Genomic DNA, 56368 nt, shown 5'->3' with positions numbered 1-56368 from the left:
TGGACGAAGCCGCCTCGCGACTGCGTATGGAGATCGACTCCAAGCCGGAAGAGCTGGACCGCCTTGAGCGCCGGGTGATCCAGCTGAAGATCCAGCGCGAGATGCTGAAGAAGGAGAAGGACGAAGCCTCGCGGCAGCGCCTGGCCGACCTGGAAAACGACATCGACGGGCTGGAGCGCGAGTTCTCCGACCTCAATGAAATCTGGAAGTCGGAGAAGGCCGCGCTGCAGGGCGCGACCAAGATCAAGGAACAGGTCGAGCAGGCCAAGCTGGAGCTGGAGGCCGCGCAGCGCCGCCAGGATTTCGCCAAGATGAGCGAGATCCAGTACGGGCTGCTGCCGCAGCTGGAAAAGCAGCTGGCCGCGGCCCAGGAGGCCGAGCACAAGGACTTCAAGCTGGTGCAGGACCGCGTGACCGACGAGGAGATCGCCGAGGTCGTATCGCGCTGGACCGGCATCCCGGTCAACAAGATGCTCGAAGGCGAGCGCGACAAGCTGTTGCGCATGGAAGAGGTGCTGCACAACCGCGTGGTCGGCCAGGAAGAAGCGATCAAGGTCGTCTCCGATGCCGTGCGCCGCTCGCGTGCAGGCCTGTCCGATCCGAATCGCCCGGCCGGCTCGTTCCTGTTCCTCGGCCCGACCGGTGTCGGCAAGACCGAGCTGTGCAAGTCGCTGGCCGAATTCCTGTTCGACAGTGCCGACGCGATGATCCGCATCGACATGAGCGAATTCATGGAGAAGCACAGCGTGGCCCGCCTGATCGGCGCGCCTCCGGGCTACGTCGGCTACGAGGAAGGTGGCTACCTGACCGAGGCCGTGCGTCGCCGTCCGTACTCGCTGATACTGCTGGACGAAGTGGAGAAGGCGCATCCGGATGTGTTCAACATCCTGCTGCAGGTGCTGGACGATGGCCGCCTGACCGATGGACAGGGCCGTACCGTGGACTTCCGCAACACCGTCATCGTGATGACCTCGAACCTGGGCTCGCACCAGATCCAGGACATGAGCACCGACGACAGTCCGGAGGCCTACACGCAGATGAAGGCGGCGGTGATGGGCGTGGTGCAGGCGCACTTCCGGCCGGAGTTCATCAACCGCCTTGACGACATCGTGGTGTTCCACCCGCTGGACAAGCAGCAGATCAAGCAGATCGCGCGCATCCAGATGCGTGGGCTTGAAAAGCGGCTGGCCGAGCGCGGGTTGAAGCTGGCGGTCTCCGATGCGGCGTTCGACCTGCTCGGCAACGTCGGTTTCGATCCGGTCTATGGCGCGCGCCCGTTGAAGCGTGCAATCCAGTCGCAGCTGGAGAATCCGCTGGCGCAGCAGATCCTGTCCGGTGCTTTCGTCAACGGCGATACCATCGAAGTCGGAAACGACGGCGGCCGCCTGGTGTTCGCCAAAGCGTGATTCACACGGGGCGCTGCCTGGCCGTAGCGCCCCGTTTCCTGCGAAGTGGGCCGGGCAATGCCCGGCGCTCACTCAGAAGCGGTGCGTATAGCCGCTCATCAAGCCGAACTGGTTCGCCTTCTGCACGATCGGGCTGTCGGCGGCATCACCGAGCAGGCGCGTGCCTTCGGCCGAGATGTACCAGTTGCCGTTGCGGCCCACGCGGTGGCTCCACTTCAGGCCGACACCGGCACTGACCAGGCCGGCCTTTGGCTTGTGCTCGGCAAAGCCGGTACGCGCCGCCTGTTCCGGGCTGACGCCGTACCAGGTCTGCATGTAGCCGCGGTTGCCGTAGTCGGTGGACACGCTGCCGCTGACCACGCCGCCGGCCAGGTCGAACAGCGGCATGCTCAGGTTCAGATGGATCTGCTGGGTGGCCAGGCCGTTCTCGGCCTTGTCCTCGTCCTTGCGGGTGAACTGCCAGGAGCCGCTCAGCACGGCTTCGCCCAGCGTATAACCAGCCGAGACGCCGACCAGGGGACGGGCATCGATATCACCCATGCCGCGCAGGAAGTCGGAACCGCCGAGCAGCGAGTCCTTTTCCTTGCGGATGCCGCTGGCGCCGACATACGCGCGCACGCGGGTGTGCTCGCCGATGGAGGTGCCCCAGCCAATGCCACTGGTGCCCAGAAACCATCCACCCGGCGAGGTGACATCAAAGGACAACGACGGCGTCGCACGATACTCCTCGCTGCCGCTGTAGCGCGGCGCCACGCCACCGCCGGCAGCGACCTCGAAGGTCCAGTGGTCATCCTTGGCGTGGGCGATCGGTGCGGCGAACAGCGGCAACAGGGCCAGGCAGAGCAGGGCGGGGGAACGGCGAAGCTGGGACATGGAAACTCTCGACAATGGGAGGAAGGCAGCACGCGCATCCGGCGAGTGCTGCAGGGTCGCTAGCGTGGCGATACGCCGGCGACCGATCCGTCCGCAGTTGTGCGGGAGTTGTAATAAACTGTAATTGCGCCCAAGGGCGTTCAGCTGGCAGCCAGCGGCCAGTGCATCTCCAGGCGCGCGCCGCCCAACGTGGCGCGGCTGATGCGAAGCTCGCCGCCGTGGCGGACGGCAATGCGGCTGACGATGGCCAGGCCCAGGCCGAAGCCCCCGGTATCGCGGCTGCGGCTGTCATCCAGGCGGGTGAACGGGCGCATCACCTTCTCGCGATCGGCTTCGGCAATGCCGGGACCGTCGTCATCCACACGCAGGCAGGCGCGGCCGCTGACACCGACCAGCGAGACTTCCACCTGCGAACGCGCATGGCGCAGCGCATTGCCCACCAGATTGCTGAGTGCCAGCTGCAGCAGGCGTGGTTCGGCATCCACCCGCGGCAACGCACTGGGCTGCACGCGCAGTACCACCCCGGCACGTTCGGCATCACGGCGCGCATCGGCCAGGCAGGCCTGCAGCCAGTCATTGGCTTCGATGCGCTGCATCGGCTCGCCCTCGCTGGGATGCTCCAGCCGTTCGTAAGCCAGCAGTTCGCTGACCAGCCGGTTGAGCTCGGCCAGGTCACCGTGCAGGCCCTGCGCCAGCCGTTCGCGGCGTTCGCGGTCATCGCTGTCCTGCATCAGGTCCAGGCCGAAGGCCACGCGCGCGATCGGCGTGCGCAGCTCGTGCGAGATCGCATGGGTCAGGTCGCGCTGGCGCTGCACCAGTTCGGCCACGCGTGCCGCCATGCGGTTGGAGTGGTCGACGATGACCCGGATCTGCGAGCGTGGCGAGACCTGTGCACGTGCCTGCAGATCGCCCGAACCGATGCGGTCGGCATGCCGGCGCAGCGCTTCCAGGTCGCGCCAGAGCAGGCGCACCCACGCGTACAGGCTGGCGCCCACCAGCAGCAGGATGCTGAGGTAGGCGGCGATGGTCATGTACGTCGTCATCTGCACCGCGCCAGGCAGGCGCAGGTGCAGCCAGCGGCCATCGCTGCCCTCGATGGGCAGCAGGACCTGCTGGTATTGATCGCGCACGATGAAACCATCGGCCTTCACGGCCACCTGTTCCTGCGCGTCGAGTGCGGGAGGTTTGTCGAGCAGGGTCAGGGCGATGCCGTAGTGTGGCTGCCACTGCTGCAGGCGCTCACGCTGCTGGTCGGCATCCAGGCCGGCCAGGCCACTGCGCAGGGCGTACACCTGACCACGCACCTGCTGGACGAAGACGCGATCCTGCACGGGCGTGTAGATGCCGTCCAGGATGTGGTTGAGGAAGAACACCGACACCAGGAAGCAGGCACCCGTGATAAACCACAACCACAGGAACAGCCGCTTCATGCCGTCCAGGCCGACGGATTGAACTGGTAGCCACGGCCCCACACGGTCTTGATCCGCCGCGGTTCGCGCGCATCATCGCCGAGCTTGCGGCGCAGCTTGCCGATGCTGACATCGACACTGCGGTCCAGGCCGTCAAAGCCGATGCCGCGCACTGCCTGCAGGATCTGGTCGCGCGACAGGATCTGCCCCGGCTGGCTGGCCAGCAGCCACAGGATCTCGAATTCCGTGGTGCCCAGCTCGACCGGCTGACCGTGCAGGTGCACTTCGCGCTGCATGCGGTCGATCAGCAGTTCGCCATGCATCAGACGGCTGGGTGTGCCGGTGTTGCTGCTGCCATGGCGGCGGCGCAGCAGGGCGCGCAGGCGGGCGAGCAGCAGGCGCGGCTCGATCGGTTTGTGCACATAGTCATCGGCGCCCGATTCCAGGCCCAGCACCTGCTCGATGTCGTCTTCGCAGGCGGTCAGCATCAGGATCGGCACGTCGGAGAAACTGCGGATCTGCCGGCACACATCGATGCCGCCGAGGCCGGGCAGCATCAGGTCCAGTACCACCAGCTCGGGCGCATGCTGGCGGCAGGCCGCGCCGGCAAGGTCACCGCGCGCGACATGCTGCACGGCGAAACCATGTTCGTGGAGATAGTCGCTGACCAGCTCGGCCAGGCGACGGTCGTCCTCCACCAACAAGACCTGGGTCGGGGTGCCGTTGGCGGTGGGTGTCCAGGGGGATGGCTGCATGCGCGTGGGGCCTCCGTGCCCGGGCAGGAGCGCCCGGCGGCGAAGCCTATCAACGCCCCGTGACCGCTGCCTGAATCGCGACCAACCTGATAACCCCCGGTATGGACGTCATCGCCAGCAGCTTTCAGCGGCCGGCGACGGCTGGCCTATGGTGGCGGTTTCCCCGGATGGAGCCTGGCGCAATGAGCGACCCGCAGTGGCAACTGGAAACCCTGGCCGTGCACGGCGGCTACCGTCCCGACCCGACTACCCGCGCGGTGGCGGTGCCGATCTACCAGACGGTGGCGTATGCCTTCGATGACACCCAGCACGGCGCCGACCTGTTCGACCTGAAGGTACCGGGCAATATCTATACGCGCATCATGAACCCCACCACCGACGTGCTGGAGCAGCGCCTGGCCGCGCTGGAAGGCGGCATCGGTGCGCTGGCGCTGGCCTCGGGGCAGGCCGCGATCACCTATGCCATCCAGACCATTGCAGAGGCCGGCGACAACATCGTCGCCTCCAGCGCGCTGTATGGCGGCAGCCTCAACCTGCTGGCGCACACCCTGCCGCAGTACGGCATCCAGGCGCGCTTCGCCGACCCCGCCGATCCAGCGGCGTTCGCCGCGCTGATCGACGAGCGCACCAAGGCGGTGTTCGTCGAATCGATCGGCAACCCGCGTGGCAACGTCACCGACATTGCCGCCATCGCCGAGGTCGCGCATGCCGCCGGCGTGCCGCTGATCGTGGACAACACCGTGGCCACACCGTTCCTGCTGCGCCCGTTCGAGCACGGTGCCGACATTGTCGTGCACTCGCTGACCAAATACCTGGGCGGCCACGGCAACAGCCTCGGCGGCGCGATCATCGACTCCGGCCGCTTCGACTGGGCCGCGCAGCCGAAGCGTTTCGCCCGACTCAACCAGCCCGACCCCAGCTACCACGGCGTGGTCTACACCGAAGCGCTGGGGCCGGCGGCCTATATCGGCCGCGCGCGCGTGGTGCCGCTGCGCAATACCGGCGCCGCGTTGTCGCCGTTCAACGCGTTCCTGATCCTGCAGGGCATCGAGACCCTGGCCCTGCGCATGGAGCGCATCAATGCCAATGCACTGGCCGTCGCGCAGTACCTGAAGGCGCACGACAAGGTGGCCTGGGTACGCTACGCCGGGTTGGCCGACGACCCGGAGCACGCCGCCGCGCAGCGCTACCTGGGGGGACACGGCTCGGGCGTACTGACCTTCGGCCTGCCCGGCGGCCGTGAGGCGGGTGCACGTTTCCTCGATGCGCTGAAGCTGTTCACCCGCCTGGTCAACCTGGGCGATGCGAAGTCGCTGGCCACCCATCCGGCCTCCACCACCCATCGCCAGCTGGATGCCGCCGAACTGGCCAAGGCCGGCGTCAGCGAAGACACCGTGCGGCTGTCGATCGGCATCGAGCACATCGGCGACCTGCGCGCCGACCTGGAACAGGCCCTGGCCGGCGCCTGATAGCTACGCGCTTGGTCGTCATCGCTACTGGCGATCACCACCGGCACCGCGATGCGCTACGGTGGAACTGCCTCTCCAAGGCATGGCAAGGTGGCGATCCAGATCCCCGGTCGATGCGGGTCGACCGGGGATCTTTTTTGTTTCCGGGGTCAGATCCGTTTTCCTGTGGAAAACGGATCTGACCCATGCGCCGACGTGTCGACCCAGGGCGACACCTACCAGAGCAGAACGCCGTTCCGGCAGATCGCAGGAATCTGTCGAAGGCGGGGTGGGTCCGGTTGCAGGGGCGTGAGCGCCATGGATGGCGCGACCGAGCCTCCATGGACGGATTCACGGCGTCCCCTGCAACCGGTCCTACCCCGCCATCCCACGGATAGTCAGCTTTTGCCTTTGCCTTTGCTGTTGCCTTGGCAGGTGCAGGGCTGCAAGCCCTGCCGCACCCACACCCCTCACACCACCGGAATGCTGTGCTGCCCCAGATTCCGGTACGGCGGCGTGGACATGATCATCTCCGCCAGCGAATACGCCAGCTCACGTTCGGCCATCACCGTGCCATCGGCACCGTGTTCCAGCAGATGCTTCACTTCCGCATCGCTGTGTGCGCGCGCCAGCAGGGTCAGGTCCGGGTTGATCGCCCGCAGCTTGGCCAGCGCCTCACCGGCTTCCAGCGGTTGCGGAATCGCCAGCACCGCAATCTTCGCGCGCTCCGGATGGGCCTCGGCCAGCACCCGGTCGGCCGCCGCACTGCCGCGGATCGCCGCCAGGCCCTTGGCGTGCGCCTGCTCGACGTGCTCCTTGTTGTCATCGATCACCAGCACCGGCACGCCACGGTCGCGCAGCACCTGGGCCAGTTCGCTGCCCACGCGGCCATAACCAATCACGATGGCGTGGTCATGCAGGTCACGTGAGGGACCGGTGGCCTCTTCGGGCTCGGCGGCCTGGGGTGACTGCTCCTGCTTGGCCTGCCAACGGTCCAGCAGCCCGAATACCAGCGGGTTGAGCATGATCGACACCAGCGCACCGGCCAGTACCAGCGACTGGCCTTCCTTCGGCAGGATCTGCAGTGCCACGCCGAGGCCGGCGATGATGAAGGCGAACTCACCGATCTGCGCCAGGCTGGCCGAGATGGTCAACGCGGTGCTGGTCGGGTGCCCGAACGCGCGCACGATGAAGAACGCCGCGGCCGACTTGCCGAACATGATGATCAGCACGGTGGCCAGCACCTGCCACGGGTGCTGGACGAGGATATTGGGGTCGAACAGCATGCCGACCGACACAAAGAACAGGACCGCGAACGCATCGCGCAGCGGCAGCGAATCGTGCGCGGCCTTGTGGCTCAGCTCCGATTCGTTGAGCAGCATGCCGGCGAAGAACGCGCCCAGCGCGAACGAGACGCCGAACAACATGGCCGAGCCGAACGCGACGCCCAGCGCGATCGCCAGCACCGACAGGGTGAACAGCTCGCGCGAGCCGGTGCCGGCGATACGCTCCAGGATCCACGGAATGACCCGGCGGCCGACCACCAGCATCACCGCCACGAACAGGCCCAGCTGCACGAAGGTCCAGCCGATGTCGGCCAGCACGCTGCCCAGCGAGTGCGATTCCTTGGCTGCTTCGGGGCCGAACACGCCGGCCATCACCGGCATCATCACCAGTGCCAGCACGCAGGCCAGGTCTTCCACGATCAGCCAGCCGACCGCGATCTTGCCGCGCATCGTCTCCAGCAGGCGGCGTTCCTCCATCGCCCGCAGCAGCACCACCGTGCTGGCGGTGGCCAGCGAGAAACCGAAGATGACCCCGTGGATGGCCGGCCAGCCCATCAGCGAGGCCACACCCCAGCCGAGCAGGGTGGCCACCGCGATCTGGCCGATGGCGCCGGGGATGGCGATCGCCTTGACCGCCATCAGGTCCTTCAGCGAGAAGTGCAGGCCGACACCGAACATCAGCAGCATCACGCCCAGTTCGGCCAGCTGGTTGGCCAGCGCCTGGTCGGCGACGAAGCCGGGGGTGAACGGACCTACGCAGATGCCAGCAACCAGGTAACCGACCAAGGGAGACAAGCGGAGCTTGTTGGCCAGCGCGCCGAAGATGAAGGCGAGCCCCAGGCCAACGGCAACGATGTTGATCAGGTCGGTGTCATGGTGCATCGGCACTCGCAGAAAGCAGGGGGATACCCCGATTTTCACCGAAGCGGCCAGATACGGCAAACCCGCCGTCCACGTGCCGTGGCCGGCGGGTTTGCCCACGCATTTCTCTTCTACCCCCGCCTTCGGAGCGCCCCTTCAACAAGAAGGGGCGCTCCTCCAGACGCGGCCCGGGGTTGCCGGCCAGCGGCCGGCTCTACCCCTTACCAGGTGTACTTGATCCGCCCGTACACGTACGCGCCGTTGAAGCCGAACGGCGAGTAGTTGCTGTACGGCAGCATGCCGAAGGTCGAGTTCTGCAGGTCTTCGGTGCGGTCCGGGTACTTGTCCAGCAGGTTGTCGGCGCCCACGGTCAGGGTCCAGTTGCTGCTCGGCTTGTAGCTGGCCGAGGCATCCACCACCCAGGCGTCGCCGTAGGTCTGGTCACGCAGCGCGGTGGCCGAGTTGCGCACGGTGAATTTGCCGTAGCGGGTGGCGGCCAGGCCCAGTTCCCAGTGGTCCGAGCGCCAGGTGCCGCTCAGGATCGCCTTGTCGCGCGGGTAGCTGTCCTCGATGCGGCCAATTTCATCGCGACCGATCAGCGACTGGGTCAGGCCCAGCGTGCCGAACACCGCCGGGGTGCCGCCGACGCGGCGCACTTCGGTGTCGTTGTAGCTGTACGCAGCGGTCAGCTCCAGGCTGCTGGCGTTGAACGGCACCGTATAGCTGGACACGAAGTCGACGCCACGGGTGCGCGTATCCAGGCCGTTGGTGAAGTAGGAGAACGCGGTCACCTGCGGCAGGCCCAGGGTGCCCAGCAGCGCGCTGGTGGCCGCGTTGGTGGTGATGCTGGACGACAATGCGATGCGGTCATCAATGTCGATCTGGTAGGCGTCGACGGTGATATACAGGCGGTCGACCGGCTGCAGCACCAGGCCCAGGCTGTAGGAGGTGGAAGTTTCGGCCTTCAGCGGCGAGGCGCCCAGCGCCTGCGCGGCCGGGCTGGTGGTCGGGAAGGTGCCACGCTCGACGAATACGCCATTGAGGAACTGGCTGGTGACCGCCTGGTAGCCCTGCTGCGCCAGCGAAGGTGCACGGAAGCCACTGGAGGCGGTGGCCCGCAGCGCGACCTTGTCGGTGAATGCGTAGCGCGCCGACAGCTTGCCGGAGAAGCGGTCGCCGAAGTCCGAGTAGTCCTCGTAGCGGCCGGTGATGCCGGCCGAGAACTTCTCGGTCAGGTCCGCTTCCAGGCCAGCATAGACCGCGTAGTTGTGGCGGTCCGCATGCACTTCATTGGTCGGGGTGAAGCCCGCGAAGCCCTGCGCGCCGCTGCCGGTGTACGAGTTCAGCTCGCCCGGGTTCTGGTCCCACTTTTCCTTGCGGTACTCACCACCGAAGGACAGCGTGACCGGGTAGGCCAGGCCCCAGTCCAGCGACTTGGTCAGGTCGGCATTGAAGATGTCCTGCTGGTACTTCAGCGTGCCGTCGTAGAACGAGCGCGGGCTGGTTGCGCCGAGGCTGTAGTTGATGCTGTTGCGGGTGTGGAAGTCGAGGGTGTTCTCACCGTGGTTCAGGCTCAGGTCCCAGGTCCAGCCGTTGTCGGTGTTGCCCTTGACCCCGGCCACCAGCGAGCGGTCCTTCGAATACTGGTTGATCTCCGGCACGAAGCCGTCGGGGTAGGTCTGCGCCAGCAGCGCGCTCTGCCCGCTGTGGTTGCGCGAACGGTAGAACGCGAACGAGGTGATGTCGCGGTTGCTGAGCAGCGCGCTGGCGTAGCCGGTCACGTGGTCGCTGAAGTCGAAGCTGGCGTTGGCCGACGCGGCGGTGGCATCCACGCGCGGGTCGCCGACGATGAAGGTCTTCTGGCCGATGCTGGGGAAGTTGCCGGTGTTCGGGGTGGTGCCGCGGTACGGGCCGGCGCGGTTGCTCTCGTCCTGCTGGCTGATCTGGCCAGCCACGTGCACGCGACCACGGCCGTTGCCGAACTCGACGCCGGTATCGCCGGAGAGCTGGTACTTGTTGCCGTCACCGGCCGAGTACTGGCCGTAGTCCACGGCCAGGCTGCCGCCACGGCCGCTGCCCTTGAGCACGATGTTGATGACGCCTGCAATGGCGTCCGAGCCGTACTGTGCCGACGCACCGTCGCGCAGCACTTCCACGCGCTCGATGGCGGCAATCGGGATCGCATTGATGTCCACTGCCGACGAGCCACGGCCGATGCTGCCGTTGACGTTGATCATCGCCGAGGTGTGGCGGCGCTTGCCGTTGACCAGCACCAGCACCTGGTCCGGCGACAGGCCGCGCAGCTGCGCCGGGCGCACGCCACTGGTGCCGTCGGTCAAGGCCGGGCGCGGGAAGTTCAGCGAGGGCAGGGCGCGCGACAGTGCGGTGGCCAGTTCACTGGTGCCGGTGGACTGCAGCACTTCAGGGGTGATGATGTCGATCGGCGACTGCGATTCGGCGACGGTGCGGTCGGCCACGCGGGTGCCGGTGACGATCACCGTGTCCAGGGTGTTGGCGGCGGTGCCGGCCTGCTGGGCAGCGGCAACGAACGGAGAGCCACCGAGTGCGACAGCGACGGCGGCGGCGATCAGGCTGGTCTTGCGGGTCATCGGGATGGGGCTCCGGTTGGCGGGGGTGGCACCGGAATCGACATCACGGGGGTGAGGCGGACGGCGGTTGTTGCGGTGCGCAAGGCAGGAATTAACGGGATATTCAGTGCCTGTCAAATGGTTGCAACAGGAAAAAACGTTGCAGCAGCAACCATTTAGCGGCAGAGGGCAGCGGCGGGAGGTGGGGCCCGGGGGCTGCGCGGGGCCGACGAGGGAGAGAGTTGGCCTGCCGCCGCGCATCCCGGGGCGCGTCAAGTATTCGTTAACGCTAGAATTACGTCGCAGGAACAGTGCTCACCAGCACATTCCATCCGGTTATATGGACCCCTCCCCCGATGATCTCCCTTCGTAATTTCGCCTTGCGCCGCGGCGAGCGGCTGCTGTTGTCCAATGTCGACCTGACCCTGCACGCCGGTTACCGGGTGGGCGTGGTCGGCCGCAACGGTGCTGGCAAGTCCAGCCTGTTCGCGGCGGTGAAGGGCGAGCTGGAGGCCGACAAGGGTGACGTCGACCTGCCCGGCAAGGTCCGTATCGCCAGCGTGGCCCAAGAAACCCCGTCGCTGCCGGACCCGGCGCTGAGCTTTGTGCTGGGCGGGGATACCGATGTGGCTGCGGTGCTGGCTGAAGAGGCTGAAGCAACCGCGCGCGAAGATTGGGAGGCGGTGGCCAACGCGCACACGAAGATGGCCGAGATGGGGGCCTACGACGCCGAAGCGCGCGCCGGCAAGCTGCTGCACGGCCTCGGTTTCCCGGCCGAGACCCACCACCGCGCGGTGTCCTCGTTCTCCGGCGGCTGGCGCGTACGCCTGAACCTGGCCCGCGCGCTGATGATGCCCAGTGACCTGCTGCTGCTGGACGAACCGACCAACCACCTGGACCTGGACGCGGTGTACTGGCTGGAGCAGTGGCTGCTGAAGTACCCCGGCACCCTGCTGTTGATCTCGCATGACCGCGAGTTCCTCGACAACGTGGCCACCCACACCCTGCACCTGCACGGCGGCGGCGCCAAGCTCTACCCGGGCGGTTATACCGATTTCGAGCGCCAGCGCGCCGAACAGCTGCGCCAGCAACAGATCGCGCACGAGAAGGAACAGGCCGAGCGCGCCCACCTGCAGAGCTTCATCGACCGCTTCAAGGCACAGGCCAGCAAGGCCGCGCAGGCGCAGAGCCGCATGAAGCGCCTGGCCAAGCTGGCCGGCACCGAAGCAGTGCGCGCCGAGCGCGAGTTCCGCATCGAGTTCGCGCCGCCGGCCAAGCTGCCGTTCTCGCTGATCCGCCTGAACCATGTCGAGGCCGGCTACGGCAAGGACGCAGTGATCCTGCACAACGTCGGCTTCGGTCTGGAAGCGGGCCAGCGCATTGGCCTGCTCGGCCCGAACGGTGCCGGCAAGACCACCCTGGTGAAGACCCTGGTGGGCGAGCTGGCGCCGATCGTCGGCGAGCGCATGGCGCACCCGGACCTGAAGATCGGCTACTTCGCCCAGCACACGGTGGAGTCGCTGCACGAAGGCCAGTCGCCGATGGAGCACTTCCGCGAGATCGCCCCGGACGCACCGAACCAGTCGTTCCGCGACTTCCTCGGCAAGTGGAACTTCCCGGGTGACCGCGCGTTTGAGCCGGTCGATGGCTTCTCCGGTGGCGAGCGCGCACGCCTGGCGCTGGCGCTGATCGCCTGGCAGCAGCCGAACGTGCTGCTGCTGGACGAACCGACCAACCACCTTGACCTGGAAATGCGCGAAGCGCTGGCCGAAGCATTGGCCACCTTCGAAGGCGCGATCGTGATGGTCTCTCACGACCGCCATCTGATCGGCCTGGTCTGCGATACCTACTGGCGCGTGGCCGATGGCGTGGTCGAGCCGTTCGATGGCGACCTGGATGCCTACGCCGCGTGGCTGCGTACCCGCCCGCAGGCGCAGGGCACCAAGGCGCGCATGGAACAGGTGGAAGAGCCGGTGGTGGTCAAGACCGTCCCGGTGGCGCAGGTGATGCAGAAGAAGCCGGTGAACCCGCACAAGCTGGCCGCCGCTGAAGCCAAGGTGGCCGAGCTGGAAGGTGCCCTGGCCGAGCTGGACCGCCAGCTGGCCGACCCGGCCAACTACGCCGATGCCACGCGCATGGCCGTGCTTGGCCGCGATCGCGAAACCGCCGCCGCGCAGCTGGAAAAGGCCGAAGCCGCTTGGATGGAACTGCTCGAGTCCTGACCGGTAGTGCCGGCCGCTGGCCGGCAGCGCGATGCGCCCACAACGATCAAGGGATTGCCGGCCAGCGGCCGGCACTGCCTACGCGCCCTGTGCCTGCAGCCATTCGCGGAAGCGCCTGGCCGGCTCACGTTCGGCACGCGATCGCAGCCGCGTCAGCCAGTAGCGCCCCAGCTCCAGCGTGGTGCTGAACGGCTGCAGCAGGCGATCCTCGGCCAGTTCCTGCTCGAACATGCGCAGCGGCAGCAAGGCCACACCGGCGCCACCGGCGGCCGCCATCGCGACCGTCAACGAGGAATCGAATACCGGCCCGCGCGCTTCCACGCCGCTGACCCCGGCCGCCTGCAGCCAGCGCGGCCATTCGTCGCTGCGGTAGGAACGAAGCAGCGGCAGCGTGCCCAGGTCGCGTGGCTGTTTCAGGCGCCGCGCCAGCGCCGGTGCGCACAGCGGTGCAAACGGCGCGTCGAGGATCGCCGTGCACGCCTGGCCCTGCCAGTCGCCATCACCAAAGCGGATCGCCAGGTCCAGCCCTTCTCCGGCCAGGTCGATGCGGTTGTTGTGGGTCTGCAGGCGCAGCTCGATGTCCGGGTGCGCTGCCTCGAACGCGGCCAGCCGTGGCAGCAGCCAGCCGGTGGCGAAGGTGCCGACCACGCCCAGGGTCAGCACTTCACGCGCAGGTCCGCCGGTGTAACGCGCGATGCTGGCGGAGATGCGCTCGAACGATTCGTTGAGCACCGGATACAGGGCCGCGCCTTCATCGGTGAGCGCCACGCCGCGCGGGAGGCGATGGAACAGGCGGATGCCGAGCCGGTCCTCCAGCCCACGGATCTGGTGGCTCAGTGCGGCCTGGCTGACACACAGCTCCAGCGCGGCACGGGTGAAGTTCTGGTGGCGGGCGGCGGCCTCGAAGGCGCGCAGCGCGTTCAGTGGCAGGGTAGGGTGCAACATCGCGCAGTCGTGAGCTGGAGTGATGGATGATCCTAACGCTTCAACGAAACATTTCGGAAAATTAAGGGGTTGAACGCGTCAGGCATTAGTTGAACTAATGTCTCTCGCAGATTTTTTGCGCTGGTCGCCCCCGATCTAGGCTTCAATAATCGAGCGGTCCCCCAGGAGAACCCGCATGCTCGCCCGTCGCCGATTCCTGCAGTTCAGTGGTGCCGCCGTGGCTTCCTCGCTTGCCTTGCCGCTGCTGGCACGTGCAGCGGGCAAGGCCACCGCCAACGCACCCACCGATGCCGCCATCACCGCCGCCAGTGATTTCGCCGCGCTGGAAAAGGCCTGCGCCGGACGCCTCGGCGTGACCCTGCTGGACACTGCCAGCGGTCGCCGCATCGGTCATCGCCAGGACGAGCGCTTCCCGATGTGCAGCACCTTCAAGAGCATGCTGGCGGCCACCGTGCTCAGCCAGGCCGAACGCATGCCGGCATTGCTGGACAGGCGCGTGCCGGTGGGCGAGGCCGATCTGCTCTCGCATGCACCGGTCACCCGCCGCCACGCCGGCAAGGACATGACCGTGCGCGACCTGTGCCGTGCCACGATCATCACCAGCGACAACACCGCCGCCAACCTGCTGTTCGGCGTGGTCGGTGGCCCGCCCGCAGTGACCGCGTTCCTGCGCGCCAGCGGCGACACGGTGAGCCGCAGTGACCGGCTGGAGCCGGAGCTGAACAGCTTTGCCAAGGGCGATCCACGCGATACCACCACGCCGGCGGCGATGGCCGCGACCCTGCAGCGCGTGGTGTTGGGCGAGGTACTGCAACCGGCTTCGCGGCAGCAGCTGGCCGACTGGCTGATCGACAACGAAACCGGCGACGCCTGCCTGCGCGTGGGCCTGGGCAAGCGCTGGCGCGTGGGTGACAAGACCGGCAGCAATGGTGAAGACGCGCGCAACGACATCGCCGTGCTGTGGCCCGTAGCCGGGGGCGCCCCGTGGGTGTTGACGGCTTATCTGCAGGCAGGTGCGATCAGCTACGAGCAACGCGCTAGCGTGCTGGCACAGGTGGGGCGGATTGCCGACCGGTTGATCGGATGAGGTAACCGGGGTCATTCAAACGTGGCTTGCCGGATCGGTTCGGCGCGCGCATCCTGCGCGCGTTCGAACCACACGGAAGTCCCCCATGAGCCATGAACTGATCTACCTGCTGCTGATCTTCGCGCTGCTGGTGATCCCGCGCGCGCTGCAGCGTTTCAGCCTGCCCGCGCCGCTGACCTGCCTGCTGTTCGGCATCATCGGCATGCTCTGGCTGGGCGACCAGGCCCACGATGCGGTGATCGGCCTGCTGGCCACGCTGGGCATTTCCTCGCTGTTCCTGTTCGCCGGCCTGGAAGTGGACCTGCAGGCGCTGCGCCGTGGCATGTGGCCGCTGCTGGCGCACCTGGTGATCCGTACCGGCACGCTGTTCGGCGTGGGCTGGCTGGCCTGGCGCTATGCGGGGCTGCCGTGGCAGGCCGCCGGGCTGTTGGCGCTGGCGCTGCTGACGCCGTCCACGGGCTTCATCATGGACTCGCTGTCGCGGCTGGGCCTCAGCGAAGACGAGCGGTTCTGGGTGACCAGCAAGGCCATCGCCGGTGAACTGCTGGCGCTGGCGGCGTTGTTCATCGTGCTGCAGGCCGGTGACCCAGGGCACATGGCGTTGTCCAGCCTGGCACTGCTGGCGATGATGATCGGCCTGCCGCTGCTGTTCATCGCGCTGGGCCGCTGGGTGGCACCGCACGCGCCGGGCTCGGAATTCTCGCTGCTGGTGATGGTCGGCATGGTGGCGGCCTACATCACCTACCTGCTGGGCGTGTACTACCTGGTTGGCGCGTTCATCGCCGGCCTGGTCGCGCGCCTGCTGCACCAGCGCATGCCGCTGCTGGCCTCGCACGAGAACCTGCACGCGCTGCGCCTGTTCGCCTCGTTCTTCGTGCCGTTCTACTTCTTCAACGCCGGCACCAAGGTGCCCGCCGAAGCGCTGAGCTTCGAGGCGCTGGGGCTGGGCATCGTGATCACCCTAGTGGTGCTGCCGCTGCGCATCGGCGTGGTCTGGCTGCAGCGCCGGGTGATGTTCGGCGAGAGCTTCCGCAGCAGCCTGCGGGTCTCGCTGGCGCTGGCACCGACGCTGATCTTCACCTTGGTGCTGGCGGCGATCATGCGTGAGCGCTTCCAGATTCCGGCGGTGCTGTTCGGTGCGCTGCTGCTGTACGCGGCGCTGACCACGCTGTTGCCGTCGCTGGTGTTCCGTACACCGTTTGACGTTGATCCGGTGGAGCAGGAGCCGGCCGGCGAGGGCGAGGCCGCACCGGTGGCGGCGACCGAAGCACTGCCGGCAGCACCGTCTGCCGAGCGCTGAGCGGGACTGGCGCGCGGTTTGCGCCCATCGTCCATGGCCGTTAGGGTTGGGGCATGAGACCGATTGCCGTTGCCACTACCGCCGCCCTCCTGCTCAGCCTCGCTGCGTGCACGCAGCGCTCCGATACGGTCGCCCATGACCTGGCGACCGCACCGGCCGATGCGTTCATGGCCGCCATCGCCGCACATTGCGGCCAGGCCTACGTCGGCAAGGTGGTGGAGGACACGCCTGCACCGACCGCCAAGGATCCGTTCGCCGGGCAGCGCCTGGTCATGCATGTGCGCGGCTGCGCCGACCCGGCGCATGAGCTGCGCATTCCGTTCCATGTCGGTGATGACCACTCGCGGACCTGGGTGCTGACCCGCACGCCGAACGGGCTGCGCCTGAAACACGACCATCGCCACGAAGACGGCAGCCCCGACGCAATCACCCTGTACGGTGGCGACAGCACGCCGCCGGGCACCGCCGAGCGCCAGCAGTTCCCTGCCGATGCCGATTCGGTGGCGATGTTCCGCCGTGCCGACATGCTGGCTTCCACGCACAACACCTGGGCGATGGAGATCGATCCGGACCAGACGTTCGTCTACGAACTGACGCGCCCGGACGGCCGCCGCTTCCGCGTGCAGTTCGACCTGAGCAAGCCGGTCGACCTGCCACCGCCACCGTGGGGCGACGACATAGCACCCGCGCCGTGATCCCGGGGTCGGATCCCTCCTGCGGAGGGCTCTGACCCCGACCCTGCACTCATCGCGTGCCGAAGCGCGCCCGGCAGCCGTTGCTCACCCACACCTGACCACGCGAGTAACCCCAGCTGCGGCCTTCCTGGCAGGCGCTGCCCGACAGCTGCTGCTGCAGCACCGGCCGGCCCTGGCGCTCATCCCAGTCGCAGGTCTGCGAGCGGTTGTTGTTGCTGCTGCAGGTGACGGAATAGTTGCTGTTGCCACCGCCCCAGCCGCCACCGCCCCAGCCGCGGGCCTCGGCGAATTCGGCGCGGCAGCCATTGCTGACCCATACCGCGCCGTTGCGCACACCCCAGGTACGGCCCTCGTCGCAAGGGCTGCCGGACAACTGGCGGACCAGGCGGGCATTGCGCCAGCCGACCGGGCAGCTGCGCTCGCGGTTGTTCTGGCTTTCGCAGCGGATGGTCTCGCCGGGCCGACCGTTGTTGCCTCCCCAGCCACCGCCATTGCCGCCGCTCCAGCCACCACGGGCCTCGACGAACTCGGCGCGGCAACCATTGGTGACCCAGATGCTGCCATTGCGGCTGCCCCAGGAGCGCCCTTCCTCGCAGGGGCTGCCAGACAACTGGCGGACCAGCTGCGCGCCGCGCCAGCCGGTGTTGCAGACCCGTTCGCGGTTGCTCTGGCTTTCGCAGCGGATCACCCCGTTCTGCGCAGAGGCGGACGGGGCGGGCAGGGCAAGGGTGCCCAGCGCACCCAGGCTGAGGGTCACGGCCAGGCTGGCCAGGGACAGCGGTTTCATGGCGGCATCCCATACGGTGGCAGGTGCCCGACTATAGGGAGGGGGACGATCAAGCCGGTGTGACTGGCCGGATTTGCCCCAGCCGGGGCCTCGGCCGCAGAATACGAGGCTTTCCGGCCCCCACCCGGTGCCGGCGTTCTCCAGCGGAGCTTCCCCCCATGCGTACCCACTTCTGCGGCCTGGTCGACGAGACCCTGATTGGCCAGACTGTCACCCTCGCCGGCTGGACCGACGTGGCCCGTAACCAGGGCGGCGTCTGCTTCATCGATCTCCGCGATCATGAAGGCATCGTGCAGGTGACGGTGGAGGTCGACAATGCCGAAGTGTTCGCGGTGGCCGCGTCGCTGGGCTACGAGGATGTGCTGCAGGTGGAAGGCGTCGTGCGTGCCCGCCACGCGGTGAACGACAAGATGCGCACCGGCAAGGTGGAAGTGATCGCCACCGCCATCACCGTGCTGAACAAGGCTGCGCCGCTGCCGTTCCACGCCCATGAGAACCCGGGCGAGGAAACCCGCCTGAAGTACCGCTACCTGGACCTGCGCCGCCCGGAAATGCAGCGCATGCAGCGCACCCGCATCAAGCTGGTGCAGGCGCTGCGCCGCCACCTGGACGAAAAGGGCTTCCAGGACATCGAAACCCCTATCCTGACCAAGGCCACCCCGGAAGGCGCACGCGACTTCCTGGTGCCGGCGCGCATGCACCCAGGCGAGTTCTACGCACTGCCGCAGAGCCCGCAGCTGTTCAAGCAGATCCTGATGATGGCCGGCTTCGACCGCTACTACCAGATCGCGCGCTGCTTCCGCGACGAGGCCCTGCGTGCCGATCGCCAGCTGGAGTTCACCCAGCTGGACATGGAATTCGCCTTCGTCCGCGAGCGCGACGTGCAGGATTTCGTCGAGGACATGATCCGCGCCATCTTCAAGGAAGTGGTGGACGTGCAGCTGGATGCCAGCTTCCCGCGCATGACCTGGGCCGAGGCCATGCGCCGCTACGGCTCGGACAAGCCGGACCTGCGCATCGCGCTGGAGCTGGTGGACGTGGCCGAACTGGTCAAGGACAGCGAGTTCCCGGTGTTCACCGGCCCGGCCAATGATGCCGAAGGCCGCGTTGCTGCGCTGCGCATCCCGGGCGGTGCGTCGCTGTCGCGCAAGCAGATCGACGAATACGCCGCGCATGCCGCCAAGTACGGCGCCAAGGGCCTGGCCTACATCAAGATCGCCGACAACGGCGAAATCAGCTCACCGATCCAGAAGTTCTTCAGCGAGGAATCCTTCGCCGCGCTGGTGGCCCACGTCGGCGCCGGCAACGGCGACATCGTGTTCTTCGGCGCCGGTGGCTACAACAAGGTCTCCGACTTCATGGGCGCGCTGCGGCTGAAGGCCGGCAAGGACTTCGGCCTGGTCGCCGACGGCTGGGCGCCGCTGTGGGTCACCGACTTCCCGATGTTCGAGTGGGACGAGGAAGAACAGCGCTACGTCGCCCTGCATCACCCCTTCACCGCACCGGCCGTGGACGACATCGCCGACCTGCGCGCCAATGCCCGTACCGCCGTTTCGCGCGGCTACGACATGGTGCTCAACGGCAATGAGATCGGCGGCGGTTCGATCCGTATCCACCGTCCGGACATGCAGAGCGCGGTGTTCGAGCTGCTGGGCATCGGTGCCGAAGAAGCCCGTGCCAAGTTCGGCTTCCTGCTCGACGCGCTGAACTACGGCGCGCCGCCGCACGGTGGCATCGCCTTCGGCATCGACCGCATCGCCGCGCTGATGGCCGGCACCGAGTCGATCCGCGACGTCATCCCGTTCCCGAAGACCACGGGTGCACAGGATCTGATGACCGACGCGCCGTCGCCGATCGTCGACGCGCAGCTGGCCGAAGTACACATCCAGGTTCGCCCCAAGACCAACTGATCAGGAGATCCAGGCAATGACCGAGTTTGCGTTTTCGCTGGAGTGGGAAAAGCTGGGCAATGAAGGCTCCGAGGCCAACCTGGTCACCGAGCGTGCACGCGTGTTCGGCGGTTGGCTGGTCCGCGTCGGTACCAACCCGGCCGCGATGGCCCTGACCTTCGTCGCCGACGGTGAAGGCCGTTGGGATGGAGAAGACTTCGGCGTCGAGGATTACGAGGACGACGAAGAGGAAGAGTACGACGAGGACGAGGAAGGCGAAGAAGACGAGGACGAAGAGGAATACGAGGAAGAGGACGAGGAAGACGAAGAAGCGGAATCGTCGGAAAAGGCTTGACCGCCCCTTCGCGCTGACGTCAACTTCCTGCATGTATTCCATCCGCCGCGCCACCGTGGACGACGCGCCGACCCTGTCGGCGCTGGCCGCCCGCACGTTCACCGAAACCTTCGGCCATCTGTATCCGCCGCAGGACCTGCAGGCCTTCCTTGAGGAGGCCTACACGGTCGAGCGCCAGCGCGTGATCCTGGCCCACCCGGATTACGCGGTGTGGCTGCTGGAGCTGGACGGGGAGGCGGTCGGCCATGCCGCCGCCGGCCCCTGTGGCCTGCCGCACCCGGACGTGAAGCCCGGTGACGGCGAACTCAAGCGCCTGTACCTGATCAAGACGCAGCAAAGCTGCGGCTGGGGCAGCCGCCTGCTGGAAACCGCGCTGGCCTGGCTGGAACACGAGGGCCCGCGCACCCTGTGGTTGGGCGTGTGGTCGGAGAACTTCGGCGCACAGCGCTTCTACGCCCGCTACGGGTTCGAGAAGGCCGGCGAATACCTGTTCCCGGTGGGCGACACGAACGATCTCGAATTCATCCTGCGCCGCGCACCGCGCGCGGCCTGATGTTCACTGCCGCTTGCTGCGCGCGCGTGTTCAATCACCGTACGTTCCTGCCCCGCTGACCGCCAGGCTGTTTGCATGACTCCCCCCGTATTGCTGCTGCATGGCATCTGGAATGCCCGCGCCTGGGTCGGGCCGCTGGCCTGGCGCCTGCGCGCGCGCGGCTTCCAGGTGCACGCGTTTGGTTATTCCTCGGTGTTCGGTGGGCCGGACGTGGCCGTACCGCAGCTGCTGGAGCGGCTGGCCGACGCCGGCCCACTGAGTTTGGTCGGCCACAGCCTGGGCGGGCTGCTGGCGCTGGAAGCGCTGCGGCGCAATCCGCAGCTGCCGGTGCAGCGCGTGGTCTGCCTGGGTTCACCGCTGCGCGGCAGTGGCACCGCGCGCTCGTTGTCCGATCATGGTTGGGGGCTGGCGCTGGGGCGCAGCAGCGAGCTGCTGCTGGACGGCCTGCCGGACTGGCAGGGCAAGGCCGAGGTCGGGCTGATCGCCGGTTCGGTGCCGCATGGTCTGGGCAGCCTGCTGGGCGCGATGGACGACGCCTCCGATGGCACTGTGGCCCTGGCCGAAACCCGCCTGCCGGGCCTGACCGATCATTGCGTGGTGCGCACCAGCCACAGCGGCCTCGTGGTGTCGCCGGATGCCGCGCGGCAGACCGCGCATTTCCTGCGCCACGGCCAGTTCGACCACAGCCGCGACGCCGCCGCCGCGTAATCTGGTAGGGGCGACCGCCCTGGCTCGGTGGGTGCGGACCGTCCTGCCCTGGTGGATGCGAACCGTTGGTTCGCACGCGCTTCGCCGGGCCATGCGCGACGGCATCTCCGCCCTAGACACGGTTGCCGCCCCCGATCAGGTAGAATCCGCGCCTTGATCCTGAAGCAGCCAGACGGTAGCACCCATGGGTAGAGGCCCCTCCATCGAAGCCCGCAAGAACGCGTCCGACGCGAAGCGCGGCAAGATTTTCACCAAGATCATCCGCGAGATCGGCGTTGCCGCGCGCGGCGGTGGAGGCGACCCCAACAACAACCCGCGCCTGCGCGTGGCGGTGGACAAGGGCCTGGCCGTGAACATGTCCAAGGACGTGATCGAGCGCGCCATCAAGAAGGCCACCGGTGAACTGGAAGGCGTCGACTACGAGGAAATCCGCTACGAAGGCTACGCCCCGGGTGGCGTGGCCGTGATCGTCGACTGCCTGACCGACAACCGCGTGCGCACCGTGGCCGATGTCCGCCATGCGTTCAGCAAGTGCGGCGGCAACATGGGCACCGAAGGCTCGGTGGCCTTCATGTTCAAGCGCCTGGGCGTGCTCAGCTTCGCCCCGGGTGCCGACGAGGAAGCCATCACCGAGGCGGCCATCGAGGCCGGCGCTGATGACATCGTGGTCTATCCGGACGATGGCTCGATCGATGTGGTCACCAGCCCCGACGCGTTCAGCGCAGTCAAGGACGCGATGACCGCCGCTGGCCATGTCGCCGACCACGCCGAGATCACCTTCCGCGCCGACAACGACATCAAGGTCGAGGGCGAGGTCGCCCTGCAGGTCAAGAAGCTGCTGGACATGCTGGAAGACCTGGACGACGTGCAGGACGTGTATTCCAACGCCGAACTCGGCGCCGACGCCTACGCCTGAGCCGTCTTCGACGGCCTGGGCGCGGGCCGTTGAACGGTCACCGCGGACAGTCATGAGCCCATACGCCTGCCAGCGCATTCCGTTCCGCCCCGCCAGGAGTGCAGCATGACCCGCATCCTCGGCATCGACCCCGGTTCGCAGCGGACCGGGGTCGGCATCATTGATGTCGATGCCACCGGACGCGTCAGCTACGTGCACCACCAGCCGCTGGTGCTGCTGGGCGCTGACGACTTCCCGCAGCGCATGAAGCTGCTGGTGCTGGGCCTGGCCGACCTGTGCCGCGAGTATGAGCCGCAGGAAGTGGCCATCGAACGCGTGTTCATGGCCCGCAACCCCGATTCGGCATTGAAGCTGGGCCAGGCCCGTGGCGCGGCGATCTCGGCGGTGGTGCTGCGCGACCTGCCGGTGCACGAATATGCTGCCAGCGAGATCAAGCTGGCGGTTGTCGGGCGCGGTGGCGCCGAAAAGCAACAGGTTCAACACATGGTCGGGCTCATGCTCAACCTGAAAATCAAGCTGCAGGCCGACGCGGCCGACGCGTTGGCGGTGGCGATCACCCATGCCCACGTAAGGGCGACGGCCAACCGCCTGGGGCTCAGTGCCCGCCAGGCATGGGGCCGCAAATGAGGAGCTGCACGCAATGATCGGTCGACTGCGCGGCATCGTCGCCTACAAGGCGCCGCCGTGGCTGGTGGTGGACGTGAACGGAGTGGGCTACGAACTGGAGGCGCCGATGAGCACCTTCTACGACCTGCCCGAGCTCGGCCGCGAGGTCACCCTGTACACCCACTACTCGCAGAAGGAAGACAGCGTCTCGCTGTACGGCTTCCTGCGCGAGGGTGAGCGGCGCCTGTTCCGCGACGTGCAGAAGGTCAGTGGCATCGGCGCGAAGATCGCGCTGGCCGTGCTGTCCGGCGTCACCGTCGAGGAGTTCGCGCGCATGGTCCAGGCCGGTGACATCACCGCGCTGACCCGCATTCCGGGCATCGGCAAGAAGACCGCCGAGCGCATGGTGCTGGAGCTGCGTGACCGCGCGGCCCAGTTCGGTGCCGGCGGCGCGCTGCCCACCGGCAGTGGCCCGGCCCCGGCCGACCCGCTGTCCGATGCCACCGTGGCGCTGCAGCAGCTGGGCTACAAGCCGGCTGAAGCCGCCCGCATGGCCCGGGACGCCTTCAATGAAGGCGACGAAGTGGCCACCGTGATCCGCAAGGCGCTGCAGTCGGCGCTGCGTTGATCCGCCTTCCTTTCCTTCAACAAACCGCCTGAGCTTCGCCAGGAGTCCCATGTCCAGCAGTCAAACCCCGCACGCAGCCGCCCCCGGCGGCCATGGCCACGCCCCCTCCGCTGGAGGACTGGCGCTGGTCATCGGTGCGATCGGCGTGGTCTTCGGCGATATCGGTACCAGCCCGCTGTACACCCTGAAGGAGGCGTTCTCGCCGCACTACGGGCTCAACAGCGACCACGATACCGTGCTGGGCGTGCTGTCGCTGGCGTTCTGGGCGCTGAACCTGGTGGTGACGCTGAAGTACGTCACCATCATCATGCGCGCCGACAATGATGGCGAGGGCGGCATCATGGCGCTGATGGCGTTGACCCAGCGCACGCTGCGCAATGGCTCGCGCTCGGCTTATGTAGTGGGCATCCTCGGCATCTTCGGCGCCTCGCTGTTCTTCGGCGACGGCGTGATCACCCCGGCCATGTCCGTGCTCAGTGCGGTCGAAGGCCTGGAGGTGGCCGCGCCCGGACTGCATGTCTTCATCGTGCCGGTCACCCTGGTGGTGCTGCTGGCAGTGTTCGCCGCGCAACGCTTCGGTACCGAGAAGATCGGCAAGGCGTTCGGCCCGATCATGGCGATCTGGTTCGTATCGCTGGCGGCGATCGGCATCTACAACATTGTCGATGCGCCCGAGGTGCTGAAGGCCTTCAACCCATGGTGGGGCATCCGCTTCTTCATGGAGCACGGCTGGCACGGCATCTTCATTCTCGGTGCAGTGGTGCTGGCGGTGACCGGCGGCGAAGCGCTGTATGCGGACATGGGCCACTTCGGCCTGCGACCGATCCGCCACGCCTGGTACTTCTTCGTGCTGCCGTGCCTGGTGCTGAACTACCTGGGGCAGGGCGCACTGGTGCTCAACCACCCCGAGGCCCTGAAGAATCCGTTCTTCGAGGCGGTGCCCTCGTGGGCGCTGTACCCGATGATCATCCTGGCCACCATGGCGGCGGTGATCGCCTCGCAGTCGGTCATCACCGGCGCGTTCTCGGTCTCGCGCCAGGCCATGCAGCTGGGCTACATCCCGCGCATGCGCATCAAGCACACCTCGCACGACACCATCGGCCAGATCTACATCCCGGGCATCAACTGGGGCATCGCGGTGATGGTGTTCGGCCTGGTGCTGGCGTTCCGCAGCTCGTCCAACCTGGCCGTGGCCTACGGCATCTCGGTGTCGGCCACGATGCTGATCGACACCCTGCTGCTGGCGGTGGTGGCACGTTCGCTGTGGCCGAAGTCGCGTGGCTGGCTGCTGCCGCTGTGCGTGGTGTTCTTCATCATCGACCTTGGCTTCGTCATCGCCAACGGCGCCAAGCTGCTGCAGGGCGCCTGGTTCCCGGTGGTGCTGGGCATCTTCCTGTTCACCATGATGCGCACCTGGCGCCGTGGCCGCGAGCTGCTGCGTGATGAGATCCGCAAGGACGGCATCCGCCTGGATACCTTCCTGCCGGGCCTGATGCTGGCACCGCCGGTACGCGTGCCGGGCACCGCCGTGTTCCTCACCGCCGACCCGACCGTGGCCCCGCACGCGCTGATGCACAACCTCAAGCACAACAAGGTGCTGCACGAGCGCAACGTGTTCCTGCACGTGGAAACCCTGCCCATTCCCTATGCGATGGAAGGGCAGCGGCTGAAGATCGAGTCGGTGGGCGACGAGTTCTACCGGGTCTATGTGCGCTTCGGTTTCATGGAAACCCCGGACGTGCCGCTGGCGCTGATGCGCTCGTGTGACCACGGTGGCATCTACTTCGACCCGATGGACACCACCTTCTTCGCCAGCCGCGAAACCATTGTGGCCACCGCCAACCGCGGCATGCCGATCTGGCGCGACAAGCTGTTCGCGCTGATGCATCGCAACGCCGCCCCGGCCACGGGCTTCTTCCGGATTCCGGGCAACCGCCTGGTGGAACTCGGCGCGCAGGTGGAGATCTGACCGCGCGGGGTCGGATCCCTTTTCCGCAGGAAAAGGGCTCTGACCCCATGTCTTGAGCCATCCACACATCCATCCACGCATGGCGTGGATCTACCGTGTCGACCAAGGTCGACACCCACCAAGAGTAGGCAGAGCAGGCCACGCCATCCAGGCAGATCGCAGAAACCTGTCGAAGGCGGGGTGGGTCCGGTTGCGGGGGCGTGAGCCGCATGGATGCGGCGACCGAGCTTACATGGACGTACTTGCAGCGTCCCCCGCAAGCGGACCCACCCCGCCATTCCCCAGGAAGCCCGCTTCGGCTGTTGCTCTGGATGTTGCCGTTGCTGTTGCCTCTGCGGGTGCCGGGCGCAGCCCGGCCGAAACCCGCACTTTTGCCGCATAATCAGCACATGACCGACGACCGCATCATCGGCGCCGGCGCCACCCGCGAGGATGACGCCGCCGACGCCAGCATCCGCCCAAAGCGCCTTGCCGACTACCTCGGCCAGGTGCCGGTGCGCGAGCAGATGGAAATCTACATCCAGGCGGCCAAGGGGCGTGGCGACGCGCTCGACCACGTACTGATCTTCGGGCCGCCGGGCCTGGGCAAGACCACCCTCAGCCATGTCATCGCCAACGAACTGGGCGTGGCCCTGCGCGTGACCTCCGGCCCGGTGATCGAAAAGGCCGGCGACCTGGCTGCGCTGCTGACCAACCTGCAGCCGCACGACGTGCTGTTCATCGACGAGATCCATCGCCTGTCGCCGGTGGTCGAGGAAGTGCTGTACCCGGCGATGGAAGATTTCCAGATCGACATCATGATCGGCGAGGGCCCCGCCGCCCGCTCGATCAAGATCGACCTGCCGCCGTTCACCCTGATCGGCGCCACCACCCGCGCCGGCCTGCTGACCGCGCCGCTGCGCGACCGCTTCGGCATCGTCCAGCGCCTGGAGTTCTACAGCGTCGAGGAACTGACCCGTATCGTGCGCCGCTCCGCCAGCATCCTCGGCATCGACTGCACCGCCGATGGGGCAGGGGAGATCGCGCGCCGCGCGCGTGGTACCCCGCGTATCGCCAACCGCCTGCTCCGACGCGTGCGCGACTATGCGCAGGTCAAGGCCGGTGGCCACATCGACGAGCCCGTGGCCCAGGCCGCGATGAAGATGCTCAAGGTCGACCCGGAAGGCTTCGACGAGCTTGACCGGCGCCTGCTGAAAACGATGGTGGACTACTTCGACGGTGGCCCGGTCGGCATCGAATCGCTGGCCGCGGCGCTGTCCGAAGAGCGTGGCACGCTGGAAGACGTGGTCGAGCCGTACCTGATCCAGCAGGGCTTCCTGGTGCGTACCGCGCGTGGCCGCATGGCCACCCACAAAGCCTACCGGCACATGGGTCTGAAGCCGAAGAACCCGCCGCAGGACCTGTTCGCGGAGGTTCCCGATGTCGGTTGAGCCACTATTCAGTTGGCCGACACGCATTTACTGGGAAGATACCGACGCTGGCGGCGTGGTCTACCACGCCCGCTACGTGGCCTTCATGGAACGGGCCCGGACCGAATGGATGCGCGCGCTCGGCTACGGCCAGGAGCGCATGCGCGCCGAGCACGGGATGGTCTTCGCGGTGCGCTCGATGCAGATGGATTTCGTCAGGCCGGCACGGCTGGATGACACCCTGCAGGTGACTGCCCGCCTGGTCCAGCTGAAGAAGGCCAGCATGGTCTTCGACCAGCAGATCCTGCGCGACGGCGAGCTGCTGCTGTCGGCCCAGGTCCGCATCGCCGCACTGGACGCGGCCAGTTTCCGCCCGCGTGGCATGGACGAGGCTGTCCTTGCCGTGCTGCAACCCCACCTCCACCCCGAATCCGAACACTGAGGAACAACGGATGATCGCAACGCTCCTGGCCCTGCAGGCCACGGTCACCGAGGCACTGCCGGCCGACGTCAGCAACGCCGCGACACAGACCCTTGCCCAGGCCACCACCGGCGGCGGCATCAACTACCTCGAACTGATGGCCAAGGCCAGCCTGCCGGTGAAGATCATCGTGCTGCTGCTGCTGGTCGGCTCGTTCGTCAGCTGGGTGATCATTTTCCGCAAGGCCCGCGTGTTCAAGCAGGCCACCCGCGAAGCCGACGAGTTCGAGAACCGCTTCTGGTCCGGCGCGGACCTGGGCAAGCTGTACAGCGCGGCCACCGACCGCAGCCGCAGCGTGACCGGCCTGGAAGCCATCTTCGAAGCAGGGTTCCGCGAATACACCCGCCTGCGTGACAAGCGCCGCCTGGATGGCCGCGCACAGCTGGAAGGCGCGCAGCGCGCGATGCGCACCACCTATACCCGCGAAGTGGACCAGCTCGAGCGCAACCTGGAACTGCTGGCCAACATCGGTTCGACCGCGCCGTACGTGGGCCTGGTCGGCACCGTGTTCGGCATCATGGTGACCATGCACGACATGATCAGCAGTGGGGCGCAGGCCGGCATCGCCGCCGTCGCGCCGGGCATCTCCGAGGCACTGTTCGCTACCGCCATCGGCCTGTTCGTGGCGATCCCGGCGGTGTGGGCCTACAACCGCTTCACCACGCGCGTTGAGCGCATGTCGGTGCGGTTCGAGACCTTTGCCGAAGAGTTCAGCTCCATCCTGCAGCGCCAGAGCGCTGGCGACGAGTAAGCGCCTGACCCGGGAGTCCAAGCCATGTCCGCTGCCATCGGTCGCCGCAAGCGCCGCAAGCTGAAATCGGAAATCAACGTCGTTCCCTACATCGACGTCATGCTGGTGCTGCTGATCATCTTCATGGTCACCGCGCCGCTGCTCACCCTGAGCTTCGACGTCGACCTGCCGCAGTCCAACGCCAAGGCGCTGGAGAGCAAGCAGGACCCGGTGATCGTCTCGGTGCGGCAGGACGGCCAGCTCAGCCTGAAGCTGCCCGATGCCAAGGAACCGACCGCCGTGTCGGCCGAGGAACTGGAAGGCCGCCTGGCCGGCATCGCCGCCCAGGACAAGGGCGTGCGCGTGATCGTCGCCGCCGACCGTGCCGTGGCCTATGAAAAGGTCATCGCCGCGATGGATGTGATCAAGCGCGCCAAGGTAGACAAGGTAGGCCTGGCCACCGATGCACGCTGACGTCCTGCCACCCCCGCATCAGCGCGAACCCGGCTGGGGCCTGCCCCTGGCATTGGCGTTGCTGGTGCACCTGCTGGTCGCGCTGGTCTTCATCGTGGCCTGGTTCTGGTCGCCCGAGCGCAACACCGACGCCGCCGCCGGCGATCCGTCGGTCGAGGCCAGCCTGGCGCTGTCTGCGTCGGAGGCCTCCGCTGCGCGCCAGGCCCTGCGCCAGTCGGAAAAGCTGGAAGACCTGCCGCCGCCGGTGGCCGAGCCCATCCCGGTGCCGGAAGACACCATTCCGCCGCCGCAGCCGATCCCGGAACCGCGCCCACAGGACGCCCCCACGCCGCAGCAGCAACAGGCGCAGGAGCGTGTCGCGCAGCCGGATACCAAGGATCAGGAAGCGGTGAGTGCGCTGGCCATCTCCCAGGAGAAGGCCAAGCAGGAACAGGAAGCCAAGCGCCGCCAGGAACAGATCGACCTGACCGAACGCAAGCGCCAGGAGGAAGCCGAGCAGAAGCTCCGCCTGGCCAAGCAGCAGGAAGCGGACGAGAAGAAGAAGCAGGCCGAGCAGGAGCGCGTGGCCGCTGACAAGGCCGAGGCCGAGAAGCAGAAGAAGATCGCCGAGATCCGTGCCCGCCGCGAGCAGGCCGAGAAGGAAGCCAAGCTGGCCGAGCAGAAGCTGCGCCAGGTGGCCGCCGCGCGCAATGCCGCCGGCAGTGCCGCTGCCGGTTCCAGTGGTGCCTCGCAGCCGGCCGCCGGTGGCGGTGGCAACAGCGACGACCTTTCGGCCAAGTACGCAGCCGCCATCCAGGCCAAGGTGCTGTCGCAGTGGGTGCGCCCGGATACGGTGCCGTTGGGCCAGCGCTGCCAGATCACCATCACCCAGATTCCGGGTGGCACGGTGATGCAGGCCAAGGTCAGCCCGAACTGCCCGTACGACGAGGCCGGCAAGCGCTCGATCGAGGCCGCCGTGCTCAACGCGCAGCCGCTGCCGTACCGCGGCTTCGAGTCGGTGTTCGCACGCACGCTCAACTTCACCTTCACCGCCCAGGATCGCTGAGGCGGGCAGGGCCGGGTGGCTCTCCGCTGCCCGCGTCCACGGATGTCGCGCTTGCCTCTGGCAGGCCAGGTCTCGACCGGGCAGGCTTTGGGCTGCTGTCGGACACCGCCCCGCAGGGCGGCGTGACGGGGAGACGGGCGCGATGTTAGCCACGACGTTAACGGTGCGTGAGAGGACGGGCTGGAACTGACCCGGAATTCACGTACCCTTGGTTCATGATTGCGAAGCGGTTCACTGCCGCTTTGTTATCCCTCGTTCCGGTTTCCCCCTATTGAGCGCTCCATGAAAAAGATGCCTCGCTGGCTTGCCGTGTTTGCGGCCCTGTTGCTGCCCTTTGCTGCCGTCGCGCAGCAGAAGGGGCTGGATATCGACATCATCGGCGGCAATGCTTCCGCGCTGCCGATCACCATCGTGCCGATGCCTTACCAGGGGTCGTCGGCTGCACCGCAGACCGACGTCGCCGGCGTGGTCCGTGCCGACCTGGAGCGCTCGGGCCAGTTCCGTACGCTGCCCGAAGCGCAGATCGTCGAGAAGCCGGTGCGCGGCGGCGACATCCAGTTCGCCACCTGGCGCGCGCTGAAGCAGAACTACATCGTGGTCGGCCGCGTGCTCGACGCCGGTGCCGGCGCCTACCGCGTCGAGTACGAACTGTTCGACGTACCCAAGGGCGAGCGCCTGCTGGGCCTGGCGATGACCGCCCGTGGCAACGCCATGCGCGATGTTGCCCACCAGATGGCCGACGCCATCTACGAAAAGATCACCGGCGTGCGCGGCGCCTTCTGGACCCGCATCGCCTACGTGACCGCCAGCGGCAAGGGCGACGCCATGCGCTACGCGCTGATGGTGGCTGACTCCGATGGCTTCAATCCGCAGACCATCGTGCGTTCGGCCGAGCCGCTGCTGTCGCCGTCGTGGAGCCCGGATGGCAGCAAGCTGGCCTACGTCAGCTTCGAGCGTGGCAATTCGGCCATCTACATCCAGAACATCGGTACCGGCGCGCGTGAGCTCGTCACCAGCTTCCGCGGCATCAACAGCGCCCCGGCGTTCTCGCCGGACGGCCGCAAGCTGGCCCTGACCCTGTCGCGTTCGGGCAACCCGGAAATCTACGTGATGGACCTGGGCAGCAAGCAGCTGACCCAGCTGACCAACCACTTCGCCATCGATACCGAGCCGACCTGGGCGCCGGACGGCAGCGCGGTGTACTTCACCTCCGACCGCGGCGGCCGTCCGCAGGTCTACAAGGTCGGCGCGGGCGGCGGCAGCGCCGAGCGCGTGACCTTCCAGGGCAACTACAATGCCAAGCCCTCGGTGTCCTACGACGGCAAGAAGATCGCCGTCGCCCAGGGCTCGGGCAACAGCTACAAGATCGCGGTGATGGACAGCTCGCTGGGTTCGCCTCGCTGGAGCACGCTGTCCCCGGGCTCGCTGGATGAATCGCCGAGCTTTGCGCCCAACGCGAGCATGGTGTTGTACGCCGCCCGCGAAGGTGGCCGTGGTGTGTTGTATGCCGTCTCGGCCGATGCGCGGGTTCGCCAGCGCCTGGTCCTGGCCGATGGTGATGTGCGCGAGCCGGCATGGTCCCCATACCGTACCCAGCGCTAAAAGAGTGTTAATATTTTCGTTGTCTTGAACCCCTCATCGGCCTAGGAGCCACAAAGGTATCGCCATGAACAAGTCCACCCGCGTTCTGCTTGTTTCCCTGCTGTCTGTGGCCGTCCTGGCCGGTTGCTCGAAGAAGGTGAAGGAAGAGCCGGCAGCCCCGGTCGACACCGGCACCTCGACCACCACCCCGACCGGTCCGTCGACCTCGGGCCTGTACGGCCCGGGCGACCTGGATACCGACGCTTGCCTGCGCCAGCGCGTTGTCTACTTCGACCTGGACAAGGAAGACGTGAAGCCGGAATTCCAGGCCATCATGGCGTGCCACGCCAAGTACCTGCGTGACCGTCCGTCCTCGCGCATCACCTTGCAGGGTCACACCGACGAGCGCGGTTCGCGCGCGTACAACCAGGCCCTGGGTGAGCGTCGTGGCAACGGCGTCAACTCGGCCCTGCAGGCCAACGGTGGCTCGGCTTCGCAGCTGACCGTCGTTTCCTACGGTGAAGAGCGTCCGGTCTGCACCGAGTCGAACGAGTCCTGCTGGTCGCAGAACCGTCGCGTCGAAATCGTCTACACCGCGCAGTAATCCATGCGCATTGGCATCAAACTGATGCTGGTCGTTGCGGCAGCCCTCGTGGCTGCCGCACCGGCGCATGCACAGCGACAGAGCCTGGCTGACCGTGTCGGCGCGCTCGAGCAGCAGATGTACAACAACAGTGCCAACCAGGACCTGTTGAACCAGATCAACCAGCTGCGGCAGCAGGTCACCAGCCTGCAGGCCTCGATCGAGCAGTTGCAGCACGACAACGCCCAGCTCAAGCAGTCCGCCCAGGACCAGTATCTGGATCTGGACAGCCGCCTGAACCGGTTGGAAGGGGGCAATGCGGCCCCGGCCCTGCCGCCCGTTCCGGCGAGCGCGCCGAAGGCCGCACCGGCCCCGGCAAAACCCGCAGCGGCGGCCACTTCCGAGCGGCCGCCTTCCGTCCATGGTGATGCCGGCAGCCTTGCCGCCACCGGCGACGAGCGCACCTCCTACAACGTCGCCTTCGATTCGCTGAAGGCCGGCAAGTACGATGATTCGGCGCAGCTGTTCCTGAGCTTCCTGCAGCTGTACCCGAACGGCGTCTACGCGCCGAACGCGCTGTACTGGCTGGGCGAGAGCTACTACGCCACCCGCAATTTCCCGATGGCCGAGACCCAGTTCCGTGAACTGCTCGCGCGCTATCCGACCCACGACAAGGCCGCTGGCGGCCTGCTCAAGGTTGGCCTCTCGCAGTATGGCGAGGGCAAGGTCGACCAGGCCCAGCAGACGCTGGAGAGCGTCGTGGCGCAGTACCCGGGCTCGGACGCCGCGCGCACCGCCCAGGATCGGCTGCAGTCCATCCGCCTCGGCAAGCAGATCCGTTGATCCGCTGACCGGGCGTACAATGCGTACCCTGGCGCCGGGCTGATTTCCGGCAGCCTCCTGTAGAGCCGAGCCCATGCTCGGCTGCTTTCGTTTCCGGCGCCGATAAATCGGTCGCCCGTCCCATGAAGAATTGTTTGCCATGACCGCCGCTACTCCGTCCAACGCCGTCGCCACCCCCAGCGACATCGTGCAGTCGCCGCTGCCGCGCCTGAAGATCACCGAGATCTTCACCTCGCTGCAGGGCGAAGCCGATACCGCCGGCTGGCCGACCGTGTTCGTGCGCCTGACCGGCTGCCCGCTGCGCTGCCAGTACTGCGATACGGCCTATGCCTTCCATGGCGGCACCTGGTGGGACATCGACGACATCGTGGCCGAGGTGCTGGCCCAGGGCGTGCGCCACGTCTGCGTGACCGGCGGCGAGCCGCTGGCGCAGAAACGCTGCCTGGTGCTGCTGCAGAAGCTGTGCGACGCCGGCATGGACGTCTCGCTGGAAACCTCCGGCGCGCTGGACGTCAGCGCGGTCGATTCGCGCGTATCGCGTGTGGTCGACATCAAGACCCCCGGTTCGGCCGAAGTGGCGCGCAACCGCTGGGAAAACCTGCCGCTGCTGACCGCACGCGACCAGATCAAGTTCGTCATCTGCAGCCGCGAGGACTACGACTGGGCCAAGGCCCTGGTCGCCGAGCACGAGCTGGTGAAGCGCTGCACCGTGTTCTTCTCGCCCAGCAAGGGCGAGGTCACCGCGCGGCAGCTGGCCGACTGGATCGTCGAAGACCGCCTGCCGGTGCGCTTCCAGATGCAGTTGCATAAAATCCTGTGGAACGACGAGCCGGGCCGATGAGCCCGCGCGGCGTTCCCTGATGTAGCTCCGGCGCGGGACAGCGTGCTGGCTTTCCCCTCCCAACCGGATGTTTTACCCATGAAGAAGGCAGTCGTGCTTCTCTCCGGCGGCATGGATTCAGCCGCCGTCATCGCCATGGCCCAGGAACAGGGCTTTGCCGTGCATGCCCTGAGCGTGCGCTATGGCCAGCGCCATACCTCCGAACTGGATGCCGCCGCCCGCGTGGCCAAGGCCCAGGGCGTGGTCGCGCACAAGACCGTGGACGTGGACCTGCGCAGCATCGGTGGCTCGGCGCTCACCGATGACATCGACGTGCCCGAGGCCGGCGGTGCCGGCATTCCGGTCACCTACGTACCGGCGCGCAACACCATCATGCTGTCGCTGGCCCTCGGCTGGGCCGAAGTGCTCGGCGCCAACGACATCTTCTGCGGCGTCAACGCCGTGGATTATTCCGGCTATCCGGACTGCCGCCCCGAGTTCGTGGCCGCGTTCCAGGCGCTGGCCAACCTGGCCACCAAGTCGGGCGTGGAAGGTGCGGGCATCAGGGTGCATGCCCCACTGCAGTTCCTCAGCAAGGGCCAGATCGTCAGCGAAGGCGTGCGCCTGGGCGTGGACTTCGGCCTGACCGTGTCCTGTTACAACGCCGACGCCAACGGCGCCGCCTGCGGCCACTGTGACGCCTGCCGCCTGCGCGCGCAGGGCTTCGCCGAAGCCGGCGTGCCCGACCCGACGCTGTACGCCTGATCGCCCCTGGTAGTGCCGGCCGCTGGCCGGCTTCCCTGATGGGTGTGAATTCCCAGATGGTGGGGGCGAACTGCTCCTCGGTGGGTGCGAACCTTGGTTCGCACTCCCTGACCCGCCAGGCATGGCCCGGCGCTACCGTTGCCGCAGCCACCCCGACGCTTCAATAAACGCCCGCACCGCCTTCGGATCGGCATAGTTCAGCTCGATCATCCGCGCGACACCGGCTTTCTCGTCGGCTTGCTGGCGCATGTACTCCTGCGCGATGCGGTAGCCGGCGTAGTACCCCACATCACTTACCCCGAACGGATTACCGGCGCTGTTGTACAGCCAGTTGTCCAGATCCCCGCCGTCCATTTCAGCGACGAAACGCGCGCGGATTTCCGCTTCGTGCGCGGGCCCGTAGCTGTACAGCGGCAACGCTGGCCGACGCCCGCTCAGCCGTTCGGCCACATACTCCGCCACGCCTTCGCGCACCGCGTACTGCGCCAGGCTGCCGGTAGTTTCGCGCTGCTGGGTATGCACATACTCGTGCAGGTTGTTCTGCGCGTTGTTCGCCCCCGGACGGCTGTCGTAGAAGATCCGCAGGCGGCTGCGCATCGGCTCCGGCAGCTCGCTCACGTCCACGCGCTCATCGCCCAGCGCCATCTCCGCACCGATCAGTACCTTGTCACCCAGCGTGGTGCCACCGGTGCGAAGCACGCCCACGGCATAGGTGATGGTGGCCGGGCGCAGGGCGGGGTAGAGCGTGCGGAAGGCGGCCAGGTCCCGTTCCAGTGTGGCGCTGGCCTGCTGCGCGTTGGTGGTCAATGGGCGTACCGACGTCCAGAAGCGCGGCCACGCACGCATGGCCTCGGCGTATTCGCGGGCGGTGTAGTTGCGGACCTGCATCAGCGCATGCAGGCCAGGGCTGCCTGGATCGATGTAGCGCTCCTGCACCAGTGCGACCTGGCGTTCAACGTCCGGCTCGGCGCGCACCGCGTCATAGGTGGCCCAGAAGCGGCCGATGTCGTCGGTGGCGACCTGGGATGGGGCGGACAGTGCCGTACAGGGCAGCAACAGGGCGGCAATGAGGCAGAAGGGCAGGCGCATCCGTGGCTCCGGGCAGGAATCACAGCTGGGATGCGCGTGAGGCCCAGAAGGTTTAAGCGGGCTCACCAGATCGGGTAGTGCCGGCCGCTGGCCGGCAACCTCGACGCACCAGGGTTTCACCCGGCCCGGCAAAGTAGGGTAGAATGCCCACCCCGCCGAAAGGCTGGGGCAGTGCAATGGGCCGTTAGCTCAGTCGGTAGAGCAGAAGACTTTTAATCTTTTGGTCGAAGGTTCGAATCCTTCACGGCCCACCATTGCATCCAATGACCCAGGTCATTCAGAAAGGCACCGTAATGCGGTGCCTTTTTTGTTGCCCTCGTCCGTGGCCTCTACTTCGCCCGCATTCCCTTGGCTTTTGCGGCCGCCGCGTCGGCAGCTTGCTGTGCGGCCGTCGCTGCCGCATTCGCGGAACGCACGGCTTCCGCTTGAGCCGCGTCAAAGTCAGCCCGGCGCTGCGCGCTGATCCGGCGTTCCAGTTCTGAATATGCGACGTAGCTCTCCGGATACTTCGCGACGCAGGCCTGCTGCAGCAGCGGGATCGCGTGGTCGGACAATCCCGGTTGGAGGTGGGCGAGCAGGCAGTCCGCATACGCTGCGGATGCTGGCGGAGTGCTGCTGGACTGCGGTGAGGCGGCGGCAAGGGTGGTGGCGATCAATACACTCAACATGGGAACCTCCTTGTGGATATGAGCGTGGCGGCGACCAGTCCGTGAGCCAAGGTGCCCGTTGCATGACCATCACCGGCTCCATGGTGCTCCAGTTCCGGCAGATCGGCAAAGTGCCGCGAACGACAGTGCCTCCGGCGGTCTATGCTCGGCATCTTTCCCAGGATGGGCCGTCCCATGCGTCTGATCGTGCTGTCGCTGTTGTTGTCCGTCGTCTCCGCCGCGCCGCTGATGGCCGCCGAATCCGCGTCGCCCGCCGCCGCCACGCCGCTGGTCATCGGCGAGACCTTCACCGTCGAGTCGAAGGCGCTGGGCGAGACCCGTCGTATCAACGTCTACCGCCCGCAGCCGTGGGGGCTGGACCCGAAGGCACCGCTACCGGTGCTCTACATGCCCGACGGCGGCATCGGCGAGGACTTCCTGCATGTGGCCGGGCTGGTGCAGGTGCTCAGCGGCAACGGCAGCATGCGTCCGTTCCTGCTGATTGGCATCGAGAACACCGAGCGCCGCCGCGACATGACCGGCCCCAGCAAGGACCCGCAGGACCAGAAGATCGCGCCGCGCATCGGTGGCTCGGCGGCCTACCGCGCGTTCCTGCGCGATGAACTGATGCCGCAGGTACGCAAGCGCTACCCGATCACCGACGAGCGCGCGCTGATCGGCGAGTCGCTGGCCGGCCTGTTCGTGGTCGAGACGCTGCTGCAGGAGCCGACGCTGTTCAACAGCTATATCGCGCTGGACCCCAGCCTGTGGTGGAACCGTGGTGCAATGCTGGCCGGGGCGGCCAGACAGCTGCCGGCGGTGACGCGCACACGGCCGCGCGTGTTCCTGGCCAGCAGTGGGCAGCCGGAGCTGGCAGCCTCTGCCGCACAGCTGGCAACGCTGCTGGAGCAATCATCGCCATCTGCGCTGGTGAAGTACCTGCCGCTGCCGGAGGAAACCCACGCCACGATCTATCACCCGGCCGCATTGCAGGCGCTGCGCACGCTGTTCCCGGCGCCGCCGCCGGCCTCGCCCTGACCGCACTGGTACCCGGCTGCACACCATGCAACGATGCGGCAGCGGCGCCATCGGGTGCGCCGCCCGCAACGGGAGCGTGTGGATGCAGCGTGTGCGTGGATGGAGTGTGGCGGCCTGCCTGGCCGTGAGTGGCTGTGCGATGTCGGTCGCGCCGCCCGCAGTGCAGAGTGAAGCGAAGGACAGTGCGCCGACTGCCACGCCGGGTGTGGTGCTGCCGGACACCGAAGCGCTGCGCGTGCACGACCCTGTCGGCCGCGATTATCCGGTCTGGGTGGCGCTGCCGGCCGACTATGCGGCGCGTCCGGAAAAGCACTACCCGGTGCTGTACGTGACCGATGCGCTGTACAGCTTCCCGCTGGTGCGCAGCGTGCGCAACATGGTCGGGCAGAAGGGCGTCAACATCGAGGATTTCATCCTGGTCGGGCTGCCGCCGCAGGAAGGCCTGACCTCCAAGCAGAGCCGCTCGCGCGATTACACGCCCAGCGACCCGGCGCGTACCGATCCGCGTGATTACAGCGATGATGTCAGCTACGGCGGCGCGGCGCACTACCGCGATTTCCTCGCTGGGCAGGTACTGCCGATGATCGATGCGCGCTACCGCACCGATCCGGCGCGGCGTGCCTATGCGGGTCATTCCTATGGTGGCCTGTTCGGCGCCTATGTGCTGACCACGCGCCCGGACATGTTCCGCACCTACATCCTGTCCAGCCCATCGTTGTGGTTCGACGACCATCGGGTGCCGCGCATGCAGGCCGAAGCCAAGGCGCCGGCGCAGCCCACCACGGTGGTGCTGTCGGTGGGCAGCTTTGAAACGGTCAAGCCCGAACCGCGCTACTTCACCCGCAACGACATGCTGCGCCACAACGCCGAATTCGCCGAGCAGCTGCGCAGCAGCGGGCGATCGTTGAAGGTGGAGAACATGGTGATCGATGACGAGGATCACTTCACCGTCTACCCGGACATGATCACCCGCGCACTGCTGAAGGTGTTCCCGGGTACCGGACCGTACAGCAGCGGTTGATGAATGCCTCAGGCCGCCTGTGCATCCGGCCCGGTCAACACGCCCACATCGGCGTGCCGGAAGCACAGCCGGATGGCGTCGAGCAGCTCGCTCATGTTGTACGGCTTGGGCAGGAAATGGATGCCGTCGCGCAGCTGCGGCAGCACCTGGTGCTGGTCCATACCCGACGTCACCAGGATCGGCAGCTGGGGATAGAGGCCGCGGACCCGGTTGGCGGCTTCAATGCCACTGATCGCTCCCAGATTCACGTCGGTGAACAGCAGGTCGAAACGCTCACCGGCGGCCAGCAGGCCCAGCGCCGCTTCGGCAGAGCTCACGCCCACTACGTGGCAGGCCTGGCTTTCCAGCGCCAGCCGGCTCAGTTCGCGGGTTTCCTCGGCGTCCTCGATGAGCAGGACGCGGGGTTCAACGTGGCGCTTGGACAGCAACATGACGCGACAACTCCGGACAGCAACGGTGAAAAGGCGCGCAAGTATGCGCAAGCCGGTAGTGATCCCGACGTGCACGGCAAGCTAAGCGGGCGTTACAGGCTTCTCTGGCGCCGGAGCCGCACGTGCCAGGCCAGCACCGCGACCGCGAGCAGGGCGGTGCCGATGCGCAGGCTGGTGGCCTGCCAGCCCAATGCGAGGGCGTCATCGAGGCTGAACACATTCCAGGCCAGGTTCATCGAAACATGCAGGACCAGGCCGCACCAGAGCGTGTTGCCGTCAAGGTGGTCGAGCCAGGCGAAGATGAAGCCGCCCAGGCCGATCACCGCGCCGACGAACAGCGCGATGCCGCCACCGTCGAACCCGCCGAAGCCGAACCAGTGCACCATGCCGAACAACAGCGCCTGCGGCAGTGCAAGCCATGGCCAGGGGCCGCGCACGATCTTCACCAGCAGCACGAAGCCCAGGCCGCGGAAGAGCACTTCCTCGGCCAGCGGGAACAGCACCGCCAGCATGGTGGCATCCAAGGCGGTCAGCGCGGTGTTCGGCGTGCCGAGCAGCGCCAGGCCGAGCCAGCAGGGCAGGCTGGCCAGCAACACCCACATTGGACCGCTCCAGCCGTTTGTGCGCAGCCCGAGGCTGGCCAGCAGGCTCATGCCACGGGGCCGCAGCAACGCGGCCAGCAGCAGTGCCACCAGTACCGCCAGCGCGTTGTCCAACAGGCTGCCGCCATAGGGGATGGGCAGTGCGGGAATCGGTGTGCCGATGGCCGTGGCGATATCGCGAAGGTTCAGGCCAAGGCCGACGCCCAGCAGCACCAGCAACAGGCGTGCGGTGGTGGGCAGGCGGGACAACACGGTCATGTACGCATTCCCTGCGGAACAAGGACGCAGCGTGCCACGTGGTATGCATGTGGACACGCGCCGGAAGTCCCTGTGCCATCGGTCACGCGTTGCCGCACAGTCATCGCGGTGCAGGTACAGTCGAAACCAGACCGACAGGAGCAATGCCGATGCTGTGCCCCGTGTGCAAGACCCAGACGCTGCAGATGGCCGAACGCCATGGCATCGAGATTGATTACTGCCCGAGTTGCCGCGGTGTGTGGCTGGATCGTGGCGAGCTGGACAAGATCATCGAGCGCGCGGGTTCCGGTGCGGCCGTGTCGCCGCCTGCGCCCGTGCAGGCTCAGCCGGCGCCCGCGCCGCCGCCGGTGATGCATCGTGACACCCGCCACCTCGGCCAGCGCTACGAGGACAACCGCGGACACGGCTACAGGAAAAAGAAGAAGGACAGCTTCCTGTCGGAGTTGTTCGATTTCTAACGTGTAGAGTCGAGCCATGCCCGACTGGCTGTTGCTGCCAATAGTCGAGCATGGCTCGACTCTACAGGGCGCGCATGGTCACGGCCGCCGCAGGATGAACTCGCGGTCGCGCGTGTCACCGACGATGAAGTCGTACTCGCCAACCTTGCTGCAGCCATAGCGCGCGTAGAAGCGCTGTGCGCCGAAATTCTGTTCCCACACGCCCACCCACAGGGTGCGGCGCTGCGGCTGGTCCAGCCATGCCATGAATGCGTCCATCATGCGTGCACCATGTCCGCCGTTCTGGTGTCCGGCCAGGATGTAGAACCGCTTCAGTTCGATGTCACCCTCGCATGCATCCGTGTGCGGCAAGGTGTTGGCACCGGCGGCCAGGTAGCCGACCACGGCGTCACCGTCCAGCAACAGCCAGATGGCACTGCGTGGGTCGGACAGTTCGATGCGCTGCGGTTCGCTGCTGTAGTGCGCCTGCAGGAAATCGTGCAGCTCCTGCGGCGGATAGGAATCGCCCCAGGTTTCGTTGTACGTGGCGATGGCGATCGCCGACAGCGCGTCGACATCAGCAAGGGTGGCGCGGCGGATCTGCAACGACATGGCGGTGCCTGCATTGGAACGTGGCCCAGTGTAGCCGGCCCCGGCGGCTGCCGGGGCTGGCCATTGCTCACGATCCGCTGCTCAGAACCACATGCGCACGCCGGCCACCCAGCGCGTGTCGCGCGCATGGTCACCGGCATAGTCGGCGGTGTCGCCAAAACTGCGTTCGTGACTGATGCCGATGTAAGGCGCGAAGCGACGGCTGAACTCGTAGCGCAGGCGCAGGCCGGCCTCTACCTTGTTCAGGCCACGGCCGATGCCGTGCTCCTGCTCGTCCTTGGCCGCAACGGTAGCTTCCAGCAGCGGCTGCACGATCAATCGGTTGGTCAACAGCACGTCGTACTCGACCTCGGCCTTGGCCAGCACCTGGCCGCCGGAGCCCATGTACAGCGTGGCCGAGCTTTCGAACTTGTACGGCGCCAGACCCTGGATGCCGATGGCCGCCCATGTGCGCGAGTCGGACGGGCGGAAGTCCTGGCGCACGCCGACCAGCACGTCCCACCACGGCGACACGCTGCGGCCATACAGTGCTTCCAGTGACGACGATTCGGTGCGGCCGCGGCTGCGTTCGCCATCGGTGCGCAGCCACAGGCGGTTGATGTTGCCGCCGACCCAGCCGGTGGCTTCCCATGCCTGGCCGTTGCTGCTCTTGCCATCCCAATGCTCAAGCCGGTCGATCAGCAGCAGGCTGTTGATCTCCGGCGCGTGTTCCATCGCGCCATGCGCGATCGGCGGGAAGGCGGCGGCGCGGTCGGCATCGGTCGGGACCGGGATCGGTTCGCGCGGTTCGGTGGGTGCAGGCGTGCCGTGGCCCATCGCCCCGTGGTCCATCTGCGAATGGTCCATCGCCGCTGGCTGCATCGTGCCATGGTCCATCTTCGAGTGGTCCATCGTGGAGTGGTCCATGCCGGCCTGATCCGCCGCACCCATGTCCATCTCCGAATGATCCATCTTTGAGTGATCGACCGGTTCGGCCGGGGTCTTCGCGCTCCTCGCAGGCGCGTTCATCGCGCCCATGTCATGGCCGGCGTGCGACTGCGCGAACACCGGCAACGCGGCGGCCAGGCCCAGGGCCAGCAGGCTGGGGGAAAGCGGTGAGCGGCTCATTCTTCGATCCTCACTTCACGCATCATGCCCGCTTCCATGTGGTACAGCAGATGGCAGTGGTAGGCCCAGCGGCCGAGTGCATCGGCGCGCACGCGATAGCTGCGGCGGGTGCCCGGCGGCATGTCGATGGTGTGCTTGCGGACCTGGAACTCACCTTGCGCGTTTTCCAGATCGCTCCACACGCCGTGCAGGTGGATCGGGTGCTGCATCATGGTGTCGTTGACCAGCACGATGCGCATGCGCTCGCCGTAGTTCAGCCGCAGCGGCTCGGCGCTGGCGAACGGGACGCCATCGAACGACCAGGAGAACTTCTCCATGTGGCCGGTCAGGTGCAGCTCGATCTCGCGGCTCGGCTCGCGGCCATCCGGGTCTTCGAACAGGCTGCGCATCGCGCCGTAGGTCAGCACCTGGCGGCCGTTGCCGCGCAGGCCGATGCCAGGGTCGTCCAGCTTCGGCTCGGTGGCCGAACTCTGCATGTCCACCAGCGGGTTGTTGCGCTCGCTGGCCGGATGCTTCGGTACCTTGCTGGCGGTACCGCCGCCGCCGTGCGCACCGTGGCCCATGCTGGCGCCGCAGCTACCTTCCGTGCCCTTCATCGCGGCCATGTCGTGGCCACCATGGCCACCATGGCCACCACTGCCCATGTCGTGCCCCATGTCGCTCATCGTCAGCAACGGGCGTGGGTCTCGCGCGGGAATCGGTGCCTGCAGCCCGTGGCGTACCGCCAGCGTGCCGGCGGCGTAGCCGGTGCGACCCATGTCCTGGCAGAAAATGGTGAACGCATCCTGGCCGGTGGGTTCGACCAGCACGTCGTAGGTTTCGGCGGGAGCGATGCGGAATTCGTCGATGCTGACCGGGTGGATGTACTGGCCGTCAGCGGCCACCACGGTCATCTTCAAACCGGGGATGCGCACGTCGAAGTAGGTCATCGACCCGCCGTTGATGAAGCGCAGCAGCACCTTTTCGCCACTGCGGAACAGGCCGGTCCAGTTGCCGGCCGGGGCGGTGCCGTTCATCAGGTAGGTGTAGGTATGCGCGTTGATATCGGAGATATCGGTGGGCGTCATCCGCATCCGGCCCCACATGCCACGGTCGGACAGCGCCGCGGACCAACCGTCGCGTTTCGCGTCGCGCAGGAAGTCGGGCAGGGTGCGCTTGTAGTAGTTGTCGTGCTCGGCGAGCTTCTTCATGCGCCGGAACAGCGCGCCCGGATCCATTTCGGTCCAGTCGGACAGCATGATTACGTGCTCGCGGTCGTGGTGGTACGGCGCCGGTTCGGCCGGGTCGATGATCAGCGCGCCGTACAGGCCGGCCTGTTCCTGGAACATCGAGTGGCTGTGGTACCAGTAGGTGCCCGACTGCTTCAGCTGGAAGTGGTAGTGGTAGGTTTCGCCGGGGCCGATGCCGTTGAAGCTCAGGCCCGGCACGCCGTCCATGTTGGCCGGCAGCAGGATGCCGTGCCAGTGGATGGAGGTCGGGTGGCGTTCCAGCGTGTTGCGCACGAACAGGTCCACGGTCTGGCCTTCGCGCCAGCGCAGGATCGGGGCCGGCAACGAGCCGTTGACGGTGATCGCCGGGCGGGTGCGGCCGGTGAAATTGGCCAGCGATTCGCCGATGGCCAGTTCGATGCGGGTATCGCTGAGCACGGCGGGGGCACCGGCCAGCCGTGGGGCGGCAGTGGCGGCGGCGAGCGCGCGTTGCGGCACGCCGACAGCGGCGATGCCGGCGACCACGCCACCGGCGGCCAGGCCCTGCACGAACAGGCGGCGCGACGGCATGGGCACAGCGCCCGGACCGGGGAGATTGCGGGTATTCATGGTGGAGACTCCAGACACGGAAAGACGCCGGCAGGCCGCCGGCTCCGGTGCGCAGGGCGCACAGTGCGTGTGGAATCAGCCGATGGGAGGGCGTGAGATCGGCGGCAGCGGCGGCGACGGGCGGCCGGTGGCCGGCATCGGCTGCGGTGCCAGCGACAACGCCGGGCCGGCCATGAACGGCAACGCCTGCACCACCAGCAGCGGGTGCTGGGCGCAGCTGCGCACGCAGTCCTTGATCTGGCAGTGGGCGTCGTGGGCGGGGGCCTTGGCCTGCGGGGCCTGATCGGCCTGCATGGCGGCGTGGTGGTGGCAGTCGGCATTGCCGCCTTCAAGGGCGGCTGCCGCGTGGGCCATCCGGCCCATTTCCTCGTGACCGCTGGCCATGGCCGCGTTCAGCCCGTTGAGCAGCAGGCTGAGCATGAGCACGACACGGAGCAGGGTCGAGGCGAGGGACATGGCGCTAATCTAGCCGCAAGCGGCCGTGGATGCACTTCCGGCTGAATGGCCGGTTCAAGGTTGGACCTGCACCAATGTAGAGCCGAACCCGCGCTCGGCTGCTTCTGCGGCCACGGCAGCCGAGCGTGGGCTCGGCGCTACAGGGAGCCCGGCGTTACCCTTCTTCGCGCACGATCTCGACCAGGCGCGGGCCGTAGCGGCTCAGCTTGGTGCCGCCGATGCCGCCGACCCGGGCCAGTTCATCCAGGCTGGTCGGGCGCTGCTCGGCGATGTTGCGCAGGGTGCTGTCGTGGAAGATCACGAAGGCAGGCACGTTCTGTTCGCGCGCCAGTTCGGCACGCAGGCCGCGCAGGGCGTTGAACAGTGCCAGGTCCTGCGGCAGTACCGACAAGCCGGTGCGCTGCGCACTGCGCTCGCGTCCGCTGGTGCTGCTGGCCGGGTCGCGGCGCATGCTGATCTGGCGGCGGCCGGTCAGCACGTCACGGCTGGCATCGGTCAGGCGCAGGCCACCGTGGCCCTCGCTGTCCACTTCCAGCAGGCTGGCGGCGACCAGCTGGCGGAACACACTGCGCCAGGTGCGCGCATCCAGATCGCGGCCGATGGCGTAGGTGCTGAGCTTGTCGTGGCCCTGCTGCTTCACTTTCTCGTTCTCGCTGCCACGCAGGACGTCGATCAGGTGGCCGACGCCGAAGCGCTGGCCGGTGCGGTAGACACAGCTCAGTGCCTTCTGCGCCGGAATGGTCGCGTCCCACGAGGCCGGCGGCGTCAGGCAGTTGTCGCAGTTGCCGCACGGCTGGGGATAGGTCTCGCCGAAACCGGCCAGCAGCACCTGGCGGCGGCACTGCATGGATTCGCAGTAGCCCAGCAGGTGATCGAGCTTGCCCCGCTCCAGCTGCTTGCGTTCTTCGCCGGCCTCGGATTGTTCGATCATCTGCTTGAGCAGTACCACGTCGCCCAGGCCGTAGCACAGCCAGGCCTCGGCAGCTTCGCCATCACGACCAGCGCGGCCGGTTTCCTGGTAGTAGCCTTCCATCGACTTGGGCAGGTCGGTATGCGCCACGAAGCGCACGTCCGGCTTGTCGATGCCCATGCCGAAGGCAATGGTGGCGCACATGACGATGCCGTCCTCGCGCAGGAAGCGGCGCTGGTTGTTCGCGCGCACTTCCGGCGGCAGGCCGGCGTGGTAGGCCAGGGCGTTGAAGCCCTGGCCGCAGAGGAATTCAGCGGTCTCCTCGACCTTGCGCCGCGACATGCAGTAGACGATGCCGGCCTCGCCACGGTGGCCGCGCAGGAAATCGGTCAGCTGCTTGCGCGCGTTGTCCTTCTGCACCACGGTGTAGCGGATGTTGGGGCGGTCGAAGGAGCTGACGAAGTGGCGTGCTTCCTGCAGGTCGAGGCGCTCGGCGATCTCGCGCTGGGTCGGCGGGTCGGCGGTGGCGGTGAGCGCGATCCGCGGAATCTGCGGCCAGCGCTCGTGCAGTACGGTCAGCTGGCGGTATTCCGGGCGGAAGTCGTGGCCCCACTGCGACACGCAGTGGGCTTCGTCGATGGCGAACAGGGCGATCTGGCTGCGCGACAACAGCGACAGGAAGCGGCCGGTCAGCAGCCGCTCGGGAGCGACATAGAGCATGTCCAGCTCACCCGCGAGCAGTTCGCGCTCGACGCGGCCGGCGGTCTCGGCATCCAGGGTTGAATTCAGGTACTCGGCACGCACGCCGAGCTGGCGCAGGGCTTCGACCTGGTCCTGCATCAGCGCGATCAGCGGCGAGATGACGATGCCACATCCGTCACGCAGCAGGGCCGGGACCTGGTAGCACAGCGACTTGCCACCGCCGGTGGGCATCAGCACCAGGGCATCATGACCGGCAGCCACATGCTCCACGATGTCCTGCTGCGGACCACGGAAATCGTCGTAACCAAAGACGCGTTGGAGCAGGTCGTGCGCGGGACGGGAAGCCATCCGGCTAGTTTACCCCGGCGGGGGAGTCGGTAGGGCTGCGCCCTGCACCTGCTACAAGCCAGAGCAACGTCAAAGGCAACAGCCGGCTCTGGCGTGTCTGCTGGTTGGGCGGGGCGGTGTGGGCTTGCAGGACACGCCGTAAACCCGTCCTTGGGGGCTCGATGGCGCCATCCATGGCGCCAACGGTCCTGCAAGCCCACACCGATCCGCCCCCGACAGCTTCCGGTTGACGGTGGGGCCATCCACGCCATGCGTGGATGAAATCTGTCAGATATCGACAATCAAAATGGGGTCAGATCCGTTTTCCTGCGGAAAAACGGATCTGGCCCCAGGCAATGCCCTGGCAGATCGCGGAAATCTGTCGAAGGCGGGGTGGGGCCGGTGGCAGGGGTGTCCGCGGCATGGATGCCGCGGCCAAGCCCCCAAGGACGGGTTTACGGCGTCCCCTGCCACCGGATCCACCCCGCCAACCCTCAGGAAACCAGCTTCTGCTCTGGCTCTGGCCGTTGATTTAAGGCCTCTGCGGGTGCAGGGCGCAGCCCTGCCGAATACCCCCAACCCTTACTGGAGCAGGGAACGCAGCATCCAGGCGTACTTCTCGTGTGTCTGCAGCCGCTGGGTCATCAGATCCTCGGTCGGGGCGTCGTCCCCCTTGGCCGCCACCTCCAGCACTTCACGTGCCGTACGGCAGACTGCTTCGTTGGCGACCACCAACTGGCGTACCATTTCACGCCAGTCCGCACTGTCGGTCAGGCCCGGTTCCTCGGCGATCGAGGTCAGCGCAGCGAATTCCCGGTAGGAGCCCGGGGCATTGAAGCCCAGCGCGCGGATGCGCTCGGCCACGTCGTCCAGTGCCGCCCACTGCTCGGTGTACTGCGTCTCGAACATGGTGTGCAGCGAGTTGAACATCGACCCGGTCACGTTCCAGTGGAAGTTGTGCGTCTTCAGGTAGAGCGTGAACGCATCGGCCTGGAAGCGCGACAGACCGTCGGCGATCTTCTTGCGGTCGCCCTGGGTGATCCCGATATCGATGTTCGGTGCCGACGGTGCCGCCGCAGCAAGCTTCTGCTTGCCGGTTTTGGCCTTGGTCGTGCTCTTGGTCTTCGCCATGGGGTTCCTCCTTGTGGAATCGTTGGCCTTCACAATAAACCGGTCGTGATGACTGGTCGCTTTCAAAGTTTTGAACGAACCGATTGATGAACTCTATCGATAAAAATCCATCGCCCCGCCTGCGCCAACAGCGTGCCGCCATCGACGGCGCCATGAGCCGCGACCGGGGCCGTTTGCTGGGGATGCTCTCGCGTTGCCAGGCCAAGCCACAGGATGCGGCACTGGCCGCCACCTTCGAGCAGGCCTTGCAGGCGTCGGTGCAGCGCCGGCAGGTGCGGGCGCAACAGCAGCCGTCCATTACTCTGGACCCGCAGCTGCCGATTGCGCGTGAAGCCGACGCCATCATCGGGCTGATCCGCGAACACCAGGTGGTGGTGATCGCCGGTGAAACCGGCTCGGGCAAGACCACCCAACTGCCGAAACTGTGCCTGGCCGCCGGCCGTGGCCAGGCCGGCATGATCGGCTGCACCCAGCCGCGACGGATTGCCGCACGTGCGGTGGCCAGCCGTGTCGCACAGGAACTGCAGAGTGAACTGGGCCAGCTGGTCGGCTACCAGGTGCGCTTCAATGACAAGGTCAGCGAAGACAGCCGCATCAAGTTCATGACCGACGGCATCCTGCTGGCGGAGATCGCCAGTGACCGCTGGCTGTCGAACTACGACACGATCATCGTCGACGAGGCGCACGAACGCAGCCTCAACATCGATTTCCTGCTGGGCTACCTGAAGCAGCTGCTGCGCAAGCGCCCGGACCTGAAGCTGATCGTCACCTCGGCCACCATCGACACCGAACGCTTCGCCCAGCATTTCGACAATGCGCCGGTGATCAGCGTCGAAGGCCGTACCTATCCGGTGGAAGTGCGCTACCGCGCGCTGGAAGGCGAGGGCGAAGACCAGGGCGAACGCACCGTCAACGACGCCATCGTGTCGGCCATCGACGAGATCACCCGCCTGGATGCGCGCGGCGACGTGCTGATCTTCCTGCCGGGCGAGCGCGAGATCCGCGATGCGCACCAGTCGCTGGAACGGCGCAAGTACCGCAATACCGAGGTGCTGCCGTTGTACGCGCGGCTGTCCAACCAAGACCAGGACCGCGTGTTCAACCCCGGGCCGAACCGGCGTATCGTGCTGGCCACCAACGTGGCCGAAACCTCGCTGACGGTGCCGCGCATCCGTTACGTGGTCGATCCGGGTTTCGCCCGCGTCAAGCGCTACAGCCCGCGCAACAAGCTGGACCGCCTGCACATCGAGCCGATCTCGCAGGCCAGCGCCAACCAGCGCAAAGGTCGCTGCGGACGTATCGCCGAAGGTATCTGTTACCGCCTGTACGCCGAAGCCGATTTCCAGGCGCGGCCCGAATTCACCGATCCAGAGATCCGCCGCTCCAGCCTGGCCGGGGTGATCCTGCGCATGCTGCAGCTGGGCCTGGGCCGCATCGAGGATTTCCCGTTCCTGGAAGCGCCGGACGAGCGTGCGGTGGCCGATGGCTGGCAGCAACTGACCGAACTGGGCGCGATCGATGCCGAGCGGCGCATGACCACCATCGGCAAGCAGATGGCACGCCTGCCGGTGGACGTGAAGCTTGCGCGCATGCTGGTGGCCGCGCAGGCTGCAGGCTGCCTGCGGCCGATGCTGGTGATCGCCTCGTTCCTGGGCATCCAGGACCCGCGCGAACGCCCACCCGAAGCGCGTGGTGCGGCCGACAGCGCGCACGCGCAGTTCGCCGATGGCCGCTCCGAGTTCGTTGGCGTGCTGCGCCTGTGGGATGCCTACCGGCAGGCCCATGAAGACCTGACCCAGTCCAAGCTGCGCGACTGGTGCGGACGTCATTTCCTCGGCTTCCTGCGCATGCGCGAGTGGCGCGAGCTGCATCGCCAGCTGCGGCTGCTGTGCGAGGAACTGGGCTGGAAGGAGGAGGCCAGCGAGGCGTCGATGGCGCCGTTGCTGGCCGGCAGCAGTGCGCCGGCACCGGCGCGTGACGACGCGGCGGCGGTGAAAGCCACCCGGGGCCAGCTGCACCGCGCCGCGCGCCTGGCCCGCGAAGGCAAGGCGGAGGCCGCACCGGCGCCGGTGGCCGTGCGCGCGCAGAAGGAACAGGCGCCGGTTGGCGGCGGTTTCAGCGAACGCGTGCGCGCCGCCGCCTACCAGACCCTGCACCGGGCGCTGGTGGCGGGCCTGCCGACGCAGATCGGCCACCGCACCGAGAAGGGCGATTTCCAGGCACCACGCCAGCGCCGGTTCCTGCCGTTCCCGGGGTCGGCGCTGTCCAAGCGGCCGCCGCCGTGGCTGCTGGTGGCCAACCTGCTGGATACGCAGAAGGTGTGGGGCATGACCCTGGCCGCGATCGAACCGGACTGGGTGATTGCCGAGCTGCCGCACCTGCTGCTGCGCAAGCACTTCGATCCGCACTGGTCGCGAGCGCAGGGACAGGTGCTGGCCTCCGAGCAGATCAGCCTGTTCGGCCTGGTGCTGGCGCCGAAGAAGCCGGTGCATTACGGCCGCATCGAGCCGGGCGAGGCACATGACATCTTCGTGCGCCAGGCACTGGTGACCGGCGAGATCAACACCCGCGCCAGTTTCGTGGCCGACAACCAGAAAGTGCTGGAGGTCGCCCGCGAGGAGGAAGCCAAGCTGCGCCGTGCCGGCATCGTCGCCGACGAGGACTGGCAGGCGCGCTGGTACCTGGACCGGGTGCCGCCGCAGATCCATTCGGCGGCGGGCCTGGATGCCTGGTGGAAGGGGCTGGTGCCGGAACAGCGCAAGACCCTGCACTGGTCGCTCGCAGACTTGCTGCCCGGAGAGGGCAGTGAGCAGGAGCGCTACCCGAAATACCTGGCGCTGGGCCAGGCGCGGTTGCCGCTGCACTACCGCTTCGAGCCGGGTGCCGACGATGACGGCGTGACCCTGGACGTGCCGCTGCACCTGCTCAATGCACTGGACCCGGTGCAGCTGGGCTGGCTGGCGCCGGGCTTCGTCGCCGACAAGGCCTCGGCACTGATCCGCAGCCTGCCCAAGGCAACGCGCCGCAACTACGTGCCGGCGCCGGACTTCGGCCGCGCGTTCTACGAGGCGTTCCCGCAGCCCAGCGCCGATGCCATCACCGGCGAACTGGCACGTTTCCTGTCACGTGCAACCGGTGCCACTGTGACCGCGCTCGATTTCGAGCCCGGTTCGATCGAGCCGCACCTGCACATGAACCTGCGGCTGCGCGACGAGCAGGGCAAGGTGCTGGCCACTTCGCGTGATCTGGACGCACTGCGCGCGAAATTCGGCGATCGTGCCGGCGATGCGTTCGCTGCACGCGCTGGCCGCGAGATGGCGGCCGATGGCCTGCGCACGTTCCCGGCCACGCCGATACCGCTGCAGGTGCCCGGTGAAGCCGGCGTTCCGGCCTATCCGGCATTGCTGGACGAGGGTGACAGCGTGGCGCTGCGCATCTTCGCCGATCGGCAGCAGGCACAGGAGGCTCACCCGCTGGGCGTGCGCCGGCTGCTGGAGATCGCCCTGGCCGAGAAGGTCAAGCAGGCGCGCAAGCAGCTGCCGGTGGGCGCCAAGACCGGCCTGTTGTATGCGGCGATCGAGTCGCAGGAGCGCCTGCGCGGAGACCTGGTGGATGCGGCGATGAACGCGGTGTTGGCGGAGGGCCTGGAAGACATCCGCGATGCGGCGGCCTTCGAACAGCGCCGTGAGCATGCGGCCAAGGCCCTGTTCGGCGAGGCCATGTCGCGGCTGAAACTGGCCGAAACCATCCTGGCGCTGGTGGCGGAACTGAAGCCGATGCTGGAAGCACCGTTGATGGGTTGGGCGCGCGGCAACCTGGACGACATGGAAGCGCAGCTGTCCGGGCTGATCCACCCCGGCTTCCTGCGCGATACGCCGGCCGACGCGCTGGCGCAGTATCCGCGCTACCTGAAGGCGATGATCCTGCGCACCGAACGCGCCAAGCGTGATCCGCCACGCGACCAGGCACGCATGCTGGAACTGCATCCGTTCCTGGAAGCGCTGGAAACGGCAGAGCAGCAGGGCCTGCGCGATCGCCCGCAATGGCAGGCGCTGCGCTGGGATCTGGAAGAGCTGCGGGTGTCACTGTTCGCGCAGGAGCTGGGGGCACGTACCGGCATTTCGGCGAAGAAGCTGGCGCAGCGGGTGACGGCACTGCGCCAGGCCTCGTAACCCCCAACCCGACCCCGCCGGACGATGACCGGCGGGGTACGGTGGGAGGTCATCCACGCGTGGCGTGGATCCACTACTTGGAGCGGCGCACCTTGGGCTGGCTGTTCACGCCTTCCACCTTCATGTACCACACGCCCATCACGCCGGGCTTGATGCTGACCTTGGGCGATTGCTTGCGCACGCCGACCACGCTGGTGCTGTCGGTCTGCTCCCATTCCTGGCCGTTGTCCAGCACGTAGACGCGGCCCTTGCCGAAGCCACGGAACTCGCCCTGCAGCACGCCGGTGATCGGCTCGCTGCTGCCGAAATCGAAGAACCCGCGGTTCTTCACGATCACTTCCTGGCGGCCCTGTTCGCGGGCTTCTTCGCGTACCGCTGCCACAGCCTGGGTCGTCGCCGCTTCAACCTTGCCCTGCAGCCAGCGGTTGAGCGTGGCCAGTTCCTGCGCGCTCAGCTTGTCCAGGCCGGCCGCCTTGAATTCGGTCGGCGACATCTGCTGCTGCAGGTCACCGTCCACCACGCGCTGGGCCAGCGCAGGTGCCGACAGGGACAGCAGCAGTGCGGCGCAGGCCAGCAGCCGTGGACGGAAACGTGGGGCGATCGAGGGCATGGCGGAACTCTCCTGGGTTTGCCGGCGAGTGTAGCGGCATGTCTTCATGCCGGGTGATGGTGGCTGCGGTGATTGTCCCTGAACGGCGCCGGCGCTAGTGTAGGAACCTCTGTCTTGCCTGCTCGATGCTGTGAACCGCGCTTCTGTCCCCGGCCTGGATGCCTTGTTGAACCGTCCCTCCGCCGCGGTGCTGCCCGCTCCGCTGCGCCAGGCCCTGCGCGAACACTGGGAAGCACCGGAGTGCGACCACCAGATGCGCGCCAGCTGGTCGGTGCTGGGCGATACCCTCGATGCACTGTCGATGCTCTCGGCCGACGAAGGCGCGGTGGTTGCCGCGCTCTTGTTCGACCTGCCCGGCCTGCGCGCCAGCCTGGACCAGCTGCCGCTGGGCAACCACAAGGCGGCGGTGATCGGCCTGCTCGACGGCCAGGACGCCGCCGATCCGGTCTGGGCGCTGCATGCTGGCCGCGAGGCCGGGCGCAACAGCGAGGGCCTGCGCCGCCTGCTGCTGGCGATCATCCGCGACCTGCGCGTGGTGCCGATCCTGCTGGCCCGGCAGCTGGCGAGAATGCGCGCTGCCGACAAGCTGGACGACGAGCAGCGCCGGGCGCTGGCGCAGCTGACCCGCGACATACACGCGCCGCTGGCCAACCGGTTGGGCATCTGGCAGCTGAAGTGGGAGCTGGAGGACCTGGCGTTCCGCCACCTGGAGCCGGAAACCTACCGCCGCATCGCGCGCGAAGTGGACGAAACCCGCGTGGCGCGCGAGCGCTACGTGCAGAACGTGAAGAAGCAGCTGTCGCGCGAGCTGGCCGCACAGGGCATCCATGCCGAAGTGAGTGGCCGCCCCAAGCACATCTACAGCATCTGGCGGAAGATGCAGAAGAAGCGGCTGGCGTTCGACCAGCTGTACGACATCCGCGCGGTGCGGGTGATGGTCGACGACGTCGCCGCCTGCTACGCCGCGCTGGGTGTGGTGCATGCGCTGTGGGCCCCGGTGCCGAGCGAGTTCGACGATTACATCGCACGCCCGAAGGCCAACGACTACCGTTCGCTGCACACCGCCGTGGTCGGCCCGGAAGGGCGCACGATCGAAGTGCAGATCCGCACCCACGAGATGCATTCCCAGGCCGAGCTGGGCGTGGCCGCGCACTGGAAGTACAAGGAAGGCGGCAAGGGCGCGGAAAAGTCGTTCGATCGCAAGATCACCTGGATGCGCCAGCTGCTGGAGCAGGCGCAGGACGGGCAGGGCAATGAACTGGCCGGGGCACTCGACGCCGAGCTGACCGAGGACCGGGTCTATGCGCTCAGCCCGAAGGACGAGGTGCTGGACCTGCCCCAGGGGGCCACGCCGCTCGATTTCGCCTACCAGGTACATACGATGGTGGGCCACCGCTGCCGTGGCGCCAAGGTCAATGGCCGCATCGTGCCGCTGACCTATCGCCTGCGCAGCGGCGACCGTGTCGAGATCCTCACCGGCAAGGAGGCCGACCCCCGCCGCGACTGGCTGATGCCCGCGCTGGGCTTCCTGGCCAGCAACCGCTCGCGCGAAAAGGTGCGCAGCTGGTTCCACAAGCTGGACCGCGCGCGCAACGTGCAGGCCGGGCGCGAACTGCTCGAGCGCGAGCTGAAGCGTCTGGGGCTGCAGCATTCGGATCTGGCGGTGGCGGCGAAGAAGTTCCATGCCGACAGCGTTGACGACCTCTACATCCAGGTGGCGCTGGGCGACACCGGCCCGAACCAGGTCAGCCGTACGCTGCTGGAGGCAGAGCGCGCGGCCAGCCAGCCGGCCCCTGCGCCGGCGCTTCCGCGCCCGACCGCCCGCCGCGAGAACCTGGGCAAGTCCAAGTTCACGGTGCAGGGCGTGGGCAATCTGCTGGTGCAGCTGGCGCGCTGCTGCCAGCCTGTGGCCGGCGAACCGATCGTCGGCTACCTCACCCGTAGCCGTGGTGTCACCGTGCACCGGGCAGACTGTGCCGCGCTGGCCCGGCTGGCGGCCACCAGCCCGCAGCGCATCCTGCCGGTGGAATGGGGCCAGGCCGGGGGCGGCTACGAGGTGGACGTGGTGGTCAATGCGGTCGACCGCCGCTGGCTGCTGAAGGACATCACCAACCTGATCGCCCAGGAAGACGCCTACGTGCTCGACATCCACAGTGACAACGTGCGCAACAGTGGCCGTGCCCATCTGCGCCTGAGGCTGAAGGTCAGCGACTACGACCAGTTGTCGAACCTGCTGGGCAAGCTGGACGCGCTGCCGGGCGTGAGCGAGGCGCGTCGCCTCGGCTGAGCTTCACGCCGCCCCGGCTACCCTGCACGCATGGAACGCGAGCCCCCGCATCGCCCGCATGGCGCTGAACACCCTGCGCTGGATCGCGTCCGCCGCGAAGGCCGCTGGTGGTGGCTGCAGGCACGTCATGCGCGGCGGGTCTGGCGATGGGCGCTGGTCGCGGCGCTGGCGGTGTTCGTGCTGCTGGTGCTGCTGCGCAAGCCGCTGGCCGACTGGTTCTGGGACGAGCCGCAGATCGAACAGCTGCTGGTCGAAGGCGATCGCGCGCTCGCCGCCGGCCGGCTGAGTGTGGCCGACGGCAGTGGTGCGCGGGAGCGCTACCAGGCGGTGCTGGCACTGGATGGCGATCGGCCGCAGGCGCGCCAGGGCCTTGCACGAACCGCCGCGGTAGCACTGCAGCAGGCCCGCGACAAGCTGCAGGGCGACGATCTCGAGGGCAGCGCGCAGTCACTGGCGCTGGCCCGCGAGCTGCAGGTGCCGCAGGGCGACGCCGACGCCGTGGCCCGCCAACTGCAGGCGCGGCGTAGCGCCGGCGCCGGTATCGGCGCGTTGCTGGCCCAGGCCCGCAATGCGTTCGCGGCCGGCCGGCTGGACGATGGCGACAGCAGTGCGTTGCCGCTGTTCCAGCGCATCCTGGCACTGCAGCCGGACAACCTGCCCGCTCTGGAAGGGCGCGAGGATGCACTGAGCGATCTGCTGCAGCACGCGCGCGCCCTGGCCGGACGCGGGGAACTGGCTGAAGCCGCTGCGACGTTGCAGCGCGCGCGCCTGTTCGATGCAGGCCACGCCGATCTTCCCGCCAGCCAGGAGGCCCTGGCACGGGCGGTCGACGAGCGCTTGCGGCAGGCACAGCGCGCACTTCAGCGACAGCAGCTGGAACGTGCCGCAAAGGGGTTCCTGGCCGTGCTGGCGGTGGCGCCGGACGATCCCACTGCCCAGCGGGGCCGCGAGCAGGTGCTGCAGGAGGTGCTGGCGCGAAGCCAGATCCAGGCCGACGATTTCCAGTTCGAGGCGGCGCAGCGTGATGCCGTGCTGGCCGAAGCACTGGGCGCTTCGCAGGCGGCACGACAGCAACTGGTGCAGCGCCTGCAGCGTGCACGGCAGGCCCGGGAGGCACTGCAGCAGCCCGCAGTGAGCAACGCGCAGCGTGAACGCGAGCTGCGCGATCACCTGCGCCGGATCGAACGCGCCGAGCGCGCAGGCCAATGGATCAGCCCGCCGGGGCACAGCGCATTCGATGCCCTTCGCGAAGCACAGGCGCTGGCACCGCGCGATTCACGGGTGAAGGCCGCGGCCGCGCGCCTGCTGCCTGCCAGTCGCCGTTGTTTCGACGACAACCTCCGGCAGAACCGGGTGCAGGCTGCAGGTGCCTGCCTGCAGGCCTGGCAGACGTTGTCTCCCACCGCTGGCGGCCTGCCTGCGGCCCGCCAGCGCCTCGCGCAGCGTTGGATTGCGATTGGCAGCGAACGATTGGGCAACGGAGATGTCGCCTTTGCCGAACGTGCGCTCCAGCAGGCGGGCGAGCTTGGCGTCGGCACTTCCAGCAGCGAGTACCAGCAGTTGCGGCAGCGCCTGCGCGACATCGGGGTGTCGTCGCCCTGAGCCCGCCGCTGCCGGAGGGACCGCTATAGTAGCCACCCCTCGCAACATCCCCACGGAGTGCCGATGACCGTCCTTGTTTCCGGAGCCACCAGCCAGATCGGCCGGTTCCTGCTGCCGCGCCTGGTGCAGGCGCATGGGCGGGTACAGGCGGTGAGCCGGCAACCGCAACCGGCACAGGACGGCGTGCAGTGGCTGTGCGGGGACCTGGCAGCTGCGCTGGACAGCGTGCCGTCTCCGGACTGGCAGGCGATTGCCAGCTTCGGCCCCCTTGAAGCATTGGCGCAGTGGTTGTCGCGGCAGACGGCGGCCCCCGCGCGGCAGGTCATCGCCACCAGTTCGATGAGCGTGCTGAGCAAGCAGAATTCCGAGCAGGCCGACGAGCAGGACGTCGTGGCGATGCTGCAGCGGGGCGAAGCGGGCCTGATCGCGCAGGCCGAGCGTCTTGGCATGGGCTGGACGATCCTGCGGCCGACCCTGATCTATGGGGCCGGCATCGACCGCAGCATCACCCCGATCGTGCAGCGTGCGCTGCGTCTGCGCCTGTTTCCGATTCCGCTGGTGGGAGGCCTGCGCCAACCGGTGCATGCCGACGATATCGCCCGCGCCGTGGTGGCCTGCATCGCCACCGGTGCAGCGTCGGCACGGGTGCTGGAAATCGGCGGTGGCGAGCGCCTGCCCTATCACGCGATGTTCCGCCGCGTGCACGCCAGCCTGGCACAGCCGACATTGGCGCTGCCGTTGCCGGGCGCGGCACTGCGGGGCCTGGCCGCGGTGCTGCCGCGGGCGCGTGGTCCGGTGTCACGCCTGCAGCAGGATCTGATTGCGGACAATGGCCCGCTGCAGGCGCTGCTGGACGTACATCCGCGGCCGTTCCATCCCGACGCGGACACGTGGCGACCGATGAGCGCGGCCCAGGCCGTGCAGCGGATCGCTGCGTATCCCGGCAACGGCTAGCTGTGTAAACCCACCACGTTGTTCAGCAGGACTCTGGAAATAGGTGGCTGGCCACCGATCCCCATGTGAGGGCGGTGCCAGTTGTAGTGGTGCAGCCATTGGGTCAGCACGGAATTGCGCTGGTCCGAGGAGGCGTATTCG

General features: G+C 67.4%; 50 protein-coding genes and 1 tRNA gene (1 of these 51 cut by a window edge). 32 read left to right on the top strand and 19 right to left on the bottom strand.

From position 1 onward, the window contains the following. Positions 1-1406, top strand: partial view of an ATP-dependent chaperone ClpB gene (clpB, locus tag AC5P60_RS18835; RefSeq protein WP_049451219.1) — the 3' portion only. It extends 1180 nt beyond the left edge of the window; the window shows 1406 of its 2586 coding nt (coding positions 1181-2586); the start codon falls outside the window, past its left edge; its stop codon occupies positions 1404-1406. A 72-nt stretch (positions 1407-1478) separates the two neighbouring features. Here clpB and AC5P60_RS18830 read toward each other — a convergent pair whose 3' ends face one another. The 3 genes from AC5P60_RS18830 to AC5P60_RS18820 all read right to left on the bottom strand — a co-directional run bounded on the left by AC5P60_RS18830 (position 1479) and on the right by AC5P60_RS18820 (position 4443). Then, positions 1479-2279, bottom strand: coding sequence for a MipA/OmpV family protein (locus AC5P60_RS18830; protein ID WP_005410774.1), 801 nt, complete (start codon positions 2277-2279; stop codon positions 1479-1481). Between the two features lie 140 nt (positions 2280-2419). Then, positions 2420-3709: an ATP-binding protein gene (locus AC5P60_RS18825; RefSeq protein ID WP_111108684.1), complete on the bottom strand. Its 1290-nt coding sequence runs from the start codon at positions 3707-3709 to the stop codon at positions 2420-2422. Beyond that, positions 3706-4443: a winged helix-turn-helix domain-containing protein gene (locus AC5P60_RS18820; protein ID WP_005414287.1), complete on the bottom strand. Its 738-nt coding sequence runs from the start codon at positions 4441-4443 to the stop codon at positions 3706-3708. The genes AC5P60_RS18825 and AC5P60_RS18820 overlap by 4 nt, the downstream gene beginning before the upstream one ends. A gap of 182 nt (positions 4444-4625) precedes the next feature. Here AC5P60_RS18820 and AC5P60_RS18815 point away from each other — a divergent pair, with 182 nt between their 5' ends. Then, a complete protein-coding gene (locus AC5P60_RS18815; protein ID WP_049454259.1) occupies positions 4626-5912 on the top strand; it encodes an O-acetylhomoserine aminocarboxypropyltransferase/cysteine synthase family protein in 1287 nt (428 codons plus the stop codon). Positions 5913-6361: 449 nt separating this feature from the next. On the opposite strand, the gene ybaL is transcribed toward AC5P60_RS18815, so the two are convergent. Together ybaL and AC5P60_RS18805 are read right to left on the bottom strand one after the other, a co-directional pair. Continuing rightward, positions 6362-8059 (bottom strand): YbaL family putative K(+) efflux transporter, encoded by a 1698-nt coding sequence (gene ybaL / locus AC5P60_RS18810; protein WP_057502349.1) that lies wholly within the window; start codon positions 8057-8059, stop codon positions 6362-6364. Between the two features lie 200 nt (positions 8060-8259). Further along, positions 8260-10647, bottom strand: a complete 2388-nt coding sequence (locus AC5P60_RS18805) for a TonB-dependent receptor plug domain-containing protein (RefSeq protein WP_414494468.1) — start codon at positions 10645-10647, stop codon at positions 8260-8262. Positions 10648-10982: 335 nt separating this feature from the next. On the opposite strand from AC5P60_RS18805, the gene abc-f reads away from it, so the two are divergent. Further along, positions 10983-12848 carry a ribosomal protection-like ABC-F family protein gene (abc-f, locus tag AC5P60_RS18800; protein ID WP_483693851.1) on the top strand — a complete coding sequence of 622 codons (1866 nt, stop codon included), beginning with the start codon at positions 10983-10985 and terminating at the stop codon, positions 12846-12848. 78 nt (positions 12849-12926) lie between these two features. Here the strand turns inward: abc-f and ampR are convergent, their stop codons facing one another. Beyond that, positions 12927-13793, bottom strand: a complete 867-nt coding sequence (gene ampR, locus AC5P60_RS18795; RefSeq protein WP_483693850.1) for a LysR family transcriptional regulator AmpR — start codon at positions 13791-13793, stop codon at positions 12927-12929. A gap of 175 nt (positions 13794-13968) precedes the next feature. Here ampR and blaL2 point away from each other — a divergent pair, with 175 nt between their 5' ends. The 3 genes from blaL2 (at position 13969) to AC5P60_RS18780 (ending at position 16875) form a co-directional block, all read left to right on the top strand. Continuing rightward, positions 13969-14880, top strand: coding sequence for a L2 family extended-spectrum class A beta-lactamase (gene blaL2, locus AC5P60_RS18790; RefSeq protein WP_111173457.1), 912 nt, complete (start codon positions 13969-13971; stop codon positions 14878-14880). An 85-nt stretch (positions 14881-14965) separates the two neighbouring features. After that, positions 14966-16180 (top strand): cation:proton antiporter, encoded by a 1215-nt coding sequence (locus AC5P60_RS18785; RefSeq protein WP_005410765.1) that lies wholly within the window; start codon positions 14966-14968, stop codon positions 16178-16180. 53 nt (positions 16181-16233) lie between these two features. Beyond that, positions 16234-16875: a hypothetical protein gene (locus tag AC5P60_RS18780; RefSeq protein WP_033832988.1), complete on the top strand. Its 642-nt coding sequence runs from the start codon at positions 16234-16236 to the stop codon at positions 16873-16875. Between the two features lie 49 nt (positions 16876-16924). On the opposite strand, the gene AC5P60_RS18775 is transcribed toward AC5P60_RS18780, so the two are convergent. Further along, on the bottom strand, positions 16925-17662 hold the full coding sequence (locus AC5P60_RS18775; protein ID WP_033832987.1) for a DUF3011 domain-containing protein: 738 nt from the start codon (positions 17660-17662) through the stop codon (positions 16925-16927). A gap of 158 nt (positions 17663-17820) precedes the next feature. On the opposite strand from AC5P60_RS18775, the gene aspS reads away from it, so the two are divergent. The 18 genes from aspS to queC all read left to right on the top strand — a co-directional run bounded on the left by aspS (position 17821) and on the right by queC (position 34017). Further along, the gene (gene aspS / locus AC5P60_RS18770) at positions 17821-19572 is read left to right on the top strand and encodes an aspartate--tRNA ligase (protein WP_483693849.1); all 1752 of its coding nucleotides are present in this window, start codon (positions 17821-17823) and stop codon (positions 19570-19572) included. A gap of 16 nt (positions 19573-19588) precedes the next feature. Continuing rightward, positions 19589-19906 carry a hypothetical protein gene (locus tag AC5P60_RS18765; protein ID WP_005410761.1) on the top strand — a complete coding sequence of 106 codons (318 nt, stop codon included), beginning with the start codon at positions 19589-19591 and terminating at the stop codon, positions 19904-19906. A gap of 31 nt (positions 19907-19937) precedes the next feature. Continuing rightward, positions 19938-20459: a GNAT family N-acetyltransferase gene (locus AC5P60_RS18760; protein WP_005410760.1), complete on the top strand. Its 522-nt coding sequence runs from the start codon at positions 19938-19940 to the stop codon at positions 20457-20459. Positions 20460-20534: 75 nt separating this feature from the next. Further along, positions 20535-21167 carry an esterase/lipase family protein gene (locus tag AC5P60_RS18755; RefSeq protein WP_005410759.1) on the top strand — a complete coding sequence of 211 codons (633 nt, stop codon included), beginning with the start codon at positions 20535-20537 and terminating at the stop codon, positions 21165-21167. Positions 21168-21351: 184 nt separating this feature from the next. After that, positions 21352-22083 (top strand): YebC/PmpR family DNA-binding transcriptional regulator, encoded by a 732-nt coding sequence (locus AC5P60_RS18750; RefSeq protein ID WP_005414277.1) that lies wholly within the window; start codon positions 21352-21354, stop codon positions 22081-22083. A gap of 105 nt (positions 22084-22188) precedes the next feature. Then, entirely contained in the window at positions 22189-22710 is a 522-nt protein-coding gene (gene ruvC / locus AC5P60_RS18745) for a crossover junction endodeoxyribonuclease RuvC (RefSeq protein WP_005410757.1), read from the top strand. A gap of 13 nt (positions 22711-22723) precedes the next feature. Then, positions 22724-23317 (top strand): Holliday junction branch migration protein RuvA, encoded by a 594-nt coding sequence (ruvA, locus tag AC5P60_RS18740; protein WP_005410756.1) that lies wholly within the window; start codon positions 22724-22726, stop codon positions 23315-23317. A gap of 49 nt (positions 23318-23366) precedes the next feature. Beyond that, on the top strand, positions 23367-25286 hold the full coding sequence (locus AC5P60_RS18735; protein WP_005410755.1) for a potassium transporter Kup: 1920 nt from the start codon (positions 23367-23369) through the stop codon (positions 25284-25286). A 389-nt stretch (positions 25287-25675) separates the two neighbouring features. Further along, positions 25676-26716: a Holliday junction branch migration DNA helicase RuvB gene (gene ruvB / locus AC5P60_RS18730; RefSeq protein WP_005410754.1), complete on the top strand. Its 1041-nt coding sequence runs from the start codon at positions 25676-25678 to the stop codon at positions 26714-26716. Further along, complete coding sequence (ybgC, locus tag AC5P60_RS18725; protein ID WP_033832981.1) at positions 26706-27137, top strand: tol-pal system-associated acyl-CoA thioesterase; 432 nt, start codon at positions 26706-26708, stop codon at positions 27135-27137. Before ruvB ends, ybgC begins: the two co-directional genes overlap by 11 nt. Positions 27138-27147: 10 nt before the next feature. Further along, entirely contained in the window at positions 27148-27927 is a 780-nt protein-coding gene (gene tolQ / locus AC5P60_RS18720; protein WP_005410752.1) for a protein TolQ, read from the top strand. 24 nt (positions 27928-27951) lie between these two features. Then, the gene (gene tolR / locus AC5P60_RS18715; protein ID WP_005410751.1) at positions 27952-28380 is read left to right on the top strand and encodes a protein TolR; all 429 of its coding nucleotides are present in this window, start codon (positions 27952-27954) and stop codon (positions 28378-28380) included. Further along, positions 28370-29425 (top strand): cell envelope integrity protein TolA, encoded by a 1056-nt coding sequence (gene tolA, locus AC5P60_RS18710; protein ID WP_049404665.1) that lies wholly within the window; start codon positions 28370-28372, stop codon positions 29423-29425. Before tolR ends, tolA begins: the two co-directional genes overlap by 11 nt. 282 nt (positions 29426-29707) lie before the next feature. After that, on the top strand, positions 29708-31027 hold the full coding sequence (tolB, locus tag AC5P60_RS18705) for a Tol-Pal system beta propeller repeat protein TolB (protein ID WP_005410749.1): 1320 nt from the start codon (positions 29708-29710) through the stop codon (positions 31025-31027). A gap of 64 nt (positions 31028-31091) precedes the next feature. Beyond that, a complete protein-coding gene (pal, locus tag AC5P60_RS18700; RefSeq protein ID WP_005410748.1) occupies positions 31092-31610 on the top strand; it encodes a peptidoglycan-associated lipoprotein Pal in 519 nt (172 codons plus the stop codon). Positions 31611-31613: 3 nt separating this feature from the next. Beyond that, positions 31614-32432 carry a tol-pal system protein YbgF gene (gene ybgF, locus AC5P60_RS18695; RefSeq protein WP_005414274.1) on the top strand — a complete coding sequence of 273 codons (819 nt, stop codon included), beginning with the start codon at positions 31614-31616 and terminating at the stop codon, positions 32430-32432. Positions 32433-32571: 139 nt separating this feature from the next. Next, on the top strand, positions 32572-33273 hold the full coding sequence (queE, locus tag AC5P60_RS18690) for a 7-carboxy-7-deazaguanine synthase QueE (RefSeq protein ID WP_231522010.1): 702 nt from the start codon (positions 32572-32574) through the stop codon (positions 33271-33273). 78 nt (positions 33274-33351) lie between these two features. Then, positions 33352-34017, top strand: coding sequence for a 7-cyano-7-deazaguanine synthase QueC (gene queC / locus AC5P60_RS18685; RefSeq protein ID WP_049404669.1), 666 nt, complete (start codon positions 33352-33354; stop codon positions 34015-34017). Positions 34018-34149: 132 nt separating this feature from the next. On the opposite strand, the gene AC5P60_RS18680 is transcribed toward queC, so the two are convergent. Continuing rightward, positions 34150-35106: a DUF2268 domain-containing putative Zn-dependent protease gene (locus AC5P60_RS18680; RefSeq protein WP_049404671.1), complete on the bottom strand. Its 957-nt coding sequence runs from the start codon at positions 35104-35106 to the stop codon at positions 34150-34152. Between the two features lie 178 nt (positions 35107-35284). Here AC5P60_RS18680 and AC5P60_RS18675 point away from each other — a divergent pair. Beyond that, positions 35285-35360, top strand: a tRNA-Lys gene (locus AC5P60_RS18675). A 75-nt stretch (positions 35361-35435) separates the two neighbouring features. Here AC5P60_RS18675 and AC5P60_RS18670 read toward each other — a convergent pair. Next, positions 35436-35774, bottom strand: coding sequence for a hypothetical protein (locus AC5P60_RS18670; RefSeq protein WP_005410743.1), 339 nt, complete (start codon positions 35772-35774; stop codon positions 35436-35438). A 174-nt stretch (positions 35775-35948) separates the two neighbouring features. Here AC5P60_RS18670 and AC5P60_RS18665 point away from each other — a divergent pair, with 174 nt between their 5' ends. Next, the gene (locus AC5P60_RS18665) at positions 35949-36791 is read left to right on the top strand and encodes an alpha/beta hydrolase (RefSeq protein ID WP_033832976.1); all 843 of its coding nucleotides are present in this window, start codon (positions 35949-35951) and stop codon (positions 36789-36791) included. An 82-nt stretch (positions 36792-36873) separates the two neighbouring features. Beyond that, positions 36874-37812, top strand: a complete 939-nt coding sequence (locus AC5P60_RS18660) for an alpha/beta hydrolase (protein WP_266192773.1) — start codon at positions 36874-36876, stop codon at positions 37810-37812. A gap of 8 nt (positions 37813-37820) precedes the next feature. Here the strand turns inward: AC5P60_RS18660 and AC5P60_RS18655 are convergent, their stop codons facing one another. Together AC5P60_RS18655 and AC5P60_RS18650 are read right to left on the bottom strand one after the other, a co-directional pair. Next, the gene (locus AC5P60_RS18655) at positions 37821-38243 is read right to left on the bottom strand and encodes a response regulator (protein ID WP_005414268.1); all 423 of its coding nucleotides are present in this window, start codon (positions 38241-38243) and stop codon (positions 37821-37823) included. 92 nt (positions 38244-38335) lie between these two features. Further along, entirely contained in the window at positions 38336-39103 is a 768-nt protein-coding gene (locus AC5P60_RS18650; RefSeq protein WP_111172790.1) for a CPBP family glutamic-type intramembrane protease, read from the bottom strand. A 149-nt stretch (positions 39104-39252) separates the two neighbouring features. On the opposite strand from AC5P60_RS18650, the gene AC5P60_RS18645 reads away from it, so the two are divergent. Then, positions 39253-39561: a TFIIB-type zinc ribbon-containing protein gene (locus AC5P60_RS18645; RefSeq protein ID WP_024958169.1), complete on the top strand. Its 309-nt coding sequence runs from the start codon at positions 39253-39255 to the stop codon at positions 39559-39561. Positions 39562-39639: 78 nt separating this feature from the next. On the opposite strand, the gene AC5P60_RS18640 is transcribed toward AC5P60_RS18645, so the two are convergent. From AC5P60_RS18640 to AC5P60_RS18615, 6 genes are all read right to left on the bottom strand, one after another. After that, the gene (locus tag AC5P60_RS18640) at positions 39640-40152 is read right to left on the bottom strand and encodes a GNAT family N-acetyltransferase (RefSeq protein ID WP_483693847.1); all 513 of its coding nucleotides are present in this window, start codon (positions 40150-40152) and stop codon (positions 39640-39642) included. Positions 40153-40233: 81 nt separating this feature from the next. After that, positions 40234-41259, bottom strand: a complete 1026-nt coding sequence (locus AC5P60_RS18635) for a copper resistance protein B (RefSeq protein ID WP_483693846.1) — start codon at positions 41257-41259, stop codon at positions 40234-40236. Then, positions 41256-43076, bottom strand: a complete 1821-nt coding sequence (locus AC5P60_RS18630) for a copper resistance system multicopper oxidase (RefSeq protein ID WP_495201799.1) — start codon at positions 43074-43076, stop codon at positions 41256-41258. The genes AC5P60_RS18635 and AC5P60_RS18630 overlap by 4 nt, the downstream gene beginning before the upstream one ends. Positions 43077-43151: 75 nt before the next feature. Then, the gene (locus AC5P60_RS18625; RefSeq protein WP_049396260.1) at positions 43152-43532 is read right to left on the bottom strand and encodes a CopL family metal-binding regulatory protein; all 381 of its coding nucleotides are present in this window, start codon (positions 43530-43532) and stop codon (positions 43152-43154) included. Positions 43533-43686: 154 nt separating this feature from the next. After that, positions 43687-45492, bottom strand: a complete 1806-nt coding sequence (recQ, locus tag AC5P60_RS18620; protein ID WP_049454762.1) for a DNA helicase RecQ — start codon at positions 45490-45492, stop codon at positions 43687-43689. Between the two features lie 561 nt (positions 45493-46053). Continuing rightward, positions 46054-46602 (bottom strand): Dps family protein, encoded by a 549-nt coding sequence (locus tag AC5P60_RS18615; RefSeq protein WP_005410730.1) that lies wholly within the window; start codon positions 46600-46602, stop codon positions 46054-46056. Between the two features lie 86 nt (positions 46603-46688). Between AC5P60_RS18615 and hrpA the strand changes: the two genes are divergently transcribed. Then, positions 46689-50774 (top strand): ATP-dependent RNA helicase HrpA, encoded by a 4086-nt coding sequence (gene hrpA, locus AC5P60_RS18610; RefSeq protein ID WP_495201798.1) that lies wholly within the window; start codon positions 46689-46691, stop codon positions 50772-50774. 73 nt (positions 50775-50847) lie between these two features. Here the strand turns inward: hrpA and AC5P60_RS18605 are convergent, their stop codons facing one another. Next, positions 50848-51384 (bottom strand): hypothetical protein, encoded by a 537-nt coding sequence (locus AC5P60_RS18605; RefSeq protein WP_005410728.1) that lies wholly within the window; start codon positions 51382-51384, stop codon positions 50848-50850. 130 nt (positions 51385-51514) lie between these two features. Here AC5P60_RS18605 and AC5P60_RS18600 point away from each other — a divergent pair, with 130 nt between their 5' ends. From AC5P60_RS18600 to AC5P60_RS18590, 3 genes are all read left to right on the top strand, one after another. Further along, entirely contained in the window at positions 51515-53671 is a 2157-nt protein-coding gene (locus AC5P60_RS18600) for a bifunctional (p)ppGpp synthetase/guanosine-3',5'-bis(diphosphate) 3'-pyrophosphohydrolase (protein ID WP_043035705.1), read from the top strand. Between the two features lie 30 nt (positions 53672-53701). Then, a complete protein-coding gene (locus AC5P60_RS18595) occupies positions 53702-55273 on the top strand; it encodes a hypothetical protein (RefSeq protein ID WP_483693843.1) in 1572 nt (523 codons plus the stop codon). Positions 55274-55336: 63 nt separating this feature from the next. Next, positions 55337-56227, top strand: a complete 891-nt coding sequence (locus tag AC5P60_RS18590) for an SDR family oxidoreductase (protein ID WP_483693842.1) — start codon at positions 55337-55339, stop codon at positions 56225-56227. Here the strand turns inward: AC5P60_RS18590 and AC5P60_RS18585 are convergent. Then, a partial coding sequence (locus tag AC5P60_RS18585) for an integrase core domain-containing protein (protein ID WP_143565881.1) occupies positions 56224-56368 on the bottom strand: 145 nt, incomplete at its 5' end. The genes AC5P60_RS18590 and AC5P60_RS18585 overlap by 4 nt on opposite strands.

The organism is Stenotrophomonas sp. YJH_SMC_120 (assembly GCF_059368675.1).
This window is presented reverse-complemented; position numbering and strand designations above follow the sequence as displayed.

Excerpts from the sequence above, each read along its gene's own strand:
- AC5P60_RS18735 (WP_005410755.1), top strand. The coding sequence starts at position 23,367 with ATGTCCAGCAGTCAAACCCCGCACGCAGCCGCCCCCGGCGGCCATGGC.
- ybgC (WP_033832981.1), top strand. The coding sequence starts at position 26,706 with ATGTCGGTTGAGCCACTATTCAGTTGGCCGACACGCATTTACTGGGAA.
- ybaL (WP_057502349.1), bottom strand. The coding sequence starts at position 8,059 with ATGCACCATGACACCGACCTGATCAACATCGTTGCCGTTGGCCTGGGG.
- AC5P60_RS18590 (WP_483693842.1), top strand. The coding sequence starts at position 55,337 with ATGACCGTCCTTGTTTCCGGAGCCACCAGCCAGATCGGCCGGTTCCTG.
- abc-f (WP_483693851.1), top strand. The coding sequence starts at position 10,983 with ATGATCTCCCTTCGTAATTTCGCCTTGCGCCGCGGCGAGCGGCTGCTG.
- tolQ (WP_005410752.1), top strand. The coding sequence starts at position 27,148 with ATGATCGCAACGCTCCTGGCCCTGCAGGCCACGGTCACCGAGGCACTG.
- AC5P60_RS18765 (WP_005410761.1), top strand. The coding sequence starts at position 19,589 with ATGACCGAGTTTGCGTTTTCGCTGGAGTGGGAAAAGCTGGGCAATGAA.
- AC5P60_RS18625 (WP_049396260.1), bottom strand. The coding sequence starts at position 43,532 with ATGTCCCTCGCCTCGACCCTGCTCCGTGTCGTGCTCATGCTCAGCCTG.
- AC5P60_RS18605 (WP_005410728.1), bottom strand. The coding sequence starts at position 51,384 with ATGCCCTCGATCGCCCCACGTTTCCGTCCACGGCTGCTGGCCTGCGCC.
- AC5P60_RS18680 (WP_049404671.1), bottom strand. The coding sequence starts at position 35,106 with ATGCGCCTGCCCTTCTGCCTCATTGCCGCCCTGTTGCTGCCCTGTACG.
- ruvB (WP_005410754.1), top strand. The coding sequence starts at position 25,676 with ATGACCGACGACCGCATCATCGGCGCCGGCGCCACCCGCGAGGATGAC.
- AC5P60_RS18815 (WP_049454259.1), top strand. The coding sequence starts at position 4,626 with ATGAGCGACCCGCAGTGGCAACTGGAAACCCTGGCCGTGCACGGCGGC.
- AC5P60_RS18775 (WP_033832987.1), bottom strand. The coding sequence starts at position 17,662 with ATGAAACCGCTGTCCCTGGCCAGCCTGGCCGTGACCCTCAGCCTGGGT.
- blaL2 (WP_111173457.1), top strand. The coding sequence starts at position 13,969 with ATGCTCGCCCGTCGCCGATTCCTGCAGTTCAGTGGTGCCGCCGTGGCT.
- AC5P60_RS18630 (WP_495201799.1), bottom strand. The coding sequence starts at position 43,076 with ATGAATACCCGCAATCTCCCCGGTCCGGGCGCTGTGCCCATGCCGTCG.
- ruvC (WP_005410757.1), top strand. The coding sequence starts at position 22,189 with ATGACCCGCATCCTCGGCATCGACCCCGGTTCGCAGCGGACCGGGGTC.
- AC5P60_RS18645 (WP_024958169.1), top strand. The coding sequence starts at position 39,253 with ATGCTGTGCCCCGTGTGCAAGACCCAGACGCTGCAGATGGCCGAACGC.
- AC5P60_RS18755 (WP_005410759.1), top strand. The coding sequence starts at position 20,535 with ATGACTCCCCCCGTATTGCTGCTGCATGGCATCTGGAATGCCCGCGCC.
- AC5P60_RS18670 (WP_005410743.1), bottom strand. The coding sequence starts at position 35,774 with ATGTTGAGTGTATTGATCGCCACCACCCTTGCCGCCGCCTCACCGCAG.
- ybgF (WP_005414274.1), top strand. The coding sequence starts at position 31,614 with ATGCGCATTGGCATCAAACTGATGCTGGTCGTTGCGGCAGCCCTCGTG.
- AC5P60_RS18820 (WP_005414287.1), bottom strand. The coding sequence starts at position 4,443 with ATGCAGCCATCCCCCTGGACACCCACCGCCAACGGCACCCCGACCCAG.
- AC5P60_RS18780 (WP_033832988.1), top strand. The coding sequence starts at position 16,234 with ATGAGACCGATTGCCGTTGCCACTACCGCCGCCCTCCTGCTCAGCCTC.
- ampR (WP_483693850.1), bottom strand. The coding sequence starts at position 13,793 with ATGTTGCACCCTACCCTGCCACTGAACGCGCTGCGCGCCTTCGAGGCC.
- AC5P60_RS18830 (WP_005410774.1), bottom strand. The coding sequence starts at position 2,279 with ATGTCCCAGCTTCGCCGTTCCCCCGCCCTGCTCTGCCTGGCCCTGTTG.
- aspS (WP_483693849.1), top strand. The coding sequence starts at position 17,821 with ATGCGTACCCACTTCTGCGGCCTGGTCGACGAGACCCTGATTGGCCAG.
- tolR (WP_005410751.1), top strand. The coding sequence starts at position 27,952 with ATGTCCGCTGCCATCGGTCGCCGCAAGCGCCGCAAGCTGAAATCGGAA.
- AC5P60_RS18655 (WP_005414268.1), bottom strand. The coding sequence starts at position 38,243 with ATGTTGCTGTCCAAGCGCCACGTTGAACCCCGCGTCCTGCTCATCGAG.
- AC5P60_RS18805 (WP_414494468.1), bottom strand. The coding sequence starts at position 10,647 with ATGACCCGCAAGACCAGCCTGATCGCCGCCGCCGTCGCTGTCGCACTC.
- AC5P60_RS18595 (WP_483693843.1), top strand. The coding sequence starts at position 53,702 with ATGGAACGCGAGCCCCCGCATCGCCCGCATGGCGCTGAACACCCTGCG.
- hrpA (WP_495201798.1), top strand. The coding sequence starts at position 46,689 with ATGAACTCTATCGATAAAAATCCATCGCCCCGCCTGCGCCAACAGCGT.
- pal (WP_005410748.1), top strand. The coding sequence starts at position 31,092 with ATGAACAAGTCCACCCGCGTTCTGCTTGTTTCCCTGCTGTCTGTGGCC.
- AC5P60_RS18665 (WP_033832976.1), top strand. The coding sequence starts at position 35,949 with ATGCGTCTGATCGTGCTGTCGCTGTTGTTGTCCGTCGTCTCCGCCGCG.
- AC5P60_RS18785 (WP_005410765.1), top strand. The coding sequence starts at position 14,966 with ATGAGCCATGAACTGATCTACCTGCTGCTGATCTTCGCGCTGCTGGTG.
- queE (WP_231522010.1), top strand. The coding sequence starts at position 32,572 with ATGACCGCCGCTACTCCGTCCAACGCCGTCGCCACCCCCAGCGACATC.
- AC5P60_RS18615 (WP_005410730.1), bottom strand. The coding sequence starts at position 46,602 with ATGGCGAAGACCAAGAGCACGACCAAGGCCAAAACCGGCAAGCAGAAG.
- recQ (WP_049454762.1), bottom strand. The coding sequence starts at position 45,492 with ATGGCTTCCCGTCCCGCGCACGACCTGCTCCAACGCGTCTTTGGTTAC.
- AC5P60_RS18750 (WP_005414277.1), top strand. The coding sequence starts at position 21,352 with ATGGGTAGAGGCCCCTCCATCGAAGCCCGCAAGAACGCGTCCGACGCG.
- ruvA (WP_005410756.1), top strand. The coding sequence starts at position 22,724 with ATGATCGGTCGACTGCGCGGCATCGTCGCCTACAAGGCGCCGCCGTGG.
- tolA (WP_049404665.1), top strand. The coding sequence starts at position 28,370 with ATGCACGCTGACGTCCTGCCACCCCCGCATCAGCGCGAACCCGGCTGG.
- AC5P60_RS18640 (WP_483693847.1), bottom strand. The coding sequence starts at position 40,152 with ATGTCGTTGCAGATCCGCCGCGCCACCCTTGCTGATGTCGACGCGCTG.
- AC5P60_RS18760 (WP_005410760.1), top strand. The coding sequence starts at position 19,938 with ATGTATTCCATCCGCCGCGCCACCGTGGACGACGCGCCGACCCTGTCG.
- AC5P60_RS18660 (WP_266192773.1), top strand. The coding sequence starts at position 36,874 with ATGCAGCGTGTGCGTGGATGGAGTGTGGCGGCCTGCCTGGCCGTGAGT.
- queC (WP_049404669.1), top strand. The coding sequence starts at position 33,352 with ATGAAGAAGGCAGTCGTGCTTCTCTCCGGCGGCATGGATTCAGCCGCC.
- AC5P60_RS18650 (WP_111172790.1), bottom strand. The coding sequence starts at position 39,103 with ATGACCGTGTTGTCCCGCCTGCCCACCACCGCACGCCTGTTGCTGGTG.
- AC5P60_RS18635 (WP_483693846.1), bottom strand. The coding sequence starts at position 41,259 with ATGAGCCGCTCACCGCTTTCCCCCAGCCTGCTGGCCCTGGGCCTGGCC.
- AC5P60_RS18825 (WP_111108684.1), bottom strand. The coding sequence starts at position 3,709 with ATGAAGCGGCTGTTCCTGTGGTTGTGGTTTATCACGGGTGCCTGCTTC.
- tolB (WP_005410749.1), top strand. The coding sequence starts at position 29,708 with ATGAAAAAGATGCCTCGCTGGCTTGCCGTGTTTGCGGCCCTGTTGCTG.